53 protein-coding genes and 1 tRNA gene (1 of these 54 cut by a window edge) are annotated in these 56,663 nt (G+C 64.9%); 29 read left to right on the top strand and 25 right to left on the bottom strand.

The features are described 5' to 3' along the window. Positions 1-37, top strand: the 3' end of a protein-coding gene (locus ACFPOU_RS07230) for a hypothetical protein (protein ID WP_379718794.1). 257 nt of this gene lie to the left of the window's left edge; only the last 37 of its 294 coding nucleotides appear in the window; its start codon lies off the left edge, out of view; it ends in the stop codon at positions 35-37. Positions 38-134: 97 nt separating this feature from the next. Here ACFPOU_RS07230 and ACFPOU_RS07225 read toward each other — a convergent pair. Continuing rightward, positions 135-210: transfer RNA gene (locus ACFPOU_RS07225), tRNA-Arg, on the bottom strand. 221 nt (positions 211-431) lie between these two features. On the opposite strand from ACFPOU_RS07225, the gene ACFPOU_RS07220 reads away from it, so the two are divergent. Further along, entirely contained in the window at positions 432-1,349 is a 918-nt protein-coding gene (locus tag ACFPOU_RS07220; RefSeq protein WP_379718791.1) for a c-type cytochrome, read from the top strand. A gap of 282 nt (positions 1,350-1,631) precedes the next feature. On the opposite strand, the gene ACFPOU_RS07215 is transcribed toward ACFPOU_RS07220, so the two are convergent. Next, a complete protein-coding gene (locus tag ACFPOU_RS07215; RefSeq protein ID WP_379718788.1) occupies positions 1,632-1,835 on the bottom strand; it encodes a hypothetical protein in 204 nt (67 codons plus the stop codon). Between the two features lie 94 nt (positions 1,836-1,929). On the opposite strand from ACFPOU_RS07215, the gene ACFPOU_RS07210 reads away from it, so the two are divergent. Beyond that, positions 1,930-3,951, top strand: coding sequence for an RIFT barrel domain-containing protein (locus ACFPOU_RS07210; protein WP_379718785.1), 2,022 nt, complete (start codon positions 1,930-1,932; stop codon positions 3,949-3,951). 293 nt (positions 3,952-4,244) lie between these two features. Here ACFPOU_RS07210 and ACFPOU_RS07205 read toward each other — a convergent pair whose 3' ends face one another. Both ACFPOU_RS07205 and ACFPOU_RS07200 read right to left on the bottom strand, forming a co-directional pair. After that, positions 4,245-6,308 (bottom strand): M13 family metallopeptidase, encoded by a 2,064-nt coding sequence (locus tag ACFPOU_RS07205; protein ID WP_379718782.1) that lies wholly within the window; start codon positions 6,306-6,308, stop codon positions 4,245-4,247. 111 nt (positions 6,309-6,419) lie between these two features. Then, positions 6,420-8,501, bottom strand: coding sequence for a M13 family metallopeptidase (locus ACFPOU_RS07200; protein WP_379718779.1), 2,082 nt, complete (start codon positions 8,499-8,501; stop codon positions 6,420-6,422). Between the two features lie 571 nt (positions 8,502-9,072). Here ACFPOU_RS07200 and ACFPOU_RS07195 point away from each other — a divergent pair. Together ACFPOU_RS07195 and ACFPOU_RS07190 are read left to right on the top strand one after the other, a co-directional pair. After that, a complete protein-coding gene (locus ACFPOU_RS07195; RefSeq protein WP_379718776.1) occupies positions 9,073-10,518 on the top strand; it encodes a S41 family peptidase in 1,446 nt (481 codons plus the stop codon). A gap of 129 nt (positions 10,519-10,647) precedes the next feature. Beyond that, positions 10,648-11,769 carry a beta-ketoacyl-ACP synthase III gene (locus tag ACFPOU_RS07190; protein ID WP_379718773.1) on the top strand — a complete coding sequence of 374 codons (1,122 nt, stop codon included), beginning with the start codon at positions 10,648-10,650 and terminating at the stop codon, positions 11,767-11,769. A 31-nt stretch (positions 11,770-11,800) separates the two neighbouring features. On the opposite strand, the gene ACFPOU_RS07185 is transcribed toward ACFPOU_RS07190, so the two are convergent. The 8 genes from ACFPOU_RS07185 to ACFPOU_RS07150 form a co-directional block, all read right to left on the bottom strand. Beyond that, positions 11,801-13,831: an oxidoreductase gene (locus ACFPOU_RS07185; RefSeq protein ID WP_379718770.1), complete on the bottom strand. Its 2,031-nt coding sequence runs from the start codon at positions 13,829-13,831 to the stop codon at positions 11,801-11,803. Between the two features lie 65 nt (positions 13,832-13,896). Then, on the bottom strand, positions 13,897-14,352 hold the full coding sequence (locus ACFPOU_RS07180; protein ID WP_379718767.1) for a hypothetical protein: 456 nt from the start codon (positions 14,350-14,352) through the stop codon (positions 13,897-13,899). Between the two features lie 28 nt (positions 14,353-14,380). Continuing rightward, positions 14,381-14,839 carry a DUF2721 domain-containing protein gene (locus tag ACFPOU_RS07175; RefSeq protein WP_379718764.1) on the bottom strand — a complete coding sequence of 153 codons (459 nt, stop codon included), beginning with the start codon at positions 14,837-14,839 and terminating at the stop codon, positions 14,381-14,383. Between the two features lie 68 nt (positions 14,840-14,907). Then, positions 14,908-15,864 (bottom strand): prolyl aminopeptidase, encoded by a 957-nt coding sequence (pip, locus tag ACFPOU_RS07170; protein ID WP_379718761.1) that lies wholly within the window; start codon positions 15,862-15,864, stop codon positions 14,908-14,910. A gap of 51 nt (positions 15,865-15,915) precedes the next feature. Continuing rightward, complete coding sequence (locus ACFPOU_RS07165; RefSeq protein WP_379718758.1) at positions 15,916-17,232, bottom strand: amino acid deaminase; 1,317 nt, start codon at positions 17,230-17,232, stop codon at positions 15,916-15,918. 11 nt (positions 17,233-17,243) lie between these two features. Further along, positions 17,244-17,648 (bottom strand): DUF2750 domain-containing protein, encoded by a 405-nt coding sequence (locus tag ACFPOU_RS07160; RefSeq protein ID WP_379718755.1) that lies wholly within the window; start codon positions 17,646-17,648, stop codon positions 17,244-17,246. Positions 17,649-17,834: 186 nt separating this feature from the next. After that, positions 17,835-18,575: a beta-ketoacyl-ACP reductase gene (gene phbB, locus ACFPOU_RS07155; protein WP_379718752.1), complete on the bottom strand. Its 741-nt coding sequence runs from the start codon at positions 18,573-18,575 to the stop codon at positions 17,835-17,837. A 94-nt stretch (positions 18,576-18,669) separates the two neighbouring features. Continuing rightward, positions 18,670-19,848 (bottom strand): acetyl-CoA C-acetyltransferase, encoded by a 1,179-nt coding sequence (locus ACFPOU_RS07150; protein WP_379718749.1) that lies wholly within the window; start codon positions 19,846-19,848, stop codon positions 18,670-18,672. Positions 19,849-20,206: 358 nt separating this feature from the next. On the opposite strand from ACFPOU_RS07150, the gene minC reads away from it, so the two are divergent. The 12 genes from minC to ACFPOU_RS07090 all read left to right on the top strand — a co-directional run bounded on the left by minC (position 20,207) and on the right by ACFPOU_RS07090 (position 32,426). Beyond that, entirely contained in the window at positions 20,207-20,986 is a 780-nt protein-coding gene (gene minC / locus ACFPOU_RS07145) for a septum site-determining protein MinC (protein ID WP_379718746.1), read from the top strand. 35 nt (positions 20,987-21,021) lie between these two features. Next, the gene (minD, locus tag ACFPOU_RS07140) at positions 21,022-21,837 is read left to right on the top strand and encodes a septum site-determining protein MinD (protein WP_379718743.1); all 816 of its coding nucleotides are present in this window, start codon (positions 21,022-21,024) and stop codon (positions 21,835-21,837) included. 1 nt (position 21,838) lies between these two features. Then, positions 21,839-22,090, top strand: coding sequence for a cell division topological specificity factor MinE (gene minE, locus ACFPOU_RS07135; RefSeq protein ID WP_193687891.1), 252 nt, complete (start codon positions 21,839-21,841; stop codon positions 22,088-22,090). Between the two features lie 383 nt (positions 22,091-22,473). Continuing rightward, positions 22,474-23,166, top strand: a complete 693-nt coding sequence (locus ACFPOU_RS07130; protein ID WP_379718739.1) for a response regulator transcription factor — start codon at positions 22,474-22,476, stop codon at positions 23,164-23,166. Positions 23,167-23,319: 153 nt separating this feature from the next. After that, positions 23,320-24,603, top strand: a complete 1,284-nt coding sequence (hemA, locus tag ACFPOU_RS07125) for a glutamyl-tRNA reductase (RefSeq protein ID WP_379718736.1) — start codon at positions 23,320-23,322, stop codon at positions 24,601-24,603. 84 nt (positions 24,604-24,687) lie between these two features. After that, positions 24,688-25,764, top strand: coding sequence for a peptide chain release factor 1 (prfA, locus tag ACFPOU_RS07120; RefSeq protein WP_379718733.1), 1,077 nt, complete (start codon positions 24,688-24,690; stop codon positions 25,762-25,764). A gap of 100 nt (positions 25,765-25,864) precedes the next feature. Then, complete coding sequence (locus ACFPOU_RS07115) at positions 25,865-26,350, top strand: disulfide bond formation protein B (RefSeq protein WP_379718730.1); 486 nt, start codon at positions 25,865-25,867, stop codon at positions 26,348-26,350. Next, positions 26,350-27,168, top strand: a complete 819-nt coding sequence (prmC, locus tag ACFPOU_RS07110; RefSeq protein WP_379719026.1) for a peptide chain release factor N(5)-glutamine methyltransferase — start codon at positions 26,350-26,352, stop codon at positions 27,166-27,168. Before ACFPOU_RS07115 ends, prmC begins: the two co-directional genes overlap by 1 nt. 65 nt (positions 27,169-27,233) lie before the next feature. Continuing rightward, positions 27,234-29,174 carry a DUF885 domain-containing protein gene (locus tag ACFPOU_RS07105; RefSeq protein WP_379718727.1) on the top strand — a complete coding sequence of 647 codons (1,941 nt, stop codon included), beginning with the start codon at positions 27,234-27,236 and terminating at the stop codon, positions 29,172-29,174. A 122-nt stretch (positions 29,175-29,296) separates the two neighbouring features. Then, positions 29,297-30,892 carry a glutamate--cysteine ligase gene (gene gshA / locus ACFPOU_RS07100; protein ID WP_379718724.1) on the top strand — a complete coding sequence of 532 codons (1,596 nt, stop codon included), beginning with the start codon at positions 29,297-29,299 and terminating at the stop codon, positions 30,890-30,892. Between the two features lie 19 nt (positions 30,893-30,911). Further along, positions 30,912-31,958 (top strand): histone deacetylase family protein, encoded by a 1,047-nt coding sequence (locus ACFPOU_RS07095; RefSeq protein WP_379718721.1) that lies wholly within the window; start codon positions 30,912-30,914, stop codon positions 31,956-31,958. Between the two features lie 15 nt (positions 31,959-31,973). Further along, positions 31,974-32,426 carry a GNAT family N-acetyltransferase gene (locus ACFPOU_RS07090; protein WP_379718719.1) on the top strand — a complete coding sequence of 151 codons (453 nt, stop codon included), beginning with the start codon at positions 31,974-31,976 and terminating at the stop codon, positions 32,424-32,426. Here ACFPOU_RS07090 and ACFPOU_RS07085 read toward each other — a convergent pair. The 3 genes from ACFPOU_RS07085 to ACFPOU_RS07075 form a co-directional block, all read right to left on the bottom strand. Beyond that, entirely contained in the window at positions 32,384-33,577 is a 1,194-nt protein-coding gene (locus tag ACFPOU_RS07085; RefSeq protein WP_379718716.1) for a hypothetical protein, read from the bottom strand. The genes ACFPOU_RS07090 and ACFPOU_RS07085 overlap by 43 nt on opposite strands. Before the next feature lie 184 nt (positions 33,578-33,761). Further along, positions 33,762-34,064 (bottom strand): FKBP-type peptidyl-prolyl cis-trans isomerase, encoded by a 303-nt coding sequence (locus ACFPOU_RS07080; RefSeq protein ID WP_379718713.1) that lies wholly within the window; start codon positions 34,062-34,064, stop codon positions 33,762-33,764. Between the two features lie 25 nt (positions 34,065-34,089). Then, positions 34,090-35,967: a potassium transporter Kup gene (locus ACFPOU_RS07075; protein ID WP_379718710.1), complete on the bottom strand. Its 1,878-nt coding sequence runs from the start codon at positions 35,965-35,967 to the stop codon at positions 34,090-34,092. A 170-nt stretch (positions 35,968-36,137) separates the two neighbouring features. Between ACFPOU_RS07075 and rarD the strand changes: the two genes are divergently transcribed. The 3 genes from rarD (at position 36,138) to ACFPOU_RS07060 (ending at position 39,454) form a co-directional block, all read left to right on the top strand. Then, positions 36,138-37,028 (top strand): EamA family transporter RarD, encoded by an 891-nt coding sequence (gene rarD, locus ACFPOU_RS07070; RefSeq protein WP_379718707.1) that lies wholly within the window; start codon positions 36,138-36,140, stop codon positions 37,026-37,028. Between the two features lie 64 nt (positions 37,029-37,092). Continuing rightward, positions 37,093-38,760 (top strand): energy-dependent translational throttle protein EttA, encoded by a 1,668-nt coding sequence (ettA, locus tag ACFPOU_RS07065; RefSeq protein ID WP_379718705.1) that lies wholly within the window; start codon positions 37,093-37,095, stop codon positions 38,758-38,760. Between the two features lie 145 nt (positions 38,761-38,905). Next, on the top strand, positions 38,906-39,454 hold the full coding sequence (locus ACFPOU_RS07060) for an REP-associated tyrosine transposase (protein ID WP_379718702.1): 549 nt from the start codon (positions 38,906-38,908) through the stop codon (positions 39,452-39,454). A gap of 87 nt (positions 39,455-39,541) precedes the next feature. On the opposite strand, the gene ACFPOU_RS07055 is transcribed toward ACFPOU_RS07060, so the two are convergent. The 10 genes from ACFPOU_RS07055 to ACFPOU_RS07010 form a co-directional block, all read right to left on the bottom strand. After that, positions 39,542-40,117, bottom strand: a complete 576-nt coding sequence (locus tag ACFPOU_RS07055) for a porin family protein (protein WP_379718699.1) — start codon at positions 40,115-40,117, stop codon at positions 39,542-39,544. Between the two features lie 182 nt (positions 40,118-40,299). Further along, the gene (locus ACFPOU_RS07050; RefSeq protein WP_379718696.1) at positions 40,300-40,896 is read right to left on the bottom strand and encodes an alpha-ketoglutarate-dependent dioxygenase AlkB family protein; all 597 of its coding nucleotides are present in this window, start codon (positions 40,894-40,896) and stop codon (positions 40,300-40,302) included. A gap of 197 nt (positions 40,897-41,093) precedes the next feature. Beyond that, a complete protein-coding gene (locus ACFPOU_RS07045) occupies positions 41,094-41,456 on the bottom strand; it encodes a hypothetical protein (RefSeq protein WP_379718693.1) in 363 nt (120 codons plus the stop codon). Positions 41,457-41,580: 124 nt separating this feature from the next. Next, a complete protein-coding gene (locus ACFPOU_RS07040; RefSeq protein ID WP_379718690.1) occupies positions 41,581-41,937 on the bottom strand; it encodes an MAPEG family protein in 357 nt (118 codons plus the stop codon). Between the two features lie 48 nt (positions 41,938-41,985). Continuing rightward, positions 41,986-42,819, bottom strand: coding sequence for a Rossmann-like and DUF2520 domain-containing protein (locus tag ACFPOU_RS07035; RefSeq protein WP_379718687.1), 834 nt, complete (start codon positions 42,817-42,819; stop codon positions 41,986-41,988). Then, positions 42,819-43,397, bottom strand: coding sequence for a DUF924 family protein (locus tag ACFPOU_RS07030; RefSeq protein WP_379718684.1), 579 nt, complete (start codon positions 43,395-43,397; stop codon positions 42,819-42,821). Before ACFPOU_RS07030 ends, ACFPOU_RS07035 begins: the two co-directional genes overlap by 1 nt. A 36-nt stretch (positions 43,398-43,433) precedes the next feature. Next, complete coding sequence (locus ACFPOU_RS07025; RefSeq protein ID WP_379718681.1) at positions 43,434-44,177, bottom strand: MgtC/SapB family protein; 744 nt, start codon at positions 44,175-44,177, stop codon at positions 43,434-43,436. 64 nt (positions 44,178-44,241) lie between these two features. Continuing rightward, positions 44,242-44,502 (bottom strand): hypothetical protein, encoded by a 261-nt coding sequence (locus tag ACFPOU_RS07020; protein WP_379718678.1) that lies wholly within the window; start codon positions 44,500-44,502, stop codon positions 44,242-44,244. Continuing rightward, positions 44,502-46,328 carry an aminopeptidase P family protein gene (locus ACFPOU_RS07015; protein WP_379718675.1) on the bottom strand — a complete coding sequence of 609 codons (1,827 nt, stop codon included), beginning with the start codon at positions 46,326-46,328 and terminating at the stop codon, positions 44,502-44,504. The genes ACFPOU_RS07020 and ACFPOU_RS07015 overlap by 1 nt, the downstream gene beginning before the upstream one ends. A 53-nt stretch (positions 46,329-46,381) precedes the next feature. Next, positions 46,382-47,068 (bottom strand): Crp/Fnr family transcriptional regulator, encoded by a 687-nt coding sequence (locus ACFPOU_RS07010; protein ID WP_379718672.1) that lies wholly within the window; start codon positions 47,066-47,068, stop codon positions 46,382-46,384. Between the two features lie 140 nt (positions 47,069-47,208). On the opposite strand from ACFPOU_RS07010, the gene ACFPOU_RS07005 reads away from it, so the two are divergent. The 9 genes from ACFPOU_RS07005 to ACFPOU_RS06965 all read left to right on the top strand — a co-directional run bounded on the left by ACFPOU_RS07005 (position 47,209) and on the right by ACFPOU_RS06965 (position 56,605). Beyond that, entirely contained in the window at positions 47,209-49,164 is a 1,956-nt protein-coding gene (locus ACFPOU_RS07005) for an AMP-dependent synthetase/ligase (RefSeq protein WP_379718669.1), read from the top strand. Beyond that, positions 49,164-49,994, top strand: a complete 831-nt coding sequence (locus ACFPOU_RS07000; protein ID WP_379718666.1) for an ABC transporter ATP-binding protein — start codon at positions 49,164-49,166, stop codon at positions 49,992-49,994. Before ACFPOU_RS07005 ends, ACFPOU_RS07000 begins: the two co-directional genes overlap by 1 nt. Then, positions 49,991-50,887, top strand: coding sequence for a branched-chain amino acid ABC transporter permease (locus ACFPOU_RS06995; RefSeq protein WP_379718663.1), 897 nt, complete (start codon positions 49,991-49,993; stop codon positions 50,885-50,887). The genes ACFPOU_RS07000 and ACFPOU_RS06995 overlap by 4 nt, the downstream gene beginning before the upstream one ends. A gap of 1 nt (position 50,888) precedes the next feature. Next, positions 50,889-51,947, top strand: coding sequence for a branched-chain amino acid ABC transporter permease (locus ACFPOU_RS06990; RefSeq protein WP_379718660.1), 1,059 nt, complete (start codon positions 50,889-50,891; stop codon positions 51,945-51,947). A gap of 42 nt (positions 51,948-51,989) precedes the next feature. Continuing rightward, positions 51,990-53,291, top strand: a complete 1,302-nt coding sequence (locus ACFPOU_RS06985) for an ABC transporter substrate-binding protein (RefSeq protein ID WP_379718657.1) — start codon at positions 51,990-51,992, stop codon at positions 53,289-53,291. 49 nt (positions 53,292-53,340) lie between these two features. Then, positions 53,341-54,159: an ABC transporter ATP-binding protein gene (locus ACFPOU_RS06980; protein ID WP_379718654.1), complete on the top strand. Its 819-nt coding sequence runs from the start codon at positions 53,341-53,343 to the stop codon at positions 54,157-54,159. A 28-nt stretch (positions 54,160-54,187) separates the two neighbouring features. Next, positions 54,188-55,438 (top strand): phenylacetate--CoA ligase family protein, encoded by a 1,251-nt coding sequence (locus ACFPOU_RS06975; protein WP_379719023.1) that lies wholly within the window; start codon positions 54,188-54,190, stop codon positions 55,436-55,438. Positions 55,439-55,448: 10 nt separating this feature from the next. Next, entirely contained in the window at positions 55,449-55,904 is a 456-nt protein-coding gene (locus ACFPOU_RS06970) for a PaaI family thioesterase (RefSeq protein ID WP_379718651.1), read from the top strand. 62 nt (positions 55,905-55,966) lie between these two features. Then, the gene (locus ACFPOU_RS06965) at positions 55,967-56,605 is read left to right on the top strand and encodes a hypoxanthine-guanine phosphoribosyltransferase (protein WP_379718648.1); all 639 of its coding nucleotides are present in this window, start codon (positions 55,967-55,969) and stop codon (positions 56,603-56,605) included. The last annotated feature ends 58 nt before the right edge of the window (positions 56,606-56,663 follow it).

Genomic DNA, 56,663 nt, shown 5'->3' with positions numbered 1-56,663 from the left:
CACGACAACTGGTCAGGAAATGGGCACTCAAGGTTGAGAGTAGTTTGAGAGCAACGAGTCGGTATAATTCAGTGTCGCTTAGGTGCAAGCCGTCCACCGACGATCCGGTAACTCATTGATTTCCTTAGGGGAAATGGTGCGGCTGGCTGGGATCGAACCAGCGACCCTTGGCTTCGGAGGCCAATACTCTATCCACTGAGCTACAGCCGCACGGGGAAAACGCGCCGGGTCGTCTCGCGAGGAAACGCCTGAGCGATGCGAAGGATACATTCTTTCGCGTTCCCCGTCCATGGAAAGTAGAAGTTGCAAACGAGCGCTGTGCTATAGGGCATCTTTTGAGACTATAATCGCCGATTGGCGGCATTTGCAAAAAGTCATGCTGGAAGAATCCACGCCAGGTAGCAGGTTTTTTTAATCGTATTAAGGAAATCATGAGCGACGCACACAGTGAACAATCGTTTGTCCGGACACCCAAGCAGCTGATCGGGGTGGTCGCAGGCTTCTTCCTGGTAATCGTTATCGGCATCATCCTGCTTGTCTCCTTTGTCACCAATGACAAGCTCGACGGTGCCGGCACCGATAGCCTCGGTCCGGAAGCGGTCGCACAGCGTCTGCGCCCGGTGGCGGAAGAAGGTTTTGTCTTGCGTGACGCCAATGCGCCAAAAGTGCTGCAGAGCGGCAGCGCCGTCTACACCGCCGTGTGTGCCGCCTGCCATACCAGCGGCGCCGCCGGCGCTCCCAAAATTGGTGTCGCCGGCGACTGGACCGCGCGCCTGGCGCAGGGTTACGATACGCTCGTGAAACATGCCATCGAAGGCATCCGCGCAATGCCGGCCAAGGGCGGCAATCCTGACCTGGACAATGTCGAAGTCGAACGCGCCGTCGTCTACCTGGCCAACCAGAGCGGCGCCAAGTTCAAGGAGCCGGCCGTGCCGGCTCCGGCAGCCGCCCCGGCAGCCGGCACCGACGCCGCCGCACCGGCGAGCGCCAACACGGCCACTGCCGCGCCTGCGGCAAGCGTGGCGCCGGCCGCGGCACCCGCCGCGCCCACGGCACCAGCGGCGCCCGCGCCAGCAGCAGCCCCAGCCACTGCGAGTGCCGAAGTCGGCAAGGCGCTCTATAGCAGCGCCTGCCTGGCTTGCCACGGGGCCGGGATTGCCGGTGCTCCGAAGCTGGGCGACAAGGCCAACTGGAGCCCGCGCATCGCCCAGGGCAATGCGGTGCTGTATGAACATGCCATCAAGGGCTACCAGGGCAAGTCTGGCGTCATGCCGCCGAAAGGCGGTTCGACCGCAGCGGATGCCGATGTCAAGGCCGCGGTCGACTACATGGTGGCTTCTTCGCGTTAAACAGATACGGCAAGGAATTTAGCTGGACCGCCCTTCGGGGCGGTTTTTTTATACGAACGCACGAAAATAACAATATAAAAAAGAAATATTCGGTTATAAACGAATAATATTCGTAAAAAAATCGACAATGTTATGTTGTATTTGGAGTAGATTCCGTACGGCAACTTTGATTTTTCTGTTGATAAAATTTGCTTTGGCGTAAGCTTTAAGAATTCTGTGGGGCAATACTCTGTTCTCCACAGCAACCCTTAAAGACTTTGCCATGACTCTCCCTCTCCAACATCAAGCAATGCGAATCGCCGCAATCGCGGCGTTCGGTACCACACTCGTGGCCTGCGGCGGCGGCGGCGGTGCCAGTCCATCCATCAACGCGGCGCCGTCCGCGACAACGAGTCCATCGGTGCTACCGGTCTCCGCATCGGCCCCGGTCTCCGCATCGGCCTCGGTCTCCGCTTCGGCTCCGGTCGCCATGCCTGCCGCTGCCATGCCGGCTCACGCGGGCCTGGCCACTCCCGCTGCGGCGGTTCCGAGGGGAACGGCTGCGGTGTCGACCGCCATTGCCGCGCCCGCGGACGCCACCATGACAACGACTACCTCGTACAGCGTGTTCGGCGTGGTGACCGACGTGCGTATCCAGAATACCTCTGCGTTGGCCCAGCCGAACCTGCCGGTGACCTTCGGCCAGGTATTTGCCGTCGGCCACATGATGCCGACCGAGTCGCTGGTCGGCCGATTCGACAGCGGTGCCATGATCCCGCTCCAGCTCGACGTCAAGGCTACCCACCCGGACGGTTCGGTGCGCCACGCCGTTGTGTCGGGCATGATTCCAGACATGGGCGCGAACGAAGTGCGCACCATGGCGCTGTTGAAGTCGAATGCCCCGCATGCCGCCGGCCTGAGCCCGAACACGCTCCTGAGCAACGGTTTCAGCGCCTCGGTGCACGCGACCATCAACGGCGTGCGCTACGACGTCTCGGCCGACGACATCATCAAGACCGGTGGCACCTACCAGACCTGGCTGTCGGGCGCGGTCGCCAACGAGTGGCTGGTCTCGGCCCCCTTGAAGACGGCCGACGGCGTGGCGCATCCGCACCTGACGGCGCGCTTCGCGATCCGCTGGTACGACGCGATCAAGAAAGCCCGCGTCGACGTCACGATCGAAAACGCCTGGGCCTATGAGCCCAATCCGCAGAATATCACCTACGATGCCGAGGTCATGGTGCACGGCGCCGTCGTGTATGCGAAGCCCGCCCTGAATCACTTGAACCACAGCCGCTGGCGCAAGCTGTTCTGGTGGGGCGGCAACGCCGACCAGGCCTATGTCAAGCACAACACCGCCTACCTGGTCGCAAGCCGCGCGCTGCCGAACTACGACCAGAGCGTGGTCGTGACGGAGACGGCCCTCACCGGACTGAAGGCCAAATGGACCGGCACGGCCATCGAACCGATGGGCGTGGGCCTGGCCACCGCCTACATGCCGGGCACGGGCGGCCGCAATGACCTGGGCCTGCTGCCTGGCTGGGCGGCGGCCTATCTGCTGTCGATGGATCGGCGCGCCAAGGAAGTCACACTCGGCACCGCCGACCTGGCCGGCAGCTGGACTTCGCACTTCCGCGACAAGAACACGGATCGTCCGGTAAGCCTGATCGATTACCCGTACATGACGATTCTCGGGAATTACACCGATACGAAAAACCCGGTGACCAAGCTGTACGAGGCATTCCCGAAATGCGCCGTCGGCGCTAGCTGCAGCTCGCCGCATACCCATGACACTGCGCACCAGCCAGGGTTCGCCTACCTGCCTTACCTGGTCACCGGCGATTACTATTATCTGGAAGAGCTGCAATTCTGGGGCATGTACAACGTGTTCGAGTCGAACCCGGGCTACCGCAAGAATATCCAGGGCTTGCTCTACCGCGGCCAGGTGCGCGGCCAGGCCTGGAGCATGCGCACGCTGGCCGAGGCGGCTTATATCACCCCCGACGCCGACCGCCTGAAAGAGCATTTCACGCGCATCCTCAACAGCAACCTCAATTGGTACAACACCACCTATACGAACAATGCCGCCGCCAATATCTTCGGCGTCATCGATGGCGGCTCTGCCGTGATCTATAACGGATCGCGTGGTATCGCCCCATGGCAGGACGACTTCTTTACCGCGGCAATCGGCCATGCAGCCGAGCTCGGTTTCAGCGGTGCCAGGAGCTTGCTGAGCTGGAAAGCCAAGGCACCCGTGCTGCGGATGACCGATCCATCGATGTGCTGGATCAATGCCGCGCTGTATTCGTTCAACATCCGCGACTCCGGCACCAGTCCGCTCTATACGACGATGGAACAGGCCGCCGCGGCAAGCCAGGCGCCCGAATTCCGCGCCCTGGCCTGCAACAGTCCCGAAATGGCCGCTTACCTGAACAAGAAGATAGGCGAAATGACCGGCTACGCGACCAGCGTCGCGGGCTACCCGGCAAACATGCAGCCTGCCCTGGCGTATGCCGCTGACGCCAGTTTGCCGAACGCCGCTGCTGCATGGGCGATATTCGCCGCCCGGCCCATCAAGCCGAACTACGGTAGCAGCCCGCAATTTGCGATCGTTCCGCGCTAAGCAAACGCCTCGTCATCCAACCCCAACCGCCACAAGGCCGTTGGGGTTTTTTTTGTTCAAGCGGGCATATTTAGCTTGCGCCGGTCTTTCCCCCGCGATCACGATCAAGCCGGATGCATGAAGCCGGGATGCCATGTCTGGACGCGTTGTGATAACGCCCGGTATGAGCACCGGCTTGCGCTTACCTGACTGACCCAACCGAAGATGGCTGCGGCCCGCCAAACACGCCTTCCCCAAAAAAAACACCGCGCGGCCGGAAGCCGCGCGGTGTTTCTGCAAGCACGATGGGGCGCTTACCAGATGATGACGCGCTCTTTCGGCGCCAGGTACATCTTGTCGCCCTGCTTGACCTTGAAGGTTTCGTAGAAGCCCGGCTGGTTCATCAGGGTGCCGTTGGCGCGGAACTGGCCTGGCGAGTGCGGGTCGGTCTTGACCTGGGCGATGCGGGCCGGCTCGCGCATTTTCTCGCGCCAGACCTGGGTCCAGCCCATGTACAGGCGCTGCTCGCCGCTCAAGCCGTCGATGACCGGCGCCTTTTTCCCCTTGAGCGAGATCTTGTAGGCTTTCGCGGCAATGGCCAGGCCCGAATTGTCGGCGATGTTTTCGCCGAGCGTCAGCTCGCCGTTGACGGTATAGCCCGGCAGCGGACTGTAGGCGTTGTACTGCTTGACCAGCTGCATGGCCTTGGCCTTGAAGTTCTTGTGGTCGGCGGCCGTCCACCAGTCGCGCAGGTTGCCGTCGCCGTCGTACTGGGCGCCCTGGTCGTCGAAGCCGTGGCTGATCTCGTGGCCGATCACGGCGCCGATGCCGCCGTAGTTGACCGCATCGTCGGCGCCGGCGTCGAAGAACGGCGGCTGCAGGATCGCGGCCGGGAACACGATCTCGTTCATTTCCGGATTGTAGTAGGCGTTGATCGTCTGCGGCGTCATGCCCCATTCCTCGCGGTCGATCGGCTTGCCCAGCTTGTTGATCTCGCGGTCCGCCTCGACCACGCGCGAACGCATCACGTTGCCGACCAGGTCGTCGCGCTTGACGACCAGGGCCGAATAATCCTTCCACTTGTTCGGGTAGCCGATCTTCGGCGTGAACTTGGCCAGCTTTGCCTGCGCTTCCTTCTTGGTCGCCGCGCTCATCCAGTCGAGCTTGTCGATGCTCTGCTTGTAGGCCGCCAGCAGGTTTTGCACCAGCTTTTCCATGCGCGCCTTGTGCTCCGGCGGGAAGTATTCGGCCACGTAGAGCTTGCCCAGCGACTCGCCCTGCGCGCGCTCGACCGCGCCCACGCCGCGCTTCCAGCGCGGCTCGATGGCGGTCACGCCCGACAGGGTCCTGCCGTAGAAGTCGAAGCGCTCGTCGACGAAATTCTTCGACAGGAAGCTGCCGTAGGATTCGATCAGATGCAGCGCCAGGTAAGCCTTCCAGGTATCGAGCGAGGTTTTGTTCGACACGTCGACGAAGGCCTTCAGGTAGGTCGGCTGGCTGACGATGACGTAAGTCGCCTTGCCCGACAGGCCGGTGGCATCCATCCAGCTCTTCCAGTCGTAGCCCGGCGCGAGCTTGTCCATGTCGGCCAGGTTGACCTTGTTATAGGCCTTGACCGGGTCGCGCAATTCGACCTTGGTCCACTGGATTTTCGCGATCTCGGTTTCGAAGTCGACGACGGCCCTGGCATTGGCGGCGGCGTTCTTGTCGCCGGCCATGGCCAGCATTTTCTCGGCGTGCTGCGCGTACTTGGCCTTGGTCGCGGCCAGCTTGGCGTCGTCGGTCTTCAGGTAGTAGTCGCGGTCGGGCATGCCCAGGCCGCCCTGCATGATGTCGGCCACGTACTTGGTCGAATCCTTGTTGTCCTGGTGGATGGCGAAGTCGAAGGGCACGCCGACACCGATCTTGCCCAGGCGCGCCAGCAGTGCCGGCAGTTCGGACTTGTCCTTCAGCGCGGCGATGCGATCGAGCTCGCCTTTCAGGGGCGTCGCGCCCAGCGTTTCCAGGCGCGCCTCGTCCATGAAGCTGGCCCAGAAATCGCCGATGCGCTGGGCGTCGGTGCCGGCGGCCGGGTTGCTCGCGGCGGCTTGTTCGATGATGCCGCGCAGGCGCGGCAAGGTGTTTTCGCGCAGCTGCATGAACGAACCCCAGCTCGCCTTGTCGGCCGGGATCTCGGTGTCCTTCAGCCATTTGCCGTTCAGGTATTGGAAGAAGTCGTCCTGGGGACGCACGCTCGGCTCGATGTATTCGGTGGCGATGCCGGACGACAGGACCGCAACCTTGGTGCTCTTGGCGGCGGCGCCGCCCGCCGCGGTTTCGGCGTGGGCGACGCTGGCGACCAGCCCCAGCGTCAATGCGCTCAGCAGATGTTGTTTCATAGTCTCTCTTCTTGTCGTGGTGTTGGTAAGGGCCAGGCCGTCCCGGCCGGGCCTGTGCGGGTCATGCCTACATGCCGCATGACGCCGCCCATGCCCTGCCGATCGAGGACTTTACCAGATCGTGACGCGATCTTTCGGCGCCAAATACATTTTGTCGCCTTCCTTCACGCCGAACGCTTCGTAGAAGGCCGGGTGGTTCATCACGGTGCCATTGGCGCGGAACTGGCCCGGCGAGTGCGGATCGGTCTTCACTTGCACGATCTGCTGCGCTTCGCGCATCTTCGAACGCCACACCTGGCCGAAGCCCATGAAGAAGCGCTGGTCGCCGGTCAAGCCGTCGATCACCGGCGCCGGCTGGCCCTTGAGCGAAATCTTGTAGGCCTTGTAGGCGATGGCCAGACCGGAATTGTCGCCGATGTTTTCGCCCAGCGTCAGTTCGCCGTTGACGTGGTAGCCCGGGATCGGGCTGTACGCGCTGTACTGCTTGACCAGCATGTCGGCACGCGCCTGGAAGGCGGCGCGGTCTTCCTTGGTCCACCAGTCGCGCAGGTTGCCGTCGCCGTCGGACTGGCTGCCCTTGTCGTCGAAGCCGTGGCCGATTTCGTGGCCGATCACGGCGCCGATGGCGCCATAGTTGACCGCGTCGTCGGCGCGCATGTCGAAGAACGGCGGCTGCAGGATCGAGGCCGGGAACACGATCTCGTTCATCGAACTGCTGTAGTAGGCGTTGACCGTCTGCGGCGTCATGCCCCACTCTTCGCGGTCGATCGGCTTGCCCAGTTTCGTGATGTTGCGGTTGTAGCCGAACTCGGCCGCGCGTTTCACGTTGCCCACCAGGTCGTCGGCGCGAATGGTCAGCTTCGAGTAATCGCGCCACTTGTTCGGGTAGCCCACCTTCGGGGTGAACTTGGCCAGTTTCGCCTGCGCTTCCTTCTTCGTCGCCGGGGTCATCCAGTCGAGCGTGTCGATGCTCTGGGCGTAGGCGGCGGTGACGTTTTTCACCAGTTCTTCCATGCGCGCCTTGCGCTCGGCCGGGAAGTATTTGGCGACGTACTGGCGGCCCAGGGCTTCGCCCAGCGCGCCTTCGACGGTGGACACGCCGATCTTCCAGCGCGGACGGTTTTCGGTGGTGCCGGTCAGCGCCGTGCCGTAGAAGGCGAAGTTGGCGTCGACGAAGGCCTTCGACAGGTAAGGCGAATATTCGCGCAGCAGGTGCCACTCGAAATACGATTTCAAGGTGGCAAGGTCGGTGTCGGCGACGGCCTTGTTGAAACCGGTCAGGTAGCTTGGCTGGGCGACGATGATGTAGTCGAGCTTGTTGCCCACGCCGGCCGCGGCCAGGGCCGCGTTCCAGTCGTAACCCGGGGTCAGCGCGGCCAGTTCGCTCACGCTCATCTTGTTGTAGCGCTTCACCGGGTCGCGGTTCTCGACCTTGGTCCACTGCACCCTGGCCAGTGCGGTCTCGAAGTCGACGATCGCCTTTGCCTGCGCGGCGGCGTTCTTCTCGCCGGCCAGGCCCAGCACGGTGGCGACGTGCGCCTCGTACCTGGTACGGGCCTCGAGCATGCGCTTGTCGTCGAGCTTCAGGTAATAATCGCGGTCAGGCATGCCCAGGCCGCCCTGGCCGACGTAGGTCGCGTACCGGGTCGAGGCGCGCGCGTCCTGGCCGACACGCAGGCCGTAGGGAGTGGCGACGCCGATTTTCGACAGGTGGGCGATCAGGTCGGGCAAGCCCTTCTTGTCCTTCAGGCTGCGGATGCGCTGCAGTTCGCCGGCCAGGGGCCTGGTGCCGAGGCGCTCGACGCGCGCTTCGTTCATGAAGCTGGCGTACAGGTCGCCGATCTTCTGGACGTCGGTGCCGGCCTTCTTGCTGGGGTCCTTCTGGGCCGCCTCGATGATGCCCAGCAGTTGCGGCTGGGTGTCGTCGCGCAGCTTGAGGAAGGTGCCCCAGCTCGACTTGTCGGCCGGGATCTCGGCCGTCTTGAGCCACTTGCCGTTTAGGTAAGTGAAGAAGTCGTCCTGCGGGCGCACCGAGCTGTCGATGTACTGGATGTCGATGCCGGAAATCGGGGCGCCGGGCGCCGCCGCGGCGACGGCCGCCTTCGGCGCGGCGGTGGACTGGGTGGCCTCGCCCGCATGCGCGAAGGTGGCCAGTACGGACAGGATCAGGGTGCTCAGAAGCGTAGGTTTCAAGGGAAGTCCTCGTATGCCGATCAAAAATGCGCACCGGGCAGGCTGGCCCTACCCCTGTGCGTCAACAGGATTGTGTCGCTGATCCGGCGCGCGGCCACAGTTGTCGTTACACGGCGTCGCTCGGCGCGCGCGGCCCGGATCATCCCGCAAGAATGCACGATCCGGCCCCATCCGTCGAGAGGCAATGTGGCAAAAACGATGCTGCGGCGCGGCGCCGGCGCCTGGGCGCGCTGCCTGTATTGACGGGCGCTGTGCGATGTACGCGCAGTCGAGGGACTGGCCTGAAAAGGCAAAAAAAACCCACGACAGCGAGGCCGTGGGCGAAAACCACCTTGTGGGTGGAGAGAGAAAAACCGACTATGCGAGCGCCGCCGCCCCCGCGCCCCCAGTCTTACAATTCCTTACCGCAAACGCAAGCCCCTTTACATCTGCGTGCCAACTGCGGGCGCTGCGAACGGCGCCTGGCGCCGGTTTGCGCGGGCGCCAACCGGACCGGACGCGATTCGGGTTTATACTGGAGGCGCGCTATCTCATGCGTGCCAGTGCCTTTTATTTGCCACCGTCAACACCTATGGGCTCCACTCTCAAACATGCCGGCTTGCTTGCGGTCGGCCTCGCCGCCGGCGCCGCCGCCACGATGCAATTTTCCGCACTGGCCTATAAACCGGTCGAACCGAGCATGCCGCTCGACCAGTTGCAGCAGCTGGCAAGGGTGGTGGAAGTGATCCGCTCCGATTACGTCGAGCCGGTCGAAGGCGGCAAGCTGCTTACCGACGCCATTTCCGGCATGGTCGACTCGCTCGATCCGCACTCGGCCTACCTCGACCCGGCCGCCTTTCGCGAACTGCGCGAAGGCACCGAGGGCAAGTTCGTGGGACTGGGCATCGAGATCGGCGAGAGCGACGACGGCTATGTCGAAATCGTCACGCCCATGGAAGACTCGCCGGCCGAACGCGCCGGCATCCAGGCGGGCGACCTGATCACCCGCATCAACGGCGCCGACGTGCGCGGCCTGGGCCTGGAAGAAGCGGTCAAGCGCATGCGCGGCACGCCCGGCAGCCGCGTCACGCTCACCATCGCGCGCCAGAACGTGCCCCAGCCGCTGGTATTGACGGTGGAACGCCAGGAAATCGTGCAGAAAAGCGTCAAGGCCAGGATCGTCGAGCCCGGCTACGGCTGGCTGCGTATTGCCCAGTTCCAGGAACCGACGCTCGACGACATGGCCGACAAACTGGCCGAGCTGGCGCGCAGGGAGCCGCGGCTGAAAGGCCTGGTGCTCGACCTGCGCAACGATCCGGGCGGCCTGCTGCAAGGCGCGATCGGCGTGGCCGCCGCCTTCCTGCCGGCAGGCGCGGAAATCGTTTCCACCAATGGCCAGCTGCTCGAATCGCGCCAGCGTTTCTATGGCCGCCCCGAACACTACATGCTGCGCAGCGGACGCGATCCGCTGACGGTCGTGCCGGCCGCCTTCAAACAGCTGCCGCTGGTAGTGCTGGTCAACACCGGCTCGGCATCGGCTTCCGAGATCGTCGCCGGCGCCTTGCAAGACCACAAGCGCGCGGCCATCGTCGGCACGCCGACCTTTGGCAAGGGCTCGGTACAGACGATCCGCCCGATCGGGCGCGACGCCGCCGTGAAACTGACGACGGCGCGCTATTTCACGCCGAACGGGCGCTCGATCCAGGCGCGCGGGATCGTGCCCGATTTCGCCGTCGACGAGAATGCCGAAAACGACGGCCTGAACGCGCTGCGCCTGCGCGAAGCCGACCTCGACCACCACCTGTCGGGCGACGGCGGCGCCGAAACCACGACGCGTCCGGACGATATCGAAGAACAGATGGCCCTGCTGGAGGCGGCGCGCGAGCGCCGGCCGCTGGCCTACGGCAGCGCCGCCGACTTCCAGCTGGCGCAGGCGCTCAAGCACCTGAAGGGCCAGCCGATGCAGTTGTCGAAGCGGCCGACCGGCACCACGCTGGCGCGCCGCCAGGCACCGAACGACGTGCTCGACCAAAAATAAGTGTGAATTCTGGCAAGCAGAACCAGGGCTCCCGATGATCTTCCCGACAATTCCCAGGCGCTGGTTGATTGTGTAGAATCGCCGTCATTCACACGGGAAGCTCCCGTTATCTCCTTTGAAAGTCCCACCATGAAACCAGTCGTCATTAGCGGCACCGGCCTGTTTACGCCCCCGTATTCCATCTCGAACGACGAGCTGGTGACGGCCTTCAATGCCTATGTCGCGCTGCACAACGCGGACAACGCGGCGGCCATCGCCGAAGGCACGGTCACGGCACTGGAACCCTCGAGCAGCGGCTTCATCGAAAAAGCCTCGGGCATCAAGTCGCGCTATGTGATGGAAAAGGAAGGCATCCTCGACCCGAGCCGCATGAGCTCGCGCATCGCCGAGCGCGGCGACGACGAACTGTCGCTGCAAGCGGAGATGTGCGTGGCCGCCGCGAACGACGCCTTGCGGCGCGCCGGACGCGTGGCCGCCGACATCGACATGGTGCTGGTTGCCGCCTCGAACATGCAGCGCGCCTACCCGGCGATGGCGGTCGAAGTGCAGGAAGCGCTCGGCATCGAGGGCTTCGGTTTCGACATGAACGTGGCCTGCTCGTCGGCCACCTTCGGCATCCAGACCGCGATGGCGGCCGTGCAGACCGGCCAGGCGCGCGCGGTGCTGGTGCTGAATCCGGAAATCACCAGCGGCCACCTGAACTTCCGCGACCGCGACAGCCATTTCATTTTCGGCGACGCCTGCACCGCCATCGTCGTCGAAGCGGCCGATACGGCCGTGAGCGAACACCAGTTCGAGATCCTCGAATCGAAGCTGAAGACGAAATTTTCGAACAATATCCGCAACAACTTCGGCTTCCTGAACCGTTTCGATGAAAACGGCGTCGGCAAGGCCGACAAGCTGTTCCGCCAGCAGGGCCGCAAGGTGTTCAAGGAAGTGTGCCCGATGGCCGCCGAGATGATCCGCGACACGGTGCAGGCGGCCGGCCTGGAGATTGCGCAGGTGTCGCGCTACTGGCTGCACCAGGCAAACCTGAACATGAACCTGCTGATCGCGCGTACCCTGCTCGGGCGCGATGCCGAGCCGAAGGAGGCGCCGGTGATCCTCGATACCTATGCCAATACCTCGTCGGCCGGCTCGATCATCGCGTTTCACCTGAACCAGGACGATTTGCCGCAGGGCGCGCATGGCGTGATCTGCTCGTTCGGCGCGGGGTATTCGATCGGGTGCGTGGTGGTGCGCAAGAAGTAAGCGACGGCGCCCGGACGACGGCGCGCGCCGGCTACAAGCGCGCTGCCAGTGCCGCCCCTTCCCGGATCGCCCGCTTCGCATCGAGCTCCGCCGCCAGCGCCGCCCCGCCGATCTTGTGGAACGCGGTCGCCGATGACGCCTCGCCCGCCGTCAGCTCGTCCAGGCTCTCCTGCCCCGCGCAGATCACCACGTTGTCCACTGCGAGCAGCCGCTGCTCGCCCCCCACCGTGATATGCAAGCCCGCATCGTCGATGCGGTCATACCGCACCCCCGCCAGCATCTGCACGCCGCCGCGCGCGAGCGCCGCGCGGTGCACCCAGCCCGAGGTCTTGCCCAGGCCCGCGCCCGGGCGCGTGCTCTTGCGCTGCAACAGGTACAGCTGGCGATACGGACGGGCCGGCACCGGCTTGACCAGGCCGCCTTCGACCGTCGCCTCCAGGTCGACGCCCCACTCCCCGGCCCAGGCCGCGATCGGCTGCGGCAGGGGGTGAGACGGGTCGTGCAGCAGGAATTCGCCGGTATCGAAGCCGATGCCGCCGGCGCCGATGATCGCCACCCGCCTGCCGACCGGCGCCTTGTCGCGCAAGACCTGCAAATACGACAACACCTTCGGATGATCGATGCCGGGAATGGCCGGCATGCGCATGCGCACCCCGGTGGCGACGATGACGTCATCGAAACATGCCGCCAGCAATTCGGCGCGCGTCACGCGGCGGTTCAGTTCTACCCGCACGCCGGTCGTTTCCAGCTGGCGCGCGAAATAGCGCACGGTCTCCCTGAATTCCTCCTTGCCAGGTACCTGCATGGCGATGTTGAACTGGCCGCCGACCTCGTTCGCGGCGTCGAACAGGGTCACCGCATGCCCGCGCCCGGCCGCCACGGTCGCCGCCGACAGCCCGGCCGGTCCCGCGCCGACCACGGCGATCTTGCGTGGCTTGTCCGTTTTCGTGTAATTGAGCTCGGTCTCGTGGCAGGCGCGCGGATTGACCAGGCAGCTGGCGCGCCTGTTCGAGAAGGTGTGGTCCAGGCAGGCCTGGTTGCAGCCGATGCAGGTGTTGATCTCGTCGACCCGGCCGGCGGCCGCTTTCGCGACGAAGGCGGCGTCGGCCAGGAAGGGACGCGCCATCGATACCATGTCGGCGTCGCCGCGCGCGAGCACTTCCTCGGCCTGCATCGGCATGTTGATGCGGTTCGAGGCGACCACGGGAATGTTCACTTCGCGGCGCAGGCGTCCGGCGACGCTGGCAAAGGCGGCGCGCGGGACCGAGGTGACGATCGTCGGCACCCGCGCCTCGTGCCAGCCGTAGCCCGTGTTCAGGATGGTCACGCCGGCCGCTTCCAGGGCGCGCGCCACCGCCACCACTTCTTCCCAGGTATTGCCGCCTTCGACCAGGTCCAGCACCGAATGGCGGTACATCAGGATGAAGTCGGGGCCGACGGCTTGCCGGATGCCGCGCACGACCTCGAGCGCCAGGCGCATGCGGTTTTCGATCGGGCCGCCCCAGCGGTCGAGGCGGCGATTGACGCGCGCGCACAGGAACTGGTTCAGCAGGTAACCCTCGCTGCCCATCACCTCGACGCCGTCGTAGCCGGCCAGTTTCGCCAGCCTGGCGCAGCGCGCGTAGGCGCGGATGGTCGCGGCGATGCCGCGTTCGGTGAGCGCGCGCGGCGTGAAGGGCGAAATGGGCGATTTGACGGCGCTGGCCGAGACGACGAAGGGTTGATAGCCGTAGCGGCCCGCGTGCAGGATCTGCATCAGGATCTTGCCGCCCTCCGCGTGCACGGCGCGCGTGACGCGCCGGTGGTTCAAGACGTCGCCGATCCAATTCATGGTGCCGCCCAGCGGCAGCAGCCAGCCCTGGCGGTTCGGAGAAATGCCGCCGGTGACGATCAGCCCGACGCCGCCGGCCGCGCGTTCGCGATAAAAGGCGGCCAGTTTGCCGTAGTGATAGAAACGGTCTTCGAGCCCGGTGTGCATCGAGCCCATGATCACGCGGTTTTTCAGCGTCGTGAAACCGAGATCGAGCGGGGCGAGGAGATGGGGGTAGGCGGTGTTTGTCATCCCGGCATTACACCGCGAATCCGTGGAGCGGTGGTTCTAAACGTGCAAGCACCGCCACGCCGGCATCACACCAGGTGGCTCTCCGGCGCGCGCAATTCCGCGAACTGCTCGATGCTGCCGATTTTCACCGTCACCGGATGCAGGCTGGCGCCCGGCGACAGCGAGCGCCAGGCGAACTTCCATTCCTGCTCGCGCGCTTCGGCACCGCTCTTGCTGAAGGCGGCGCCCAGCGGCGAGCGGCTGCCGTAGGCGACGGCGCCGTCGATGCCGGCCCAGTTCGGCAGGGCGCGCTGGACGGCGCGGTGCAGGCGTTCGCCGAACTCTTCGCTGTTGTGGATGACGAGGCAGCAGTCGGCCGGTCCCAGCACCTCGAACAGGCTTTTGTTCCAGGCCTGGGAAAAGGACAGGGTCAGGAAGCCGCCGACAGGCAGCAGGCGGAACTGGCCGGCTTTCAATGCCTGCTCGAGCTCGTCGCGCATGCCGTAGCGGTGCAAAGTGGGGGGGCGCTGGTAGTCGTGCATGGGGTACTCGATTCGATAGGAGGATGCGTCATCCGGTGCGGCGCTCGCCGCTTGCGAGGCTGACGTCGTGGCGCATGCGCATGAAGCGCGATGAAATGAAGATCTCGCGCAGGAAAAAGACGAAGCTGAAGATCAGGCCGAACATCGCCAGCACGAAGGAGGCGGCGATGTACCGGTCCAGCTTGATATTCGCGCTATCGCCGAGAAACAGCATCGCGATCACGAGGCAGACCAGGAAACCGCAGGCGGTGCTCGAGGTGATGGCGTAGTTGATCAGGTGCGAGCGGGTGTACAGGGTTCCGAGTTCTTCGGTGTACTCGTCGTTCGGACCGATGCGCAGGCGGTCCTCGAGCACGCGGGTGCGGTCGATGATGCGCCCGAGCCGGTTGGTCAGCACTGTCAGCTTGGTCGCCACGCCCGTCAACAGGAAGACGGGGGCGATCGCCAGCTGGATCATGTGGCCGATGTCGCTAATCTGGATATTCATGAAAACACGTTTATTGGCATTGTGGGTGTGTCAGGCGTAGTGTAGCAGCCGCGTCGGGCTTAACCGGCTCAATCGAAGCGGCCGTGGCGCTTGAACTGTTCGGTCGCGCCGACCAGCGCGCGCGCGATGCCCATCTCGAGCGCGCCGTGGCCGGCGTCCGGGATCATGCGCATTGTCGAATCCGGCCAGGCCGCATGCAGGCGGTACGCCGACAGCGGCGGGCAGATCACGTCGTAGCGGCCTTGCACGATGACGGCCGGCAGATGGGCGATGCGGCCGATGTCGCGTACCAGCTGGTCTTCTTCGAGGAAGGCGCCGTTGGCCATGTAGTGCGCTTCCAGGCGGCCCACGCCCAGGTCGAGCGTGTCGGAAGGCTGCTCTTCTTCCTGCGGCAGCAGGAACACGCGCCGGCCTTCGAAGCGGCTCCAGGCGCGCGCGGCCGGCCAGTACAGGGAGGGATCGTCGCACAGCAGGCGCCGCGCATAGGCGTTCAGCAAATCGGCCCGCTCCTCCAGCGGAATCGGGGCGATGAATTCCGCGTAGAGTTCCGGATAAAACCATTGCACGCCGTGCAGGAACCAGTCGACTTCGGCTTTGGTGCAGAGAAAAATCCCGCGCAGCACGAAACCGAGGCAGCGCTCGGGATGGGCCTGGCCGTAGGCCAGCGCCAGGGTCGAGCCCCAGGAGCCGCCGAACACCAGCCAGCGGGAAATGCCGAACATGACGCGCAAGCGTTCGATGTCCTCGACCAGGATCGGGGTCGTGTTGTCGCGCCATTCGCCCAGCGGAGTCGACTTGCCGGCGCCGCGCTGGTCGAACAGGATCACGCGGTAGGCATGCGGATCGAAGAAGCGCCGGTGCTGCGGGGACAGGCCGGCGCCCGGGCCGCCGTGCAGGAACAGCACCGGAATGCCATTCGGATTGCCCACCTCTTCCCAGTAGAGCGTGTGCAGCGCGTCGACGGCCAGCATCCCGTGGCGGGTCGGTTGGATCGGCGGGAACAGCGATGGCGGGGTGGCGGGCATGGCGGCTCTCTTGAAGGTCGAGCAAGGATTGTAGCCTACCGATACGCCGTTTCAGAAGAGCGTATTGTAGACTCCGCGCACGTGATAATCGTCGTCCACACCCAGCAGCAGCCGCCACTTGTCGAAGGTGGTGCACGGGTGGGAAATGCCGCAAGCGACCAGGTCGCCGACGGCCAGTTCGCTGCACAAGGGATGGCCGTCGGGCAGGCGCAGGTAGGCGTGCTGGTCGTTCAGCTTGACGATGAGGGACTGCGCCGGCAGCGCGTGCGGCATGCCGGGACCGGGCCGGTGGTAGAACAGGGGGCGCGGCAGGTCGGCATCATGGGAAACGTCGCGCTTGCCCATGGTCAGAATGGCCAGCGTCGGCTCCGGGCGCGACTGCACCATCGACCACACCTCGAGGGCCGGGCGCAAGCCGTCGGATTCGCCCTCGCGCTCGTTGAGCTCGCCGATCATGCGTTCATAGGTGCCGTGGTCGCTGGTCAGGTAGCAGCCGCTGCGCAGCACCGCGCGCAGCGGGCGCGACAGCCCGGAGACCTCCTGGAAACCACGCGCGACGAGGTCGAAGTAGGTGGAACCGCCGGCCGTGAGCACGATCTCGGCGCCGGCAAACAAGCCTTCGTCGTCGGCCGTACGCACCAGTGCCACCAGGTGCGCGAGGAAGGCGCCGACGGCCGCAAGGTCGGCGCCGCGGTCCTCGGTCACCAGCAATCCTTCGTAGCCCTCGAAGCCGGCCAGTGTCAACCCTGGCGCGGTGGCGATCGCGCGCGCGACCGTCAGCGCCGCCTCCAGGGTGCGGCAGCCGGCGCGTTTTCCTGCGAGACCGAGTTCGACCAGCACCGGCAAGGGGCGCGCCAAAGGCTGGCAAGCCACGGCCTCGGCCAGGCGCGCCACGCCCGTCATGGAATCGGCCAGCACGATGCACTCGAAGTCCGGATCGCCGCGCAGCAGCGCCAGCACGGCCTTGACATCGCTGGGCGCGACCAGCTGGTTGGCCAGCAGCACGCGGCGCACGCCGAAGCGGTGCGCGACCTGGATCTGGTGCGCATTGGCCAGGGTGATGGCCCAGGCGCCGTTGGCCAGCTGGGCGCCGAACAATTGCGGACTCATGGTCGTTTTGCCGTGCGGCGCCAGAGTGACCCCGTAGCGCGCGCAAAAGCGCCGCATCCAGTCCAGGTTATGGCGCAGGGCGGATGTTTTCAGTACCGCTACCGGGAAGCTGGTATCGGCATGCAGGATGTTCCAGCCTTGTACGCCGATCGCGCCCTGGCGCAGCGCTTCGGTGAGCGGCAAGCCCTTGATGCCGGGCTGCAGCAATTGTTCATCGAGGGACGCCAGCGCCAGGCCGTCGTACGGGAGGGTGTGCATGGCGTGATGCCTTATTCGACAGGGTCATGGGGCAAGGCGGCGCGCTGGCGCAGCCGCTTGTTCAAGTCGCACCGCAACTGGGCGTGCGAGGGCGTGAGCCCGTATTCGTCGGGCGTGCAGGTAATGCCCGGCAGGATGCCGTCGGCTTCGAGCTGGGGCAGCAATTCATCAACCAGTTCCTGTAAACGAAATTCCTGCGGCACATAGCCTTCCCATTCGAGCACGGCGCATTGCTGCGCCAGCTCGCTCGTGGGCCACAGCGGGAACACGAGGGCGCCGTCGCCGGCCTTGCCGATGGCCCAGCCGTCCTGCACCAGGCCCCAGACCCGGCCGGTATCGGCCACGCGCCGGATAAAATGGTCGTAGCGCAACGCTTTGGGAACGGCGAGCACGTCTGCCCGGGCATCGGTGGTCATGGTTTTCAGGGAAGTGGCTTCTGCGCACAGGATACAAAAAAAGCAGCGAACGGGCCGTGCGCTTGGCGCGCCGTCGCCGCCGCGCCGCGCCGCGCAAAAAAAAAGCACCGCCGCGGCGGTGCTTGCAGTCTTCTTGTTATGCAAGCGCTTGTTGTTCAAACCGCGCTTTCCAACGCACATCAACAATTAGTACATATGCTGGCCGCCATTGATGGCGATGTTGGCGCCGGTGACGAAGGCCGCTTCGTCCGAGGACAGGTAAGCGACCAGGCCGGCAACTTCTTCCGGTTTGCCGAGGCGGCCCATCGGGATTTGCGGAATAATTTTACTTTCCAGCACGTCGCTCGGGATGTCCATCACCATCTTGGTGCCGATATAGCCGGGCGAAATGGTGTTGACGGTCACGCCCTTGCGCGCCACTTCCAGCGCCAGCGCCTTGGTGAAGCCGTGCATGCCGGCTTTCGCGGCGGAGTAGTTGGTCTGGCCGAAGGCGCCCTTCTGGCCGTTGACGGACGAGATGTTGATGATCCGGCCCCAGCCGCGCTCGACCATGCCATCGCAGACCGGCTTGGTCATGTTGAACACGGAGTCGAGGTTGGTCTTGATGACGGCGTCCCAGTTCACCTTGTCCATCTTCTTGAAGGTCATGTCGCGCGTGATGCCGGCGTTGTTGACCAGCACGTCGACCGGACCGACCTCCTGTTCGACCCGCTTGACACAGGCCTGGGCCGAATCGTAGTCCGCCACATCGCATGGATACGCCTTGAAGTCCAAGCCTTGCTCGCGCATCGAGGCCAGCCAGCTCTCGGCCTTGGTGTTGCCTGGCGAATAAGTCGTGACGACCTTGTAGCCCAGTGCCGCCAGCTTGATGCATACGGCTTCGCCGAGACCGCCCATACCGCCAGTTACCAATGCTACTCGTGCCATTGTCTTCTCCTGTTATTTTGTCCGACTCGGAGGGTCCGCTTAACGTGTCGTCAAACAGTTTCTCGTGACCCTTTCAAAAAAACCGCAAATCCGCTCAGTCGCGTTCGACCGCCAGCGCCACACCCATGCCGCCGCCGATGCACAGGCTGGCCAGGCCGCGCTTGGCGTCACGGCGGACCATTTCGTGCAGCAGCGTCACCAGCACGCGCGCGCCGGAAGCGCCGATCGGGTGGCCGAGGGCGATGGCGCCGCCGTTGACGTTGATCTTCGACGTATCCCAGCCCATTTCCTTGTTCACCGCCACGGCTTGCGCGGCAAAGGCTTCGTTGATTTCCATCAGCTCGACCTGGTCATGGGTCCAGCCGGCCTTTTGCAGGCACAGGCGCGAGGCCGATACCGGGCCCATGCCCATGATGGTCGGGTCCAGGCCCGAGGACGAATACGCCTTGATGCGGGCGATGGGCGTCAGGCCCAGTTCGCGCGCCTTCGAGGCGCTCATCATGATCACGGCGGCGGCGCCGTCGTTCAGGCCGGAAGCATTGCCGGCGGTCACCGTGCCTTCCTTGTTGAAGGCCGGCCGCAGGCTCGACAGCGCCTCGATGGTGCTGCCCGCTTTCGGATACTCGTCGGTATCGAACACGACGGTGCCCTTTTTCGAGGCGATCTCGATCGGGATAATCTCGTCCTTGAATCTGCCGGCCGCCTGGGCCGCCTCGGCCTTGAGCTGCGAGTTGAGCGCGAACTCGTCCTGCTCGGCACGCGAGATCTCGTACTTGCGCGCCACGTTCTCGGCCGTGACGCCCATGTGGTACTGGTTGTAGACGTCCCACAGGCCGTCGACGATCATGGTGTCGACCAGTTTGGCGTCGCCCATGCGGAAACCGTCGCGCGAGCCGTTGAGCACGTGCGGCGAGGCACTCATGTTTTCCTGGCCGCCGGCGATGACGATGCTGGCGTCGCCGCAGCGGATCGCCTGGGTGGCGAGGTGGGTGGCCTTCAGGCCGCTGCCGCAGACCTTGTTGATGGTGTAGGCAGGCACCATGTCGGGCAGGCCGGCCTTGATGACGGCCTGACGCGCGGGGTTCTGGCCGGCGCCGGCGGTCAACACCTGGCCCATGATGACTTCGCTGACGGTGGCCGGGTCGATGCCGGTTTTCGCCAGCAGCTGGCGGATGACCTGCGCGCCGAGTTCGGCGGCGGGAACCTTGGCGAGCGACCCGCCGAATTTGCCGACCGCGGTGCGGCCGGCGGCTACGATGACGACGTCTTCCATTATTGTCTCCGGTTCTGGCTGGGCCAGGATTGAGGGGCAGCGATACGCTCCGTCTGCTCTGTAGCGATGGCATATGTACCTAGATACGATGCACGGCTGCCGATGCGGCCTGGCGGAAACCTCGAATGGTAGGTTTCACAACCACGTTTACGTTTGAGCGAAGTCAATCTTATCAGCTTATTCACAGAAAACAACCAGTAAAGCCGATAGGTCGAGAATAGGTTTTCGTAAGGTGATTTTCGGCAAAATATGGAAGGTCCCCCGGCCCTCAGTTGCCCTATGGAATGATAGGGGAAATGCTGCCCTTTTCAGCAAATTTCACAGTAGAATGCACGGGCTAATCCAACCCGAACCGTTTATGTCGAAAAGCCCGTCCAGCCTGCCCATCGAAATCAAGATTTCCACGGTCGTCGCCATCTCGGCGATCCTGCACTCCAGCGACCCGATTGCGATCGATGCGGCCCTCAAGCAAATGACCGGCGGCGTGTCGGACTTTTTCGAAGACGAATTCGCGGTGATCGACGTCGGCGCCCTGCGCCCCGAACCGACTTATATCGACTGGCGCGCGCTGGTCGACCTGTTGAAAAAATACCGCTTGAACGCGGTTGCCGTGCGCGGCGCGACGGCGCAGATGCAGGAAGCGATCAAGGCGCGCGGCCTGGCGCTCGACGACGGCGCCGGCGCCGGCCGTGCGCGCGAAGACGTGGCCGCGGCGACCGCCGCCAGCGCCGCGGTCGCGCCGGTCGCGGCTCCCGCGCCGCAAGCGGCGCCGCCGCAGACCGTGGCGCTGCCGGCCATGATCGTCGACACGCCGGTGCGCGCCGGCCAGCGTGTGTATGCGCGCGGCTGCGACCTGATCGTCACGGCCTCGGTCAACAATGGCGCCGAAATCATTGCCGACGGCAGCATCCATGCGTACGCGCCGATGCACGGGCGCGCGCTGGCGGGTGCTTCCGGAAATGCCGATTCGCGTATTTTCGGCCTGGCGCTGCAGCCGGAACTGGTGTCGATCGCGGGCGTATACCGCACCTTCGACGAGGGTTTCCCGGCCGAGCTTGCACGCCAGCCGGCACAAATTCGCCTGGTCGGCGACCGGATCGATATATCATCGCTGACTCCGGCATCGTCGCGCGCATAAGCGGGCACTTACCAGATACTGTAAAGGACACTTTTGTGGCAAGAATTATTGTTGTGACGTCCGGCAAGGGCGGCGTGGGCAAAACCACCTCGAGCGCAAGCTTTTCTACTGGCCTGGCCCTGCGCGGCCACAAGACCGCCGTGCTGGACTTCGACGTCGGCCTGCGTAACCTCGACCTGATCATGGGCTGCGAACGCCGCGTCGTGTACGACCTGGTCAACGTGGTCAATGGCGAGGCGACGCTGAACCAGGCCCTGATCAAGGACAAGCACTGCGAAAACCTGTTCATCCTGCCGGCTTCGCAGACCCGCGACAAGGATGCCCTGTCGGAAGACGGCATCGAGCGCGTTCTTGACGAGCTGATCAAGATGGGTTTCGAATACATCATCTGCGATTCGCCGGCCGGGATCGAGCACGGCGCGCTGATGGCCCTGACCTTCGCCGACGAGGCGCTGATCGTGACCAACCCGGAAGTGTCGTCGGTACGCGATTCGGACCGCATCCTCGGCATCATCCAGGCCAAGTCGCGCCGTGCCCAGACCGGCGGCGAGCCGGTCAAGGAACACCTGCTCATCACCCGTTATTCGCCCAAGCGCGTCGAAAACGACGAAATGCTGTCCTACCAGGATGTGCAGGAAATCCTGCGCATTCCGCTGATCGGCATCATTCCGGAATCGGAATCGGTGCTGCACGCCTCGAACCAGGGCAATCCGGCGATCCACTTCAAGGGCACGGACGTGGCCGAGGCCTATGAGGACGTGGTGGCGCGTTTCCTGGGCGAAGAGCGCCCGCTGCGCTTCACGCAATACGAAAAACCAGGCTTGTTGCAGCGACTCTTCGGGACAAAGTGATATGGCCCTGCTCTCCTTCCTGTTCCCCGAAAAGAAAAAGAGCGCGACCGCGGCCAAGGAACGGCTGCAGATCATCATTGCCCGCGAGCGCACCAACCGCACCGGCCCGGACTTCCTGCCGGCCCTGCATCGCGAACTGATCGAAGTGATTTCGAAGTACACCAAGGTCAACGCGGACGACATCAAGATCTCGCTCGACCGCCAGGGCAACCTGGAAGTGCTCGACGTTAACGTGGTGCTGCCGGACGCCTGATTCTGGTCCGCCCTTTCGCCTCAACGGCAGCGCTTGGCGCTGCCGTTTTTTTTTGCGTCTCCGATCCGTATGCCCTGCTGCTCCCGCTATCAGCGAATGTGTAGGACAAGGCGTTATATCGTTATTAAAATATGTTGTTTTTATGTCGTTAATGTTGCAATTCAGGCGCATGTGGACAAGCGAGCCGCTTACACGAAAAATTATCGAAATTGAGTGCCTGCCGGGCTAGCACTGGTCGATCATTCATTTCTTGCCGGCGTACTCCCAAACTTTCGATCAAAAACAGAAGTTTACGAGTAGCATTATTTTGTAAAAGTCTGCTATAGTCAGTTTAACCTTGTAGGATGTCTCCTACAGTACGACTTTGACAATTGCGTGCCTCCATGAGAATAGCCGTCCTCGATAACGACCGTAGCCAGGCTGACCTGGTTTGCCAGGTGCTCAGTGCCGCCGGCCACAGCTGCCAATTCTTTGAGAACGGAAAGGAAATGCTTGCGCAATTGCGCAAGGATAATGCCGACCTCTTGATCATGGACTGGCCGGCCGGCGACCCGGAAGCGGCCGACGTCCTGCGCCGTGCCAAGGAAAAGATGGCCCCCGACGCGCCCGCGATGTTTCTCGTCAGCGGCAGCGCCGAAGACGACATCGTGGCCGGCATGGCCGCCGGCGCCGACGACTACCTGGTCAAGCCCTTGCGCCGCGGCGAAATGGTGGCCCGCGTCTCGGCCCTGCTGCGCCGCGCCTACCCGGCCCAGACCGGCGCCGAGCAGCTCCAATTCGGCTCCTACGTGTTCGAAACGCGTCCGGGCCGCTTGTTGAAAGACGGCAGCGTTATCGATGTCACCCAGAAAGAGTTTTATTTGGCGCTATTATTTTTCCGCAATATCGGGCGCCCCCTGTCGCGCGCCTATATCCATGAAGCCGTGTGGGTCCGCGAATCGGCCGTGCCCTCGCGCACCATGGATACCCATGTTTCGCGCGTGCGCAACAAGCTGAGTTTGCGGCCCGAAAACGGGTTCAGATTGGTGCCGGTGTACAGCTACGGTTACCGTCTCGAAAAGCTCGGCAATCAGTGAGACTGATCGCTCGGTAGCGTGGGCGCCCGCGCCCACGCCCGCCTGCATCGGCCCGGCGCGGCCCGGGCGCCTCCCCATCCCCTTATTGCCCCATGAAACCCTGCGTGCATGCGGGTATAATGGACATCACCGTTTCCCTTTCCCTGCCCCAGCATGCAATTGCTCGCCGTTGGCCTGAACCACACGACCGCACCGGTCTCGCTGCGCGAGCAACTGGCGCTCGGGCCCGAGCAGCTCGGGGGCGCAGTGCATTCGGCACGCGAGTGGTTCGGCCGCTTCGGCAGCCGCGACGGGCGCGGCGTCGACGAAGCGGCCATTCTCTCCACTTGCAACCGCACCGAGCTCTATGCCGCCAGCGGCGTGCCCAATTCGCTCGACGCATCGGCCCAGTTCCTGGCCCATTATCACGCCCTGAACTTCGCCGAGCTGCGCCCGCACTTGTACATGCTGCCGCAGGACGACGCCGTGCGCCACGCCTTCCGTGTCGCTTCCGGGCTCGATTCGATGGTCTTGGGCGAGCCGCAAATCCTGGGCCAGATGAAGGATGCGGTGCGCACGGCCGACCAGGCCGGCGGCCTCGGCACCTATTTGCACCAGCTGTTCCAGCGCAGCTTCGCGGTGGCCAAGGAAGTGCGCACCACGACGGCCATCGGCGCCCACAGCGTTTCGATGGCGGCCGCCTGTGTGCGCCTGTCGCAGCGCATCTTCGACAGCATTTCGGACCAGCATGTGCTGTTCATCGGCGCCGGCGAAATGATCGAACTGTGCGCCGCGCATTTTGCCGCGCACAACCCGAAATCGATCACGATCGCGAACCGCAACATGGAGCGCGGCGAGTCGCTGGCCACGCGCCTGGACGGGCGCGCGATCCGCCTGGCCGACCTGCCCGACTGCCTGGCCCAGTTCGACATCGTCGTTTCCTGCACGGCCTCGACTTTGCCGCTGCTCGGCCTCGGCCTGGTCGAGCGCGCAATCAAGGCGCGGCGCCATCGTCCGATCTTCATGGCCGACCTGGCCGTGCCGCGCGATATCGAGCCGGAAGTGGCGCGATTGGACGACGTTTACCTGTACACGGTCGACGACCTGGCGCAGGTGGTGCAAACCGGCATGGAGGGCCGCCAGGCGGCCGTGGCGCAAGCCGAAGCGATCATCGAAACCCGGGTCGCCTCCTTCATGCACTGGATCGGCGACCGCGCCGTGGTCCCGGTCATCCAGCAGTTGCACGAGTCGAGCGAGGCGCTGCGCCTGGCCGAACTCGAACGCGCCCGCAAGCTGCTGGCGCGCGGCGACGATCCCGACGCCGTGCTCGAAGCGCTGTCGAAAGGCCTCGCCGCCAAATTCCTGCACGGTCCTCAGCAGGCGCTGCACCGCGCCCAAGGCGACGAGCGCGCGCGCCTGGCCAGCCTGCTCCCGCAGCTGTTCCGCGGCCGCCGTTAGCGCTTCGCTGCCCGCAGTTGCGCCCCCGGGCGCGTCCTGGCCTTTTCGCACCATCCCGCTTCCTCCTTTATTTGCGCACATACCATGAAACCATCGATGCTGGCCAAGCTGGACCAACTCGCGAACCGCCTGGTCGAACTCGACGAATTGCTGACCCATGAAAGCGCCACCGCCAACATGGACAATTACCGGAAGATGACGCGCGAGCACGCCGAAATCGGCCCGCTCGTGGCGCTCTACCGGCAGTACCAGGATGCGAATGGCGACATCGGCGCGGCCCAGGAGATGCTGGGTGATCCTGACATGAAGGAATTCGCGCAGGAGGAAATCGAGGCGGCCAAGGCGCGATTGGCCGCGCTCGATCTCGACTTGCAAAAGATGCTGTTGCCAAAGGACGAGAACGACGAGCGCAACATTTTCCTGGAAATTCGCGCCGGCACCGGCGGCGACGAATCGGCCTTGTTCGCCGGGGACTTGCTGCGCATGTACACCCGCTTTGCAGAGCGTAACCGCTGGCAGGTCGAGATGGTGTCGGAGTCGGGTTCGGACCTGGGCGGCTACCGCGAAGTGATCGTGCGCGTGATCGGCAACGGCGTGTATTCGAAACTCAAATTCGAGTCCGGCGGCCACCGCGTGCAACGCGTGCCGGCCACCGAAACCCAGGGCCGCATCCATACCTCGGCCTGTACCGTCGCCGTGATGCCGGAAGCGGACGAGGTCGAGGACGTGAACATCAACCCGGCCGACCTGCGCATCGACACCTACCGCGCCTCGGGCGCCGGCGGGCAGCACATCAACAAGACCGATTCGGCGGTGCGCCTGACCCACCTGCCCACCGGAATCGTGGTCGAATGCCAGGACGACCGCAGCCAGCACAAGAACAAGGCGCAGGCAATGAAGGTGCTGGCCGCGCGCATCAAGGACGTGCAGCTGCGCGAGCAGCAGTCGCAAGAGGCTGCCACCCGCAAGAGCCTGATCGGCTCGGGCGACCGCAGCGAGCGCATCCGCACCTATAATTTTCCCCAGGGCAGACTCACCGACCACCGCATCAACCTGACGCTGTACAAGCTCGACTTCATCATGGATGGCGACCTGGCCGACTTGACCAATGCGCTGGCGGCCGAACACCAGGCCGAGTTGCTGGCGGCACTGGGCGATTAGAACCCATGCGCGGACCGCCACATCTTGCCGATGTGAAAATGCGAGCGCTCCGCGCGTATGCGAAAATCGCCACTTCCTTGATCCCGAAAGCACCCACGCGATGCCACGTTCCCGTTCTGTCCTCCTGACGATTTCCTTCATCAGTTTCGCGCTGGTCGCGGTGGCCGTCTACCTGCAGCTGGTCCATGACATGCTGCCCTGCCCGCTGTGCGTGATCCAGCGCTACCTGTTCCTCGGCATCGGCATCGGCGCCCTGGCCGGGGCGCTCAGCGGCAAGCTGCGCCTCGGCGCCGGCGTGGCGCTGCTGGCGGCGCTGGGCGGCCTGGGCGTGGTCGGCAAGCACCTGTATGTGCTGGCCAATCCCGGTTTTTCCTGCGGTATCGATCCGATGGAAACGCTCTTGAACAAGTTCCCGACGGCCACCCTGATGCCGTGGCTGTTCAAGGCCGAAGGCCTGTGCGAGAGCGCCACCGACGGCATCCTCGGCCTGTCGATCCCGCAATGGTCGGCGCTCTGGTTCGTGCTGCTGACCTTGTCCCTGGTCTGGGTGCTGCGCATGCGCCAAGCCGCGCGCCAGGCGCGATGATGATTGCCGCCGGCGCCACCGTCGGCGCGCTGCAGGCCGCCCTGCCGCTGGCGCCGCTGGAAAACCGTATCCTGCTGTGTCACGTGCTCGGTCTCACGCGGGTCGGCTTGATCACGAATGCGCAACGCGCCTTGAATTCGGACGAGGCGGTGCAGCTGGCGGCCCTGGTCGCGCGCCGCCAGGCCGGCGAACCGATCGCCTATCTCGTGGGCCAGCGCGAATTCTTCGGCCTGCCCTTCCTGGTCAACCCCGCCGTGCTGATTCCCCGCCCCGATACCGAACTGATCGTCGAACTGAGCCTGGAACGCCTGGCGCCGCGCGCGCGCCTGCTCGACATGGGCACCGGCAGCGGGGCGATCGCGGTGGCCGTGGCGCACACGCGGCCGGATGCCGTCGTCACCGCGCTCGACCTCAGCGACGAAGCCCTGGCCGTGGCGCGCGCGAACGCCGCGGCGAACGGCGCCCGGGTGCGTTTCCTGCGCAGCGACTGGTTCAGCGCGCTGGACGGGGAAGGTTTCGACCTGATCGCCGCCAATCCACCGTATATCGCCGCGGGCGACGTCCACCTGGCGCAGGGCGATTTGCGCTTCGAGCCGAGCGGCGCGCTGACCGATTTCGCCGATGGCCTGGCGGCGCTGCGCACGATTATCGATGGCGCGCCGGCGCACCTGGAAACGGGCGGCTGGCTGCTGCTCGAACACGGCTACGACCAGGCCGCGGCGGTGCGCGCCTTGCTGGCCGGCGCCGGCTATGGCGAGGTGCAGAGCTGGCGCGATCTCGGCGGAATCGAGCGCGTCAGCGGTGGCCGCCGCGGGTGAGCACGCGGTGCGCGCCCTTCGTGCGCGCATTGCTACAATGCTCACACCCCCACCCTCCTGTCCCGATGCGTCGCCTACTGTCCCTCCTCGTCCTGTCCACCGCCCTGCTCCACGGCCACGCGCATAGCGGTCCGGGGCCGGCGGCGGCCCTGTTCGAGCGCGACTGGCAATGGCGCCTCGAACACCATCCCGAATACGCGACCACGCTCGGCGACCGGCGCTACAACGACCGCTTGTCCGATGTTTCGCCGGCGGCCGCGCGCGCCAGGCGCGAACACTTGCGCAGCATGCTCGAGCAAGCACGCGCCATCGACCGTGCCGGATCGTCCGCGCAAGAGCGGCTCTCGCTCGACCTGTTCATCTTCGACAAGGAGCGCCAGCTCGCCACGCTCGCGTTCACGCCGGTCGACCCGCAGGCGCTCACGCGCTGGGACGGCCTGCACGTGCGCCTGCCGCGCCTGGTCGCGCAGACGCCGTTCGCCACCGAGGACGACTACCGCAACTACATCGCGCGCCTGAATGCCTTGCCGGCCCACATCGACGGCCTGGTCGAACAGTTGCGCGAAGGCATACGCAGTGGCTGGACGGCGCCGCAAGCGAGCGTGCACGGCGTGCCCGAACTGCTGCGCGCCATGCGCGAACGCCTGGACGCCGGTCCGCTGGCCGCGCCCCTGCAGCGCATACCCGCCACCATCGAGCCTAAGCTGCGCGAGCAATTGCTCGCTGCCGGCATGGCGGCGCTGAGCGACCGCGTCGCCCCCGCCCTGCGCCGCCTGGAAGAAGTTGTTCGCAGCGATTACCTGCCGGCCGCGCGCGACAGCCTGGGCGCGTCGGCCTTGCCGGGCGGCGCCGGCTATTATGCCTTCCTGGCACGCAATGCCACCGGCGGCGAGCTGACCCCGCCCGAACTGCACGCGCTGGGCATCAAGGAAGTCACGCGCCTGCGCGCGGCCATGGCCGAGACCGTTCGCCTTACCGGCTTTCGCGGCAGCTTGCCGCAATTCCTGCACTTCGCGCGCAGCGACAAGCGCCTGTTCGCGCGCACGCCCGAGGCCTTGCTGGCGCGCTACCGGCGCGTGATTGAGCGCGCGACGGCGGCCTTGCCGGCCCTGTTCGCCACCATTCCCGGCGAGGAAGTCGGTGTCAAGCGCCTCGGCCAGGCCGGGGCCAGCGGCCAGCTGGCGGCCTATTACGAAGCCGGCACGGCCGAGCGCAGCGCGGCGCTGGTGGTCAATACCGAACGCCTGGACAGCCAGCCCTTGTGGGAAGTCGAAACGCTGGCGCTGCACGAAGCCGTCCCCGGCCACCACCTGCAGGTGGCGCGCGCACGGGCCCTGCGCGAGCTGCCCGCGTTTCGCCGCCGCGGCTGGGACGACGCCTTCGGCGAAGGCTGGGCGACGTATGCGGAAAGCCTGGGGCCGGAACTGGGGTTTTTCCGCGATCCGTTTTCCCGCTTCGGCTACCTGAACGACGACATGTTCCGCGCTGCGCGCCTGGTGGTCGATACCGGCATCCATGCGCTCGGCTGGTCGCGCCAGCAGGCGCTCGACTACCTGAATGCGCACACCGCGAACGCGCCGGCCGACAACGAAGTCGAGGTCGACCGCTACATCGCCCAGCCGGCCCAGGCGCTGAGCTACAAGGCGGGCCAGCTGCGTTTCAAAACCTTGCGCGAGAAGGCGCAGGCCGCGCTCGGTCCCCGTTTCGATGCGCGCAGTTTCCACGATGCGCTGCTGGGCAATGGCGTGCTGCCGCTGCCGCTGCTGGAACGCGAAATGGGCAGGTGGCTGTCGGCCCAGCTGGGCGACCAGGAAACGCCGGCGCCCGCCAGGGCACCGGCCTCGACGGACGACGCACCCCCGTCCGGCGCACCGGCCAAGCCGCATGGCGCACCACCTGCGACACTGCCGGCCGAACGTCCCGGCGGGGCGCCTTCGGCCGGGGTCGCGCCGGCGCCGGAACCGGTGCACGCAGCGCCTGAAACGGCCCTGCCGGGGTCCGGGTAAGGGCGCCTGCCGGCAGCGCTGGGCGAGCCTGCCGGAAATAGACCAGCCACCGACGCACTGTCCGATTTTCGGTTACTCTCTGCACCAATCATCGCTAAGGCAGTATAAGAAAGGAAACACCCGTGTCGAACCAACTGACCCGCCGCCTGGCCCTGCTGGACGACGATGCCCACCGCAGCCTGCTCAGCCAGGGCCTGCGCGGCATTGAACGCGAAACCTTGCGCGTCGCTCCAAACGGCCAGCTCGCGCGCACGCCTCATCCGGTCGAACTCGGCTCGGCGCTGACCAATCCGCAGATCACGACCGACTACGCCGAAGCGCTGCTCGAATTCATTACCCCGGCCGAGCACGACATCGGCCTGGCACTGCACCGGCTCGACGCGATCCACCGCTTCGCCTATACCAAGCTGGGCCAGGAGATGCTGTGGAGTTCCTCGATGCCGGGCGAATTGCCGCCGGACGAGGAAATCGATATCGGCTGGTACGGCACCTCGAATATCGGCATGCTCAAGCACGTCTACCGGCGTGGCCTGGCCCTGCGTTACGGCAAGGCGATGCAGTGCATCGCCGGCATCCACTACAACTATTCGCTGCCCGAACAACTGTGGCAACTGATCCTGGCGAACGATGGCATTCCGCAAGAGCGGCGCAATGCCTTGCGCGACTTCCAGTCGGAAAGCTACATCGCCACCATCCGCAATTTCCGCCGCTACAGCTGGCTGTTGATGTACCTGTTCGGCGCCTCGCCGGCGCTGACGACGAGTTTCCTGCGCGGGCGCGCGCATGCGCTGGAAACCCTGTCCGGGGACACCTCCTACCTGCCGTATGCGACCAGCCTGCGCATGAGCGACCTGGGTTACCAGAACGACGCCCAGTCCGGCCTGCGTCCGCACGAAAACAGCCTGGAAAGTTATGTCACGAGCCTGATGGATGCGGTCAACCGCCCGTATGCGCCCTACCAGGCAATCGGCACCAAGCGCGATGGCGAATGGATCCAGCTGTCGACCAATGTGCTGCAGATCGAGAACGAATACTATTCGACGATCCGCCCCAAGCGCGTGATCCGTACCGGCGAGCGCCCGGTGCAGGCGCTGTGCAACCGCGGCGTGCAATACATCGAGGTGCGCTGCCTGGACGTCGACCCTTTCGAGCCGATCGGCATCGCCGTCGAGACCGGCCGCTTCCTCGATGCATTCTTGCTCTTCTGCGCGCTCGACGAAAGTCCCTTGATCAGCGCCGCCGAGGGCCAGATCCATGCCCGCAATTTTGCGCGCACGGTCAAGGAAGGGCGCCGCCCGGACTTGACGCTCACGCGCGAGGGCGCGGAAGTGCCTCTCAAGCAATGGGCGGACGAGCTGCTCGAACGGATCCGCCCGCTGGCGCGCCTGCTCGACGCAGAGCACAACGAGAGCGGCGTACACGAAGCCTCGCTGGCGCAGCAAAAAGCGAAAGTCGCCGATCCGTCGAAGACGCCGTCGGCACGCGTCCTGGAAGAAGTGCGCAAGCTCGGTTCGGCCGCCGCGTTCGGCCTGCAACAGAGCGCGCTGCATGCGGCTTATTTCCGCGAAAGCCCGTTGATGCCGGCCGAGGATGCGGCGTTCGCCGAGATGGCCGCCGCCTCGCTGGCCGAGCAGGCGATCGTCGAGAGGCAAGACACAGGCAGCTTCGACGACTTCGTGGCCGCGTACAACAGCAGTACGCTGTGCGGCAATCAGTAGGATTTGCCGCGGAGAGGCCTTGCTCACTTTTTATAACGAACACCACGCCCTGCACCGCGCGCAATCGGCACGGGCGGGCGGCGCAGCGGCGTTCGAACAGCCCGAGCGGGTCGCGCTGGTGTTGACCGAGCTGCAGCGGCGCGGGCTGGGCCAGATCGTCACGCCGCACCGCGCGCCGCTGGTCTCGCTGGAACGCATCCATAGCGCGCCTTATCTCCATTTCCTGCGCAGCGCCTGGAGCGACTGGACGGCGCTCGACGCCAGCCACGCCGGGCGCGATGCGCTGGCCGCGAACTGGCCGATCCGCGGCATGCGCGGCGACCTCGAGCCGGGCAGCGTGACGGGGCGCCTGGGCCTGTATTCGATGGACGCCACACCTCTCACGGCCGGCACCTGGAATGCCGCCAAGACCGGCGCCGACTGCGCCATCAACGCCGCCCACGCGCTGCGTCTCGGCAGGCGCGGCAGTTTCGCGCTGACCCGCCCGCCCGGCCACCATGCCGGCAGCGACTTTTTCGGCGGCGGCTGTTTCCTCAACAATGCCGCCCTGGCCGCCCAGCACCTGCTCGACGATGGCGCCAAACGCGTGGCCATCCTCGACATCGACTACCACCACGGCAGCGGCACCCAGGGCATTTTCTATGGCCGCGGCGATGTGCTGACGGTATCGATCCACGCCGACCCGCAATGGGATTTCCCGTTCTATCTCGGTTACGCCGACGAAACCGGCAGCGCCGAAGGCAGCGGTGCGAACATGAACTTGCCGCTGGCGCGCGGCGCCGGCGCGGCGCACTGGCTGGCGGCACTGGAGACGGCGTGCCTGAAACTGGGCATGTTCGCACCCGAGGCGCTGGTGGTCGCACTCGGCGTCGGCGCGCGCGGCGGCGACGCCGGTGCGGGCCCGGGCTTCGACTTGCAAGGCGCCGATTACCTGCGCATCGGCGAGCGCATCGCCTGGCTCGGCCTGCCGACCGCCTTCGTGTTCGAGGGCGGCCAGGCGCACGCCGAGCTCGGCATCCACACGGTCAACGTCCTCGAAGGTTTCGAGACGGCGGCCACTCTCTAATTCACGGATTCACACATGATTCAATGGCAATGGTGCAGCTTCACCGACCTCTCTGGCGCGCAATTGTATGAAGTACTAGCCCAGCGCCAGCAAGTATTCATCCTCGAGCAGACTTGCCTGTACCCGGACATCGACGGCTACGACCTCGACGCCCACCACCTGCTCGGCTGGCGCGACATCGGCGGACGCCAGGTGCTGGTGGCCTACCTGCGCTGCCTGGCCCCGGGCGCGAAATACGACGAGATGTCGCTCGGCCGCATTCTCACCACCGGCGACGTACGCGGCTCGGGCGCCGGACGCGAACTGGTCGCGCACGGCATCCAGTATGCCGAGCAGCTGCACCCGGGCCACCGCATCCGCATCGGCGCCCAGCAGCGCCTGGAAAAGTTTTACCAGGACTTCGGCTTCGAAACCGTCTCCGCTCCCTACGACGAAGACGGCATCCTGCACATCGAGATGCTGCGCTGAGCGCGCATCTGCCCGGCCGCCCGCTTGCCGGGTCGTCGATGCCTGCGGCGCAGCACCCCCGCCAGGCCCAGCCCCGCGATGCCGGCCAGCCACAAGGCGGCCGGCTGCGGTTCGGGGATCGCTGGGATTGGATCGAGCCGCACCGCGCGGCAGTCGCCCAATTCGGTGCAGGCGAGGGCCGCGATCTGTCCCGCATCGTTGATCCCGACCGCGTCCAGCACGCTCCAGTTGCCGAGCCGCTCGGTCAGCCGGTTCAGGTCGAGCATGAGGCCGTCGCGGTACACGAAGGCGCTCGAAAAATCGATGCCCGGCACGTGGTCGGCATAGGTGGAAAACCCGACCACGTGGCCGGCCTCGTTCAGGGCGCGCGCCTGCGTGAACAGGCCGCCGAGCGAGCCGATGTCGCGCAGGACGCCGTCGCCGTACAGGAAGGCATGCTCGACATCGTCGTCGACGAAGCTGTTGCCGGCGATCTGGCCGGCGTCGTTGATGGCGGCCGCCGAACTCGACGGCCCGCCCAGCGTGCCCAGGTCGCGCATGCTGCCGTCGCGGTAGAGAAAGGCGTGAAAGGCGGCAAAGCCGGCGATGAAGGAAGAGCCGACGACGTCCCCGGCCTTGTTGATGCCGCTGGCGTGCGCGGCGTTCGCGCCAAGGTTGCCGATGTCGCGTGCCAGGCCGCCGCTGTAGAGGAAGGCATGGTTCTCGCCGGCCGCGTCGACCCAGGTGCCGGCCACCTCCCCTGATGCATTGACCCCGGCGCCGCTGCTGGATACGCCGAGCTGGCCGATATCGCGCAACGTGCCGCCGCGGTACAGGAAGGCGGCGCCGCTGCCGTCGGCGCGGTCGGCGCTGCCGGTGACGAAGCCGTTGTCGCTCAAGTCCAGCGCCGTGCTGCCGGGACCGCCAAGGGTGCCGATATCGCGCAGGCGCGGTCCATCCCATACGAAGGCGTGTCCCGCCCACTGGCCGGCGATCCGGCCCCCATTCTCGATTGCCGCTGCCGACGAATTTTCGGGGCCGAACACGATCGTGTAGGCGGCCTGCGCGAATACGGACGTGTGCAGGCAGAACAGCAGCGGCGACAGCAGCAGCCAGCGCAGCCAGCGAAAGCGGAAGCACATGCGCTGCCGGCGCGTGGACACGGCAGGCATGCTAGTCGTGCGCGGCACAGGCCGCGCACCGGTCGAACGCAGCGAAGCAGGAAGCTGCAAATAAGGGTTTGCTCAGCGGCATGATCGGCTCCGATCTCCTTGGCAGAAACCCAAGGATGTCGGAAGGATCAGCGACGCAGTCTGCGCTGGCGCAGGCGTGCGCGCCGAACCCCTGCGGCGCCGCTTACTCCACCTTGGTCAGCTCGACCTCGAACAGCAAGCCCGCATTCGGCGGAATCGGCGCGCGTCCGGCGCTGCCGTAGGCCAGGTTCGACGGGATCTCCAGCTTGCGCCGGCCGCCGGCCTTCATGCCGACCAGGCCCTGGTCCCAGCCCGCGATGACCGAGCCGGTGCCCAGCGTAAAGCTGAACGTGCCGGTATCGAACTGGGTCCCCTTGTGGTCGGCCGCGCTCGCGCTGTACAGCCAGCCGGTGTAGTTGACGGTGAGCTTGCTGCCGTTGTTGGCCGGCGCGCCGCTGCCGACCACGCTGTCGGTAACGGATGCGCGCGCCTCAGATTTCCACCTGCGTGCCGAGTTCGATCACGCGGTTGGTTGGAATCTGGTAGTAGTCGGCCGCGCCCCGTGCATTACGCGACATCGCCACATACAAATGTTCGCGCCACGGCGCCATGCCGCCGCCGGGCGCCGAAATCACGGTCTGGCGCGCGATGAAGAAGGAGGTTTCCATCATGTCGAAGGGCAGCCCGAGCATGGCGCAATGCTGCATGACGCCCGGGATATCGGGTTCGTCCTTGAAGCCGTAGTAGATGTTGAGCTGGAAACAGTTGTGCCCGAGTTTCACCACGTGCACCTGTTCCAGCAGCGCCACCCAGGGTTCTTCCTTGATGCGCACGGTCAGGAACACGACGCGCTCGTGCAGCACCTTGTTGTGCAAGAGATTGTGCAGCAGCGCATGCGGCACGCCATCGCTCTCGCCGCGCAGGAAAATCGCGGTGCCCGGCACACGCGTGGGCGGTCCGACAAACAGCGACTGCAAGAAGGCGTCGAGTGGAATGGCGTGCTTTTCCAGGTTCTCGAAGACAAGTTCGCGGCCGCGTTTCCAGGTCAGCATGCCGGTCAGCAGCAGTGCGCCGAGCAGCAGCGGGAACCAGCCGCCATGGAACAGTTTCAGGGCGGTCGACGAGAACAGCATGATGTCGATCGTGAGGAAGAAACCGGTGGCGCCGATGCACAGCAACAAGGGCAGTTTCCAGCGGTAGCGCGTGACGAAAAAAGTCAGGATGGTGGTCGCCATCATGGTCGCCGTCACGGCGATGCCGTAGGCGCCGGCCAGTTTCTCGGACGAACCGAAACCGATCACGGCGATCAGGACGATGACCAGTTGCAGCCAGTTCACCGCCGGGATATAAATCTGGCCGATCTCGCTTTCGGACGTGTGCAGGATGCGCATGCGCGGCAGCAAGCCCAGTGCGATCGCCTGCTTGGTCATCGAATAAGTGCCGGAAATGGTTGCCTGCGAGGCAATCACGGCCGCCATGGTCGACAGGATCACCAGCGGAATCACGCTCCAGCTGCCGAGCTGATGGAAGAAGGGGTTGTCGATCGCGGCCGGCTCCGCGATCAGGAGGCCGCCCTGGCCGAGGTAATTCAGGGTCAGGGCTGGAAAGGCGATCATGAACCAGGCCAGGCGAATCGGTTTTTTGCCGAAGTGGCCCATGTCGGCATACAAGGCTTCGGCGCCGGTCACGGCCAGCACCACCGCCCCCAATGCGACAAAGGCGAGAAATCCGTTGTCCAGCATGAAGCGCAATGCGTGCCAGGGATTCAAGGCTTGCAGGATCACCGGCGAAGCGATGATATTGACCACGCCCATCGCCGACAGGCTGAGGAACCAGACCAGCATGATCGGCCCGAAGAAGCGGCCGATGCCGGCCGTGCCGTGGCGCTGCACGCTGTACAAGGCCACCAGCACGACGATGGTCAGCGGCACGACATACTGCGACAGGCCGGGCGCCGCCACTTCCAGGCCTTCGATCGCGCCGAGCACGGAAATGGCCGGTGTGATCACGCTGTCGCCATAGAACATGGTGGCGCCGAGCACGCCGATGACGAGCAGCGGGTAATGCCATGTCGAGTGCCGGGTCACGGCATTCAAGACCAGCGCCATCAGCGCCATGATGCCGCCCTCGCCGCGGTTGTCGGCACGCAGCACCAGGGTGACATATTTCAGCGACACGATCAGTGTCAGGCTCCAGAAAATCAGGGAAACGATGCCGAGGATATTCGGCGTCGTCAGCGCCAGGCCGTGTTCCGGGTCGAAGATCGCGCGGAGCGTGTAGAGGGGGCTGGTACCGATATCACCGTAGACGATGCCGACCGCGGCCAGGGTCAACGCCGCGACGCTGCTCTTCTTGTTTTCGGACGTCAAGGTTGCACCATTCTTCTGTTCTGTTCTGGTGCGGCGCACCATAAAATAACAACAAGAAAACTGCAAGAATATTTCTTCAGGCATCATACACCGCCCAAAAATCGGGCAGCGCCAGCAGGAAGCCCCCGTATCGGGGATAATCTCATCCTTGCAATCGACCCCTTTCCCTCATGCGCACCGGCATCCTTTCCGCTGGCCTGGCCTTCCTGTGCTGGGGCCTGTTTCCGCTGTATTTCCACGCCATCAGCGACGTGCCGGCGCTGCAGATCCTGGCCAACCGCATGCTTTGGTCGCTTGCCTTCTTGCTGATCGTGCTGGCGCTGCGGCGCCAGTGGCGCTGGCTGAACGGGGTACGCCGGCCGCGCGTGTTCTGGAGCTTTGTTGCCTCGGCACTTTTGCTGGGCGCTAACTGGCTGCTGTATATCTGGGCCGTGAACAATGGCCACGTGATCGATGCCAGCCTCGGTTACTTCATCACCCCGCTGGTCAACATCATGTTCGGTTTCTTGCTGTTGAAAGAGCGCCTGCGTCCCTTCCAGTGGGGCGTGATCGCGCTGGCCGCCCTCGGCGTGGCCTGGCTGACCTGGCAGTCTGGCAACATACCCTGGATCGCCCTGTTCCTGGCGGCGACTTTCGGCGCCTATGGCTTGCTGCGCAAGACCGCCGCGCTCGGCGCACTCGAGGGGCTGTCGTTCGAGACCATGGTGCTGTTCCCGCTCGCCGCCGCCTATCTCGCCTGGCTGACCCTGCACGGCGAGAATGCCTTCCTCAATACCGCGTCGGACAGCACGCGCTGGCTGCTGCTTGCCTCCGGCCCGATCACGGCGATCCCCTTGCTCCTGTTTGCCAGCGGCGCGCGCCAGATTCCGCTGTCCATTCTCGGCCTGCTGCAATACCTGGCGCCGACCATTCAGTTTCTGCTCGGCGTGCTGCTGTTCAAGGAAGCGTTCACGGCCGACCGGCTGGTGGGGTTCGCCATGATCTGGACGGCGCTGGCGCTGTTTGCCGGCGAAGGGCTGCTGCGCCGCGGCCAGGCCCAGCCGGCGCCAAAAGTTTCGTGATGGGGGTGCCCGCCGGGGCGCTTCTATCGTATCCTTTGCACCTTGATTTTCTACAGATATAAAAATGGCCAATTACGTCTATACCATGAACCGCGTGGGCAAAATCGTCCCGCCGAAACGCCAGATCTTGAAGGACATTTCACTGTCCTTCTTCCCGGGTGCGAAGATCGGCGTGCTGGGCCTGAACGGCTCCGGCAAGTCGACCCTGCTCAAGATCATGGCAGGCATCGATACCGACATCCAGGGCGAAGCGCGGCCGATGCCGGGCCTGAACATCGGCTATCTGCCGCAGGAACCGCAACTCGATCCGGAAAAGACCGTGCGCCAGGAAGTCGAATCGGGCCTGGGCGAAGCGTTCGAAGCGCAAGCCAAGCTCGAAGCCGTGTACGCCGCATACGGCGACGAAGACGCGGATTTCGACGCGCTGGCGAAAGAGCAGGAACGCCTGGAATCGATCATCTCGTCGTCCGATGGCGGCAACCTGAACCTGCAGCTGGAAATGGCCGCCGATGCGCTGCGCCTGCCGCCCTGGGATGCGAAGATCGGCGTGCTGTCGGGCGGCGAAAAGCGCCGCGTGGCGCTGTGCAAACTGCTGCTGAGCAAACCCGACATGCTGCTGCTGGACGAGCCCACCAACCACCTCGATGCCGAATCGGTCGAGTGGCTCGAGCAATTCCTGCTGCGCTTTCCGGGCACCGTGGTCGGCATCACCCACGACCGCTATTTCCTCGACAACGCGGCCGAATGGATCCTGGAACTGGACCGCGGTTCGGGTATTCCCTGGAAGGGCAATTACTCGTCCTGGCTGGACCAGAAGCAGGCGCGCCTGAAGCAGGAAGAGTCGACCGAGTCGGCGCGCCAGAAGGCGCTGCAGAAGGAACTCGAATGGTCGCGCCAGAATCCGAAGGCGCGGCAAGCGAAGTCGAAGGCAAGGCTGGCGCGTTTCAATGAACTGTCCGAATACGAATACCAGAAGCGCAACGAGACCCAGGAGATTTTCATTCCCGTGGCTGAGCGCCTGGGCAACGAAGTCATCGAGTTCAAGAACGTCTCGAAAGCGTTCGGCGACCGCTTGCTGCTCGACAACGTCTCGTTTACCGTGCCGCCGGGCGCGATCGTCGGCATCATCGGCCCGAACGGCGCCGGCAAATCGACCCTCTTTAAAATGATCGCCGGCAAAGAACAGCCGGACAGTGGTGAAGTCGCGATCGGCAAGACGGCGCGCATCTCGCTGGTCGACCAGCACCGCGACGAACTGGCCAACAACAAGACCGTGTTCGAGGACGTGACCGCAGGCGCCGACATGCTCAGCGTCGGCCGCTTCGAGATGCCCTCGCGCGCCTACCTCGGCCGCTTCAATTTCAAAGGGTCGGACCAGCAAAAGGTGGTCGGCAACCTGTCCGGCGGCGAGCGCGGCCGCCTGCACCTGGCAAAAACCTTGCTGCAGGGCGGCAACGTCCTGCTGCTGGACGAACCATCGAACGACCTGGACGTGGAAACCCTGCGTGCGCTGGAAGACGCGCTACTCGAATTTGCCGGCAGCGTGATGGTGATCTCCCACGATCGCTGGTTCCTGGACCGGATCGCGACCCACATTCTGGCGTTCGAGGGCAATTCGCAGGTGACCTTCTTCGACGGTAACTACCAGGAATACGAAGCGGACAAGAAGAAGCGCCTCGGTGAAGAAGGCGCGAAGCCGAAACGGATTCGCTACAAGCCGTTGACGACCTGATCGACGATGCACATGCCCGGTACCCACCGGGCATTTTTTTGCCCAAAAGTTACGCACGGAAACGTAACGCGGCAGTAGGCGACAGTGTGTAGAATCGATCGCCGATGAGGCGTATCGTTCCAGCCTCCCACTTGCGCCAATCGATATGGCGACCACCATCGATCGGCACACCTTTCCCATGACCGACTACCGCGATAACCGGGTTCCTGGTGGAACCTTTTTCTTCACGGTGCGCCTGCTGGACCGTGGCAGTACCCTGTTAACAGACCATATTTCCGCGTTTGGCGATGCCATCCGCCAGGCGCGCGTGCGCAAACCTTTTCATGTCGATGGCTGGGTAGTACTGCCGGATCACGCCCACGCGATGTGGACGCTGCCGCCGGGCGACCACGACTGTTCCAGCCGCTGGCGCGCCGTAAAAATCGCGTTCTCCAAGGCATTACGAAAGTCGCCGAGCGCGGCCCGCGCCGAGGGCATCTGGGCCCGCCAGTACCAGGAATTCCGCATCTCGAACGAGGCCGATTACGCGGCCCTGATCGACTACATGCATACCAATCCGGTACGCCACGAAATGTGTTCCTGCGCGCAAGAGTGGCCGTGGTCATCGATCCACCGCTTCATTGCGTCGGGCTTGACGGTACCGCAAGCGAAAACGCCAACCGTATTGCCACCCTGGGCACAAGTACGAGCGTGAGCGTGGCGCCGACATTGCAGGCCGCGCGCCGCCAGACCAAAAAAAGGGCCCGCGGGCCCTTTTTCATGACATCAACAACAAATCAATTTAGAAATTGTATTTTGCGCCGATGGTGAAGACGTCCGGCTTGGCGCCGAAATCCTTCTTCTTGCCGTAACGCTCGTACTCGGCGATCAGCGAGACTTGCTCGTTGATCGCGTGCTGCAGGCCGACGCCGGCATACACACCGTTATCGCTGACTTTACGCGCCACGCCAGGGGTGCTGGCATTCATTTCATGCTTGGTATGGGCCACACCGAGCTTGCCGTAGAGTCCAGTGCGCTCGTTGATCGGCATGGTGGCTTTGCCGGCCACGTAGGCGCCGTAGCCATCGGTCTCGGCCTGGCCGTTGACGCCATTGAGGGTGTAGTTGGTGCGCGAGGTACGGAAGTCGGTGTAACCGGCTTCGACCCCGAAGCGCTGGTCGATGTCGACACCGCCAAACACTTTACCGGAAGTCTTGTAGCTTTCGTCCTCGACGCCCGTGGCACCCGGAATACGGTGTGCATTCTCGACGGTGGCAAGGCCGGCACCGACATAGCCACGTGGCGACGTCGTGGTCTGGGCTTGTGCGGCGGACATGGCGGCGGTACCTGCGATCAGTGCAAAGATGAGCTTTTTCATACGAGAATCCTTTTCACGTTTGTAGTCTGGCTCGCAATTCATCTTGAATCGCGATGTGATCAAGATAACACCTTTGAAAAGCGCACGTCGCTGCCGATTAGGTAAGAACTGTAATCAAATGTAACATAAATGACTGCCGGTTCAATTATTTGGCAGTGAAAATGCCGTATGAAGCGTGCAGATTAGGCGATGTACCTGAAGGTTAAATTCAATCGTTCTCCGAGGGGACGGGTCGATTTATTGATGCCATGAACCCAGTGTCTCTGCAATTGCCCACTCATCAATAACAGGCTGCCATCCTCGAGTGGCAAGCGGAGGGTCTGTTTGTTGCGTTTATGCCGCAAGATAAACGTGCGCGTGGTGCCATAGCTGAGCGAGGCGATGACCGGCTCGGCCCCTAGTTCCGGCTCGTCGTCGCTGTGCATGCCCATGCTGTCGCGCTCGTTGCGGTAGCGGTTCAGGAGCACACTATTGAACCGCTGCCCGCACACCGTTTCGACGGCGGCGCGTATTTCCAGCAATAAAGCGGTCCACGGCAAGGGCGCCAGGCGCAGGCCGGAGTAGGTATAGCTGGCATCCCCATACCAGGCCGATAAACGCGGCTGCAGGTGGCGTTTGCCGTACACGACGACGCTTTCCTCGCGCCAGGGCGTTTGCGCCAGCAGCTGCGCGAATACGTCCGCGTTCGACAACGGGAGCGGCAACTGCGCCAGCAGCGCGAGCGCGCCGTCCTCGATCGGAATCGCGGCCAGCGTGCCGGGGTTGTCGAACAAATCCATGGCAAATTCAAAGGTGGAGCATGGGCGGACCCCATGACGCGGCATTGTCGCATGAAGCCGCGGGACGTCCCGGCGCGGCGCGCAGTGCGCATGCGGCGCCCGCGCGTCAATACCAGCGGCGGCAGGAAAGCTACGCGAGACAAGGCCGGCTTGCCGCCCGGTCCATCATGCAATGCGCGATGCGAAGTGCGCAGAGCTCAGGCGTAGGCCTCGGCCATGCTCATCACGCGGGTAGTGACGCTGATGCCGAGCTTACCGAACAGGCCATCGATGGCGGCCAGGTTGGCCGTACACTCTTCGGCCTTCCAGCCTTTGAACAGGTCGGTGCCGTCTTTTTCGAAATGCAGGTCGAGCACGCGGCCGCCGTCGCGGTGCGTGTAATTTTTCTGGTAGGTGCCCTTGAAGCCAAGCGCGGCCAGTGCCGCGATCACTTCCTGCGGCGGATTGTCGGGGTCGGTAGCCAGGTAGACGCCAAAGGTTTTGCCTGGCGGCTTGGCGGCAATGTCGACCTCATAAATGCCCGGCGCTTTCATGGCCGCGGTACTTTTCAAAAACAGCATCTTGCCTCCTACACATCGAACCGGCCCGGGCGCGACGCGCACCAGTCACCGAAATGACGAATTCAGCAGGCAAGCTTATTGCCGTTTGGGAACTTTGTCGATTCCCTGATGAATTTATTTTTCCTTATTGCATCAATAAACCAACGACTGTGCCTCCAATCAACAAAGCACTTGCCAACATGCCAACGATAAACCCCGTCTCGCGCTGCGCGGGAGCGCGGTAATAGCCGAGCGCATACGCGATGCGGCCGGCGCACCAGAGCAAGCCGCCGGCAGCGGCCCAGGTGTCGCCCAGGTAATTCGCACACAGCCAGAGCGGCACGATCACGATCGGTAACTGCTCGAGCGTATTGGCCTGTACCCGCTGCGCGCTCTGGAAGGCAGCCGGGCCCTCCATCGAGGGCGCGGGCACCTTGTATTTGACGCGCGCGTAGCCGGCCATGACGCCGGTCCAGAAATACACGCCGAGAATGGCCAGCATGGCCCAGGCAGTCAACAACATCGGATCTCCGGATGTGCAGTCAATGATTCAGGCGTCGCCGCGCCGCTTGCGCGCGGCCAGCTCCGTGGTGGCGCTCGCCAGGGCTTGGTACAAGGCGGCGGTCGGCCCATCCCAGTCCTGCAGCGCGGCTTGCTGGCGCGCAACCGTCGCCCGATCGCCGCGGGCGATCGGCCCGCTGAGCGCGGCGGGCGCGCCCAGCCGCAAGACGTTATCCAGGGTCTCGAGCGCCAGCGGCCGCGCCAGTTCGCGCGCCACCTCGGGCGGCACGCCGGCCGCGCCATACGCACGCAGGGCGGCGTCGAGCACCGTCACCAGGTAGTTCGAGGCGAAAACGGAGGCGGCGTGATACACCGTCTTGGCTGCGGCATCGATGGCGACCAGGCGTGCACCGATCGCCTCGAACGCCGGCCCCAGCAGCGCCAGCGCGGCGCCGTCTCCCTCGACCCCGCACCAGGTGCCGTCGAACGCGGCGGCGACCGCGGCCGGGTCGGCAAAGCTGCGCACCGGATGCACGCTCGCCACCCGGGCGCCGGCCGCGCTGGCCGCATGCAGTTCGGCCGACGCCCTGGCGCCGCTGCAATGGAAGACGGTGGCGCCCCCCAGCAACCCGTCGGCGGCCAGGGCGGCGCACACAGGTGCGATCTGGTCGTCGCCCACGGCGAGCATCCAGACGGGGGCCGGGCGCAAAATCGACGCCTGCGCCAGCGCACGCCCGGCACCGATGAAGGCCACGGCAGCGCACGCGCTGTCCCGCGAGCGGGTCACTACGTCCTGCACCGCGAATACGCCGTGCTGGTGGAACAGGCGGCCCAGCACGCGCCCGACATGGCCGGCGCCGACGATGTTCAATGGCGCGGCCATCAGAACCCGGCGCCCGGCTGGCTCAGGTACTGCAGTTCGTCGGCGGTGGACGCGCGCCCGAGGATCGGGTTGCGGTGCGGGAAGCGGCCGAAGCGCGCGATCACGCCGCGGTGGCGGTGCGCATAGTCGAGCATCTCGGTAAAGCCCTCGTTCTCGAGCGCCAGGCGCGCGAACAGGTCGACGGCGCACTGCTGCATGCGCGCATCTTCCGCGTGCTCGTAGGGCATGTAGACGAAGGCACGCTGGAATGGCGGCAATGCGCGGTCGGCGCCGCTGTCGACCAGCGCCTGCGCGGCCAGCAAGGCCAGCGTGTCGCCGGCAAACGATTCGGGGGCGTCGCGGTAGGCATTGCGAGTGAACTGGTCGAGCACCAGGATGCGCGCCAGCACCCCTTGCGGTCCTTCCATGTCCCACTCGCGCAAGCCGCCGGCGACCGCCTGCGCGATCAGGCTGCCGAAGCGGGTGCGGACCTGGGCGTCGAAGGCCGCGTCCTTGCGGAACCATTCGATGCGCGTCTTGCCGTACTCCGGATCGGTCGGCGGCAGGAACCAGAAATCGAGAACGTCTTGCGCTTGCATTGGTGTATCCCGTTTTTATCTATCTTTTTATTTATCTTAGTTACGTGCGTGCGAGAGCTGAAACCCTTCGACGCCTTCGGACGCCGCCAGTTCCGCGGCCAGTTCGGTGAGCGTGGCGCGATTGTGGCGCGACAGCGCGATGGCGACGAAACGCCACTCCTGGCGTCCGTTGCTGCTGGCGATCGTCAGCGAACTGCTGGCGATATGGTAGCCGCGCTCCATCGCCGCCTCGCGCAGCGCATCCTCGCGCGGCAGGTAGGCTTCGCGAAAGCGCAGCGTCACCGCCACCGCGCGGCGCGAGGGCAGGAAGTTTTCCACCTTGTTCAGGTAGATCATGATCATGGCCGAGAAGAAGGCCAGGCCCATCGCCGCCAGGTAAAAGCCGACACCGACCAGGATGCCGATCACCGACGAACTCCAGATCGAGGCCGCCGTCGTCAGGCCGCTGATGTTGAAACCTTCGCGCATGATCACGCCGGCGCCGAGAAAGCCGATGCCGGTGACCACGCCCTGCATCACCCGGGTCGGGTCGACCACGCCGATGGCCCCGGTCTGCCCGCCGAACCACATCTCCGGATAGCCGCTGACGATGGTCAGCGCGCACGACGCCATGCAAACCAGGCCATAGGTGCGCATGCCGGCGGCGCGCCCGTGGTAGGAGCGCTCGTAGCCGACCAGCAGGCCCAGGAACAGCGAGCCGGCCAGGTGCAAGAGGATCACCGCATTGGTGGCGATTTCGGTCGGCGACCAGTAGGGAGACAGATAATCGTAGTTCGTCATGGCGGCTTTTGAAGGACTGCGTGGGGTGCTGCGTGGGGCGCCGCGCCGGTGGGCGCGGAGCGCCTCACGGCTTTTTCTTGACCAGCTGCTTCTCGAACGCGATGTCGTTCTTGGTCATGCGCCGCACCTCTTGCGGCCCGAGGCTGTTGACGAAGGCGACGAATTCATCGAGTTCGAGCGGCGCGCACAACGGGGGCGCGCCCGGCATCTCGGACAGGTAGAAGCCGCCGCTGGCGGTACGCGCCATCGAGTAGCCGGTATGGCCCGTACGGCGCTTGAGGCGCTCGACGGCGGAACTGGCGCGGGTGGAGCGGGAGGAAGCCATCAGACGGCCCTCGTGCGCAAGGTCAGCCAGGCGCGCGCGGCGCCGTCGACATGCGGCAGCAGGCGTTCGCGCACTTGCGCGTGGTAGGCGTTGAGCCACTCCAGCTCGTGCGGGTGCAGCAGCGACAGGTCGAGGCAGCGCGTGTCGATCGGGCACAGAGTCAGCGTCTCGAAACGCAGGAACTCGCCGAATTCGCCGGGTTGTCCATCCCCCGCCGGGACGGCCAGCACCAGGTTCTCGATGCGGATGCCCCAGCGGCCCGGCTTGTAGATGCCCGGCTCGATCGAGGTGATCATGCCCGGCTCCATGGCCGTGTGCGGATCGGGCGCGGCGCTCGGCGAAATCACCTGCGGGCCTTCGTGCACGTTCATGAAGTAGCCGACGCCGTGGCCGGTGCCGTGGCCGTAATCCAGGCCGGCGGCCCAGATCGGCGCGCGCGCGATGGCGTCCAGCAGCGGCGAGCGTGTCCCGCGCGGGAACTGGGCGCTCGACAAGGCCATCATCCCCTTCAAGACCAGCGTGAAATCGCGTTTGTGCGCATCGGTAATCCGACCGACCGGGACCACGCGCGTGATGTCGGTGGTGCCGCCCAGGTACTGGCCGCCAGAGTCGATCAAGAGCAGTCCGTCGCCTTCGATGACGGCATGCGAGGCCGCGCTCGCGCGGTAGTGCATGATCGCGCCGTTGGCATTGAAACCGGCAATCGTGCCGAAGCTCGGGCTGACGAAATGCGGACGGCGCGCGCGCGCGGCCGTGATCCGGGTGTCGATCGCCAGTTCGGTCAGCGGGGCGCGCTGCGGGTTGGCCAGCTCGGCCTCGAGCCAGGCGAAGAATTCGCACAGGGCCGCGCCATCCTGCTCCATGGTGGCGCGCACGTGAGCCGCCTCGGCGTCGGTCTTGCGCGACTTGGCGAAGGTGGTCGGGTTGATCGCTTCGATCACCTTCACGCCTTCGGCCACCGCGCAACGCATGCCGGCCGTGATGCGGCGCGGATCGACCAGCAGGCTGCTGGCCGGCGGCAACGCCCCCAGCGCGTCGGCGGCTGCCGCATACGGCGCCAGGCGCACGCCGTCTTCCAGCAGGCGCGCCTGCAGTTCGCTCGATGCCTTGCCTTCGGCCAGGAACAGGGTCGCGCGGTCCTGTTCGACCAGCGCATGGGCGACGAAGACCGGATTGAAACTGACGTCGGCGCCGCGCAGGTTGAACAGATACGCGATGTCGTCGAGCGTGGAGATGAAATGGCGCTCGGCGCCCAGGGCCGTCATCGCGGCGCGGGTCGCGGCCAGCTTGTCGGCGCGGCTCAATGCCGCATGCGGCGCGGCGTGTTCGTACAGCGGCTCGAGCGGCAGGCCGGGGCGGTCGCTCCAGATTTCATCGAGCAGGTCGATGTCCGTGCGCAGCAGGATGCCGCGCGCGGCCAGCGCCTCACCCAGCAGGCGCGCCACGGCCAGGCCCAGCACCCGGGCGTCGACGGCGACCGTCTGCCCGGGCGCCATGTTCTGCGCCAGCCAGTCGATGTGCAGCAGGCTGGCGCCGGACGGGATCTTCATCAAGGCGATCCCGCTGCCGGCCAGCTCCGTTTCGGCCTGGGTCCAGTAGCGGCCATCGGTCCAGACGCCGGCGAAGTCGGCGCCCAGGATGAAGGTGCCGACCGAGCCGGTGAAGCCCGAGAGCCATTCGCGGCCCTGCCAGCGGCGCGGCAGGTATTCGGACAAGTGGGGGTCGCTCGAGGGCACGATGCAGGCATCGATGCCATGGCGTTTCATCGCGGCGCGCAGCCCGTCCAGGCGCTCGGCGCGGGAGGAGGAATGAGATGGATTTGACATGGTTCCTATCATACCCCCAACGATACGCGATCGCGAAGGCATGCACGGCCGTGCTAGGCCTGGTACTGGCGCAGTCCTTCCAGGTCGAGCACGCGGATGCCGCCGTAATCGAGCCTCAACAGCCCTGCCTTCTCCAGCAACTGCAGCGCCTGGTTGGCGCGCTGGCGCGAGGCGCCCGACAGGTAGCCGATCTCTTCCTGCGACAGCTGCACCAGCTTGTCCAGGCCCGGATACAGGTGGGCGTTGAACATCGCCGCCAGGCAGCGCGCCACGCGGGTATCGACATCGAGCATGCGGTCGGTCTCGACCTGGCCGATGAACTGGCCCAGGCGTTCATTCAGTTGCATGAGCAAGAAACGGTTGAAGGGCAGGCTCACTTCCAGCAGCCACTCGAAGGTGGCGCGCGGCATGCGCGCCACGCGGGTGTCACGCAGCGCCATGACGTCGTACTTGCGGAACGCGTCCTTGAGCAGGGAACCTTCGCCGAACCAGCCGCCGGCGGTCACGCCGGTAAAGGTCACGCTTTTCCCGGACGGGGAAAAATTATTGATTTTCACGAGCCCATCGATGATGCCTACCCAGTTTTCCAACGGCTCGCCCTTGCGGCAGACGAAGCCGCCTTTCGGGACGAATTGCTCGAAACAGACGGCCTCGACCCGCGCCATCTCGGCAGGCGTGAGCACGCGCCCCCAGATGGTGGCGCGCAGGTGTTCCAGAAGGGTTGGTGTCGGCATCTTCATTGTGCATCGCGTCATCGAAAGTCGGACCAATTGTCATTTGGATGACAACTTCGCGGGTCAACGCAAAGTACTATCTTTACATAAAAAATTCGCCGGCCGCCGATTTCGTGGCGCGCCGCTTCCACAGACAGGAGACAGCGATGGAGACATCGGAACGCTTGCCCTTGCAGACTTTTCCGCGGCGCCTGCTCGCCCATGCCCGGCAACGCGGGGCGCGTCCGGCATTTCGCGAAAAACACCTGGGCATCTGGCAGAGCTGGTCCTGGCTGCAGGTCAATGCCGAGGTGCGCGCCCTGGCGTGCGGCCTGGCCTCGCTCGGTTTCCAGCGCGGCATGAACCTGGCCATCATCGGCGACAACCGGCCGCGCCTGTATTGGGCGATGCTGGCGGCGCAATGCCTGGGCGGCGTCCCGGTGCCGCTCTACCAGGATGCGCCGAGCGCCGACATGGCCCACGTGCTCAACGACGCCGATATCGAATTTGCCGTCGTCGAAGACCAGGAACAGGTCGACAAGCTGGTCGAGCTGCAGGCGCAGTGCCCGCGCGTGCGCCGCATCGTGTTCGAGGACGAACGCGGCATGCGCCATTACCAGCACGCGGGCTTGCTTTCCTATGCGGCCCTGCAGGACCTGGGCCGCGCCTGGGACGCGGCTCATCCCGGCGCCTTCGACGCCGCCATCGAAGCCGGCCAGGGCAGCGACACCGCCATCATCCTGTACACCTCGGGCACCACCGGCAAGCCGAAAGGCGTGATGCAGTCGCACGCGGCCTTGCTGGCAGCCGGCGCCGGCGGGGTCGGCTTCGACAAGCTGACCGAGCGCGAAGACATCCTGTCCTACCTGCCGATGGCCTGGGTCGGCGACTGCCTGTTTTCGCTGGCGCAGGCGATGGTGGCCGGATTCACGGTGAACTGCCCGGAATCGAGCGACACCGTGCTGACCGACCTGCGCGAAATCGGCCCGACCTACTATTTTGCGCCGCCCCGCGTGTTCGAGAACATGCTCACCACCGTCATGATCCGGATGGAAGACGCGAGCGGCCCGAAGCGCCGCATGTTCGATTACTTCATGCAGGTCGCGCGGCGCAGCGGCGCCGCCATCCTCGACGGCAAACCGGTCAGCGCCAGCGAGCGCTGCAAGTACGCGCTGGGCCGCCTGTTCGTCTACGAACCCCTGAAGAACGTGCTGGGCCTGTCGCGCGTGCGCGTGGCCTACACGGCGGGCGCGGCGATCGGTCCCGACCTGTTCCGTTTCTACCGCTCGATCGGCGTCAATCTGAAGCAGCTGTACGGCTCGACCGAGACCTGCGCCTATGTCTGCCTGCAGCCGGACGGGAACATCAAGTTCGACAGCGTCGGCGTGCCGGCGCCCGGGGTCGAGGTGAAACTGGCCGCCAACGGCGAAGTGCTGGTCAAGGGCGTCTCGAACATGGATGGCTATTTCAAGCGCCCCGATGCGACGGCCGAAGTGATCGACAGCGAAGGCTACTTCCATACCGGCGACGCCGGCATGTTCGACAGCGACGGTCACTTGAAGATCATCGACCGCGCGGCCGATGTCGGCACCATGAACAACGGCGCCATCTTCGCGCCCAACTACATCGAGAACAAGCTCAAGTTCTTCCCCTTCATCAAGGAAGCGGTCGCCTTCGGCAATGGCCGCGACCAGGTCTGCGCTTTTCTCAACATCGACATGGAAGCGGTCGGCAACTGGGCCGAGCGGCGCAACCTGGCCTATTCCGGCTATGTCGACCTGGCGGCGCACCCGCAGGTGCAGGAATTGATGCGCGACTGCGTGCAGAAGGTGAACGCCGACCTGGCCGGCGAAGCCTTGATGGGCAAGACCCAGATCCACCGCTTCCTGGTGCTGCACAAGGAACTCGACCCGGACGACGACGAGCTGACCCGTACGCGCAAGGTGCGGCGCAAGTTCGTGGCTGAAAAATACGCCGTGCTGATCGACGCCCTGTACAGCGGCAAGGCTTCGCAATTCATCAGCACGCAAGTGAAATTCGAGGATGGGCGCAGCGGCCTCGTCAGTGCCGACCTGCGCATCAACGAGGCCGCCACCTATCCGGTCCTCGAGGAGGCAGCGTGATGGACATGATGCACACACCGGCCGCGCCAAGTGCCGGACGCCGTATCGGCGAGGTGATCCTCGACCTGAAGCACATCTCGCTGGCCTTCGGCGGGGTCAAGGCCCTGACCGATATTTCGTTCGACGTGCGCCAGCACGAGATCCGCGCCATCATCGGGCCCAACGGCGCCGGCAAGAGCTCGATGCTCAATGTGATCAACGGCGTCTACCGTCCGCAGCAGGGCGAGATCGTGCTGCGCGGCGCACGCCGCACCAACATGGATTGCTACAGCGCTGCGCGAGCGGGCATTGCGCGCACGTTTCAAAACATCGCGCTGTTCAAGGGGATGACGGTCCTGGACAACATCATGACCGGCCGCAACCTCAAGATGAAGACGAATTTCCTGCAGCAGGCGTTTTACCTGGGCGCGGCGCGGCGGGAAGAAATCGCGCACCGCGAAAAGGCCGAGGCCATCATCGATTTCCTGGAAATCCAGGCGATCCGCAAGACGCCGGTCGGGCGCCTGCCCTACGGCTTGCAAAAGCGCGTCGAGCTGGGCCGCGCCCTGGCGGCCGAGCCGGAGATCCTGCTGCTGGACGAACCGATGGCCGGCATGAACGTCGAGGAAAAGCAGGACATGTGCCGCTTCATCCTCGATGTGAACGACCAGTTCGGCACGACGATCGTGCTGATCGAACACGACATGGGGGTGGTGATGGACATCTCGGACCGGGTCGTCGTGCTCGACTACGGCAAGAAGATCGGCGACGGCACGCCCGACGAGGTGCGCGCCGACGCCAACGTGATCAAGGCGTATCTGGGCCAGGCCCACGAGGAGGACGCGGCATGAGCTTTTTCATCGAAGTGCTGCTCGGCGGCTTGCTGTCGGGGGTGATGTACGCGCTGGTGGCGATCGGCTTCGTCCTCATCTACAAAGCCTCCGGCGTGTTCAATTTCGCGCAAGGGGCGATGGTGTTTTTTGCCGCCCTCACCTGCGTCGGCATCATCGACAAGTTCGGCGTCTCGCTGTGGGTGGCGATTCCGATCACGATCCTGGTCATGATCGCGCTGGCGCTGGCGATCGAGCGGGTGGTCTTGCGGCCCCTGGTCAACCAGCCGGAAATCACGCTGTTCATGGCCACCATCGGCCTTGCCTTCTTCATCGAGGGCCTGGCCCAGCTGGTCTGGGGCTCGCAGGTGCGCAAGCTCGACCTGCCGATCGAGGACGTGCCGAACCCCTACCTGATGGACAATTTCAATATCCTCGTCTCGCAGTTCGACATGATGGCGGCCATCGTCTGCGCCGTGCTGGTGGTCGCGCTGGCGCTGCTGTTCTCGAAAACCAAGGTCGGGCGCGCGCTGCGCGCGGTGGCCGACGACCACCAGGCCGCGCTCGCCGTCGGCATTCCGCTGCAGCGCATCTGGGTCGTGGTGTGGTCGGTGGCCGGACTGGTGGCGCTGGTGGCGGGCTTGCTGTGGGGCGCGCGCAACGGGGTGCAGTTCGCGCTGACCTTCATCGCGCTGAAAGCCTTGCCGGTGCTGATCCTGGGCGGGTTTACCTCGGTGCCGGGGGCGATTGTCGGCGGCCTGATCATCGGCGCCAGCGAAAAACTGGCCGAGGTGTATATCGGCCCGATGGTGGGAGGCGGCATCGAAGGCTGGTTCCCGTATGTACTGGCCTTGCTGTTCCTGCTGGTGCGGCCCGAAGGGCTGTTCGGCGAAAAAATCATCCGGAGGATCTGACATGCTGTATCGCGAAGCCGGACAATTCAAGACCAGCTACCAGGCCGACGGCCAGATCCTGCCGATCCGCCAGGACCGCATCGGGCTCATCAGCTTGCTGGTGGTCGCCCTGGCCGTGGTACCGCTGTTTGCCTCCCCCTATCTGCTGTCGGCGATCCTGATCCCGTTCCTGATCTTCGCGCTGGCGGCGCTGGGCCTGAACATCCTGACCGGCTACGCCGGCCAGCTCTCGCTCGGCACGGCCGCCTTCATGGCGGTCGGCGCCTACGCCTCGTTCAATTTCGTGGCGCGCATTCCCGGCATGCCGCTACTGCTCGCCTTCGTGCTGGGCGGCCTGTGCGCGGCCAGCGTCGGCATCGCGTTCGGTTTGCCTTCGCTGCGCATCCGCGGCTTTTATCTGGCGGCCTCGACGCTGGCGACCCAGTTCTTCGTCATCTGGTGCCTGACCAAGATCCCGTACCTGACCAACTACAGCGCCTCGGGCGTGGTGACGGTGCAGACCATGCAGATCTTCGGCTACCGCTTCGTGACGCCCGAGGCGAAATACCTGCTGGTGCTGGGAATCGTGGCGGGCATGGCCCTGCTGGCCAAGAACATGATCCGCTCGAACGTGGGGCGCTCGTGGATGGCGATTCGCGACATGGACATGGCGGCCGAGGTGATTGGCTTCCGGCCGCTGCGCACCAAGCTGCTCGCCTTTGCCGTGAGCTCGTTTTATTGCGGCGTCGCCGGCGCGCTGTACGCGTTTGCCTATCTCGGCACGGTCGAGCCGGAAGCCTACAGTCTGGACTTGTCGTTCCGCATCCTGTTCATGGTCATCATCGGCGGGGTCGGCTCGATCCTGGGCTCGTTCCTGGGCGCGGCCTTCATCGTGCTGCTGCCGATCTTCTTGAACATGGTCGCGCACGCGCTCGGGATCGCGACCAACTACGCCTCGAACCTGGAGCTGATGGTGTTCGGCGGCTTGATCATCTTCTTCCTGATCGTCGAGCCGCACGGCCTGGCGCGCCTGTGGCAGATCGGCAAGGAAAAGCTGCGCCTGTGGCCTTTCCCGCATTGAGAATTTCGCAATTCAACGTCGTTAATAAAGAGGAGACACCCCATGAAACTCATCAAAACGATCCTGCTCGGCGCTGCCATCGCCGGCGCCTGCGGGCAGGTAGTGGCGGCCGACCAGTTCGTCGCCCTGCCGTCCTACCGGGTCGGCCCGTATGCCGCCGGCGGTTCCGGCATCTACGGCGGCATGATCGATTATTTTAATCTGGTCAACGCGAACGGCGGCATCAACGGCGTCAAGATGACCTGGGAAGAGTGCGAGACCGAATACAACGCTTCGCGTGGCGTCGAATGCTACGAGCGCCTGAAAACCAAGAATGGCGGCGCCACCCTGATCGATCCGCTCTCGACCGGCATCGCCTACGGCATCGTCGACCGCGTCGCCGTCGACAAGATCCCGATGACCATGCTCGGCTACGGCCGTTCGGACGCCGCCAACGGCAAGGTCTTCCCCTACGTCTTTCCCCTCATTACCAGCTACTGGAACCAGGCCGCCGCCATGATCAAGTACCTGGGCGACAAGAACGGCGGTTACGCCAAACTCAAGGGCAAGAAGATCGCCTACCTGTACCACGATTCGGCCTTCGGCAAGGAAGCCATGCCGGTGCTGGACGCGCAGGCGAAACAGTATGGCTTCGAGCTGATCAAGATCGCGGTGGCGCCGCCGGGCAGCGAGCAGCAGTCGCAATGGCTGCAGATTCGCCAAGCGAAACCGGACCACGTGATCCTGTGGGGCTGGGGCGTGATGAATTCGGTGGCGATCAAGACCGCGCAAAGGAACGGCTTCCCGCGCGATAAAATCCTCGGCGTCTGGTGGGCCGGCTCGGAAGAAGACACGATCCCGTCGGGCGAAGCGGCCAAGGGCTATACGTCGATGACGTTCAACACGCCGGGCAACTACCCGCTGCTCGACGAGATCCGCAAGAAAGTCTACGCCGCCGGCAAGGGCAACCTGGCCGAACAGAGCCGCATCGGCTCGGTCTACCACATGCGCGGCGTCACGCTCGGCGTATTGTGGGTCGAAGCGATCCGCACCGCGCAGGAAAAATACGGCAAGGGCAAGACCATGACCGGCGAGCAGGTGCGCTGGGGCCTGGAAAACCTGAACGTCGACGCGGCGCGCCAGAAGGCGCTCGGCGCCTTCGGCATGTTCCCGACCGTGAAGACCAGCTGCGACGACCACGAGGGCTCGGGCGCGGTGAAGGTCCAGCAATGGGACGGCAAGAAGTGGGTCGCGATTACCCCGAACTGGGTGGTCGGCGACAAGGCCCTGACGCGCAAGCTGCTGGAAGAGTCTTCGCTGGCCTATGCCAAGGAAAAGAACATCACCCCGGCCTGCATGCAGTAATCGACGCACCCGTCCCCGCCCCGGCGGGGACATCTTTGGACGAGCACCCATGACCAGCACCAGCGAACAGCCCTACCTGGCGGTGAACAACATCGAAGTCATTTACGACCACGTGATCCTGGTCTTGAAGGGCGTTTCCCTGCAGGTACCGAAGGGGAAGATCGTGGCCCTGCTGGGCGCGAACGGCGCCGGCAAGTCGACGACCCTGAAAACCATCTCGACCCTGCTGCGCGGCGAACGCGGCGACGTCACCAAGGGTGAGGTGCGCTTCCAGGGCGAGCGCATCGACCAGCTCACGCCGAACGAACTGGTGCGGCGCGGGCTGTCGCAGGTAATGGAAGGGCGCCACTGCTTCGGCCACCTGACGATCGAAGAAAATCTGCTGACCGGCGCCTACACGCGCCGCATCGGCCGCGGCGAACTGAGTGCCGCGCTGGAGTCGGTCTACCACTACTTCCCGCGCCTGAAGGAGCGGCGTTCGAGCCAGGCCGGCTACACCTCGGGCGGCGAACAGCAGATGTGCGCGATCGGACGCGCCCTGATGGCCAACCCGTCGATGATCCTGCTCGACGAGCCGTCGATGGGGATCGCGCCGCAGATCGTCGACGAGATCTTCGGCATCGTCAAGGACCTGAACCAGAAGGAAGGCGTGTCCTTCCTGCTGGCCGAACAGAACACCAGCGTCGCCCTGCGCTACGCCGACTTCGGCTACATCCTCGAGAACGGACGCGTGGTGATGGATGGCGCGGCGCGCGACCTGGCCAACAACGAGGACGTCAAGGAGTTTTATCTGGGCGTCTCCGGTGCCGGCCGCAAGAGCTTCAAGGACATGAAGTTTTATCGGCGGCGCAAGCGCTGGCTGGCCTAACGCAGTTTCACCGAATCGGAGAGCCATGATGAGCATCACCCTCGATGCATTGGAAACGCGCGCGCCGGAAGAACGCGAACGCGACTTGCTGGCGCGCCTGCCGGCCCTGATCGCGCGCGCGCAGCAGGCGCCGGGCTGGGCCCGCATCCTGGACGGGGTCGACCCGCGTACCGTCACCACGCGCGAGGCCCTGGCGGCGCTGCCGGTGACCCGTAAATCCGATCTGAAGGCGCTGCAGGAAGGAGCACCGCCCTTCGGCGGCCTGACCGCGACGGCCACCGGCGCCCTGGCGCACGTGTTCATGTCGCCCGGCCCGATTTTCGATCCCGAAGGCCGCGGCGCCGACTGGTGGCGCTTCGCGCGCCCGATGTACGCGGCCGGCGTGCGCGCCGGCGGCCTGCTGCAGAACTGCTTCAGTTACCACTTCACGCCGGCCGCCTTCATGGTCGAAAGCGGCGCCGCGCGCATCGGCTGCAGCGTGATCCCGGCCGGCACCGGCCAGACCGAGATGCAGGTGCAGGCCATGGCCGCGCTGCGTCCGGATACCTATGTCGGCACGCCTTCTTTCTTACGCATCATCATCGAAAAGGCGCGGGAAAGCGGCGTCGACATCAGCAGCGTGCGGCACGCCCTGCTCGGCGCCGAGGCGCTCCCGGAGTCGCTGCGCAGCTGGTTCCGCGCGCACGGCGTGCCGCACGTGTTCCAGACCTATGCCTCGGCCGACATCGGCAGCATCGCCTACGAGACCGCCACCGACGGCGTGCTCGATCCGGGCATGGTGCTCGACGAGGAGGTGCTGCTCGAAATCGTGCGTCCCGGCAGCGGCGAGCCGGTGGCGCCGGGCGATATCGGCGAAGTGGTCGTGACCCTGTTCAATCCCGATTATCCGCTGATCCGCTTCGCCACCGGCGACCTGTCGGCGCTGCTGGCCCACGGCGCGCCCGGCGGGCGCACGAATGTCCGCATCAAGGGCTGGATGGGGCGCGCCGACCAGACCACCAAGGTACGCGCCATGTTCGTGCATGCCTCCCAGGTGCAGAACATCGCGCGCCGCCATCCGGACATTCTCAAGGCGCGGCTGGTGGTGTCGGGCCAGATGGCGAACGACATGATGACCTTGCAGTGCGAAGTGGCCGGCACGCCCGACCCTGCCCTGGCCGCGGCGATCGCGGCCTCGATCCGCGACGTCACCAAGCTGCGCGGCGACGTGGCCTTTGTCGCGCCGGGGACGCTGCCGGACGATGGCAAGTCGATCGAGGACGCGCGTGACTACAGCTGAAGGGGAGCGCATGCCGATATGCGATGCGCAGGTCGAGCAAGGCGTGCGCGCCAGTTTCGCGCGCCAGGGCGCGATGCGGCTGATCCGCGCGAGTTTGCAGCGCGTCGAGGCCGGGCGCGCGGAGATCCACTTGCCGCACTGGGAGGGCGTCGCGCAGCAGCACGGCTTCGTTCACGGCGGCGTGGTCGGCATGATCGCCGATTCGGCGGCCGGCTACGCCGCCATGACCGTGGCCCCGGCGGGCGCCTCGGTGCTGACCGTCGAATACAAGCTGAACCTGATGGCGCCGGCCGATGGCCGGCAGCTCATCGCGCGCGGCATGGTCGTGCGCGGCGGACGCACGCTGATCGTCACCCGGGCCGAGGTCTTCGCCGTCAAGGACGGCAAGGAAACCCTGTGCGCGCTGATGCAGCAAACCATCATGGTCATGCATGGCAAGGAAGAAAAACCTGCCTCTTCCCAATAGTCCGCCCGACATTGGGAATATTCGCGATAATTGCCGCATTCACCCCTTACCGTCGATGACCCATGCAAGATTTTCAAGTTGTGCGCGCCCGGGCCCTGCTCGAACATGCGCGAGAGATCGTGACCCCGGACCAGGTACAAGCGGCCGTGCGCCATGTGGCGGACGTGCTCAACGAACGCTTCCGGCAGCCGGATAACACGACGTATCCGCTGGTGCTGGGGGTGATGGGCGGCGCCGTCGTCTTTACCGGCACCCTGTTGCCCCAGCTCGACTTCCCGCTCGAGTTCGACTACATCCACGTCAGCCGCTACGGCGACGACGACCGCGGCGGCCAGGTCGTGTGGAAAGTCATCCCGCGCCAGAACGTGGCCGGGCGCACGATCGTCGTGCTCGACGACATCCTCGACGAAGGCGAAACCCTCGCCCACGTGAAGCAGCGCTTGCTCGACATGGGCGCGGCCGAGGTCATCATCGCCGTGTTCGCCGACAAGGATATCGGACGGAGGAAACCGATCGTGGCCGACATTACCGGCCTGACCCTGCCGAACGCCTTCGTCGTCGGTTTCGGCATGGACGTGTACGGCTACTGGCGCAACCTGCCGGGGCTGTGGCAGATCCGCCAGCAGGATCTGAAACCGGCCGAACCCGAGACCGAGTATCCGATCCCCGATGTCAAAGCCCCGGGAACCGGACTGGGCTGATTGCCGGCGAGACGGCGTGGCGGAGGGCTCCCCGTGCGCGGGCCTGCCGCGTGCGCTA

The organism is Massilia jejuensis, from assembly GCF_042656795.1.
Lineage (GTDB): Bacteria > Pseudomonadota > Gammaproteobacteria > Burkholderiales > Burkholderiaceae_D > Telluria > Telluria jejuensis.
This window is presented reverse-complemented; position numbering and strand designations above follow the sequence as displayed.

Excerpts from the sequence above, each read along its gene's own strand:
- ACFPOU_RS07220 (WP_379718791.1), top strand. The coding sequence starts at position 432 with ATGAGCGACGCACACAGTGAACAATCGTTTGTCCGGACACCCAAGCAG.
- ACFPOU_RS07210 (WP_379718785.1), top strand. The coding sequence starts at position 1,930 with ATGACAACGACTACCTCGTACAGCGTGTTCGGCGTGGTGACCGACGTG.
- hemA (WP_379718736.1), top strand. The coding sequence starts at position 23,320 with ATGCAATTGCTCGCCGTTGGCCTGAACCACACGACCGCACCGGTCTCG.
- pip (WP_379718761.1), bottom strand. The coding sequence starts at position 15,864 with ATGCCCGCCACCCCGCCATCGCTGTTCCCGCCGATCCAACCGACCCGC.
- ACFPOU_RS07215 (WP_379718788.1), bottom strand. The coding sequence starts at position 1,835 with ATGGCAGCGGCAGGCATGGCGACCGGAGCCGAAGCGGAGACCGAGGCC.
- ACFPOU_RS06985 (WP_379718657.1), top strand. The coding sequence starts at position 51,990 with ATGAAACTCATCAAAACGATCCTGCTCGGCGCTGCCATCGCCGGCGCC.
- ACFPOU_RS07160 (WP_379718755.1), bottom strand. The coding sequence starts at position 17,648 with ATGACCACCGATGCCCGGGCAGACGTGCTCGCCGTTCCCAAAGCGTTG.
- ACFPOU_RS07060 (WP_379718702.1), top strand. The coding sequence starts at position 38,906 with ATGGCGACCACCATCGATCGGCACACCTTTCCCATGACCGACTACCGC.
- ACFPOU_RS07185 (WP_379718770.1), bottom strand. The coding sequence starts at position 13,831 with ATGACAAACACCGCCTACCCCCATCTCCTCGCCCCGCTCGATCTCGGT.
- ACFPOU_RS07205 (WP_379718782.1), bottom strand. The coding sequence starts at position 6,308 with ATGAAACAACATCTGCTGAGCGCATTGACGCTGGGGCTGGTCGCCAGC.
- ACFPOU_RS07090 (WP_379718719.1), top strand. The coding sequence starts at position 31,974 with ATGATTCAATGGCAATGGTGCAGCTTCACCGACCTCTCTGGCGCGCAA.
- ACFPOU_RS07035 (WP_379718687.1), bottom strand. The coding sequence starts at position 42,819 with ATGGCCGCGCCATTGAACATCGTCGGCGCCGGCCATGTCGGGCGCGTG.
- ACFPOU_RS07130 (WP_379718739.1), top strand. The coding sequence starts at position 22,474 with ATGAGAATAGCCGTCCTCGATAACGACCGTAGCCAGGCTGACCTGGTT.
- ACFPOU_RS07165 (WP_379718758.1), bottom strand. The coding sequence starts at position 17,232 with ATGCACACCCTCCCGTACGACGGCCTGGCGCTGGCGTCCCTCGATGAA.
- ACFPOU_RS07025 (WP_379718681.1), bottom strand. The coding sequence starts at position 44,177 with ATGACGAACTACGATTATCTGTCTCCCTACTGGTCGCCGACCGAAATC.
- ACFPOU_RS07045 (WP_379718693.1), bottom strand. The coding sequence starts at position 41,456 with ATGCTGTTTTTGAAAAGTACCGCGGCCATGAAAGCGCCGGGCATTTAT.
- ACFPOU_RS07105 (WP_379718727.1), top strand. The coding sequence starts at position 27,234 with ATGCGTCGCCTACTGTCCCTCCTCGTCCTGTCCACCGCCCTGCTCCAC.
- ACFPOU_RS07180 (WP_379718767.1), bottom strand. The coding sequence starts at position 14,352 with ATGCACGACTACCAGCGCCCCCCCACTTTGCACCGCTACGGCATGCGC.
- ACFPOU_RS07195 (WP_379718776.1), top strand. The coding sequence starts at position 9,073 with ATGGGCTCCACTCTCAAACATGCCGGCTTGCTTGCGGTCGGCCTCGCC.
- ACFPOU_RS07005 (WP_379718669.1), top strand. The coding sequence starts at position 47,209 with ATGGAGACATCGGAACGCTTGCCCTTGCAGACTTTTCCGCGGCGCCTG.
- ACFPOU_RS06990 (WP_379718660.1), top strand. The coding sequence starts at position 50,889 with ATGCTGTATCGCGAAGCCGGACAATTCAAGACCAGCTACCAGGCCGAC.
- ACFPOU_RS07175 (WP_379718764.1), bottom strand. The coding sequence starts at position 14,839 with ATGAATATCCAGATTAGCGACATCGGCCACATGATCCAGCTGGCGATC.
- minE (WP_193687891.1), top strand. The coding sequence starts at position 21,839 with ATGGCCCTGCTCTCCTTCCTGTTCCCCGAAAAGAAAAAGAGCGCGACC.
- ACFPOU_RS07020 (WP_379718678.1), bottom strand. The coding sequence starts at position 44,502 with ATGGCTTCCTCCCGCTCCACCCGCGCCAGTTCCGCCGTCGAGCGCCTC.
- ACFPOU_RS06965 (WP_379718648.1), top strand. The coding sequence starts at position 55,967 with ATGCAAGATTTTCAAGTTGTGCGCGCCCGGGCCCTGCTCGAACATGCG.
- ACFPOU_RS06980 (WP_379718654.1), top strand. The coding sequence starts at position 53,341 with ATGACCAGCACCAGCGAACAGCCCTACCTGGCGGTGAACAACATCGAA.
- ACFPOU_RS07015 (WP_379718675.1), bottom strand. The coding sequence starts at position 46,328 with ATGTCAAATCCATCTCATTCCTCCTCCCGCGCCGAGCGCCTGGACGGG.
- ACFPOU_RS07055 (WP_379718699.1), bottom strand. The coding sequence starts at position 40,117 with ATGAAAAAGCTCATCTTTGCACTGATCGCAGGTACCGCCGCCATGTCC.
- prmC (WP_379719026.1), top strand. The coding sequence starts at position 26,350 with ATGATTGCCGCCGGCGCCACCGTCGGCGCGCTGCAGGCCGCCCTGCCG.
- prfA (WP_379718733.1), top strand. The coding sequence starts at position 24,688 with ATGAAACCATCGATGCTGGCCAAGCTGGACCAACTCGCGAACCGCCTG.
- ACFPOU_RS06995 (WP_379718663.1), top strand. The coding sequence starts at position 49,991 with ATGAGCTTTTTCATCGAAGTGCTGCTCGGCGGCTTGCTGTCGGGGGTG.
- ACFPOU_RS07050 (WP_379718696.1), bottom strand. The coding sequence starts at position 40,896 with ATGGATTTGTTCGACAACCCCGGCACGCTGGCCGCGATTCCGATCGAG.
- ACFPOU_RS07190 (WP_379718773.1), top strand. The coding sequence starts at position 10,648 with ATGAAACCAGTCGTCATTAGCGGCACCGGCCTGTTTACGCCCCCGTAT.
- ACFPOU_RS07085 (WP_379718716.1), bottom strand. The coding sequence starts at position 33,577 with ATGCCTGCCGTGTCCACGCGCCGGCAGCGCATGTGCTTCCGCTTTCGC.
- ettA (WP_379718705.1), top strand. The coding sequence starts at position 37,093 with ATGGCCAATTACGTCTATACCATGAACCGCGTGGGCAAAATCGTCCCG.
- ACFPOU_RS07150 (WP_379718749.1), bottom strand. The coding sequence starts at position 19,848 with ATGGAAGACGTCGTCATCGTAGCCGCCGGCCGCACCGCGGTCGGCAAA.
- ACFPOU_RS07030 (WP_379718684.1), bottom strand. The coding sequence starts at position 43,397 with ATGCAAGCGCAAGACGTTCTCGATTTCTGGTTCCTGCCGCCGACCGAT.
- rarD (WP_379718707.1), top strand. The coding sequence starts at position 36,138 with ATGCGCACCGGCATCCTTTCCGCTGGCCTGGCCTTCCTGTGCTGGGGC.
- ACFPOU_RS06975 (WP_379719023.1), top strand. The coding sequence starts at position 54,188 with ATGAGCATCACCCTCGATGCATTGGAAACGCGCGCGCCGGAAGAACGC.
- ACFPOU_RS07010 (WP_379718672.1), bottom strand. The coding sequence starts at position 47,068 with ATGAAGATGCCGACACCAACCCTTCTGGAACACCTGCGCGCCACCATC.
- ACFPOU_RS07115 (WP_379718730.1), top strand. The coding sequence starts at position 25,865 with ATGCCACGTTCCCGTTCTGTCCTCCTGACGATTTCCTTCATCAGTTTC.
- ACFPOU_RS07000 (WP_379718666.1), top strand. The coding sequence starts at position 49,164 with ATGGACATGATGCACACACCGGCCGCGCCAAGTGCCGGACGCCGTATC.
- phbB (WP_379718752.1), bottom strand. The coding sequence starts at position 18,575 with ATGGCACGAGTAGCATTGGTAACTGGCGGTATGGGCGGTCTCGGCGAA.
- ACFPOU_RS06970 (WP_379718651.1), top strand. The coding sequence starts at position 55,449 with ATGCCGATATGCGATGCGCAGGTCGAGCAAGGCGTGCGCGCCAGTTTC.
- minC (WP_379718746.1), top strand. The coding sequence starts at position 20,207 with ATGTCGAAAAGCCCGTCCAGCCTGCCCATCGAAATCAAGATTTCCACG.
- ACFPOU_RS07040 (WP_379718690.1), bottom strand. The coding sequence starts at position 41,937 with ATGCTGGCCATTCTCGGCGTGTATTTCTGGACCGGCGTCATGGCCGGC.